Annotated in this window: 42 protein-coding genes (1 of these 42 only partly in view); 9 read left to right on the top strand and 33 right to left on the bottom strand. The window is 44.3% G+C overall.

Features of this window, described 5'->3' with window-relative positions; all coding sequences use genetic code 11:
* From PQ461_RS09375 to PQ461_RS09310, 14 genes are all read right to left on the bottom strand, one after another.
* Positions 1-6290: the 5' portion of a type I polyketide synthase gene (locus PQ461_RS09375; protein ID WP_274303608.1), read on the bottom strand. It extends 766 nt beyond the left edge of the window; the window shows 6290 of its 7056 coding nt (coding positions 1-6290); the start codon lies at positions 6288-6290; the stop codon falls past the left edge of the window.
* A gap of 5 nt (positions 6291-6295) precedes the next feature.
* Positions 6296-7717: a hypothetical protein gene (locus tag PQ461_RS09370; protein ID WP_274303605.1), complete on the bottom strand. Its 1422-nt coding sequence runs from the start codon at positions 7715-7717 to the stop codon at positions 6296-6298.
* A gap of 25 nt (positions 7718-7742) precedes the next feature.
* Positions 7743-11726, bottom strand: a complete 3984-nt coding sequence (locus PQ461_RS09365; protein ID WP_274303603.1) for a hypothetical protein — start codon at positions 11724-11726, stop codon at positions 7743-7745.
* Positions 11727-11733: 7 nt separating this feature from the next.
* Positions 11734-12702, bottom strand: a complete 969-nt coding sequence (locus PQ461_RS09360; RefSeq protein ID WP_274303600.1) for a hypothetical protein — start codon at positions 12700-12702, stop codon at positions 11734-11736.
* A 1-nt stretch (position 12703) separates the two neighbouring features.
* Positions 12704-14194 (bottom strand): hypothetical protein, encoded by a 1491-nt coding sequence (locus tag PQ461_RS09355; protein ID WP_274303598.1) that lies wholly within the window; start codon positions 14192-14194, stop codon positions 12704-12706.
* Positions 14195-14200: 6 nt separating this feature from the next.
* Positions 14201-23737 carry a DUF6603 domain-containing protein gene (locus tag PQ461_RS09350; protein WP_274303595.1) on the bottom strand — a complete coding sequence of 3179 codons (9537 nt, stop codon included), beginning with the start codon at positions 23735-23737 and terminating at the stop codon, positions 14201-14203.
* Positions 23738-23800: 63 nt separating this feature from the next.
* Positions 23801-25381: a lipase family protein gene (locus tag PQ461_RS09345; protein ID WP_274303593.1), complete on the bottom strand. Its 1581-nt coding sequence runs from the start codon at positions 25379-25381 to the stop codon at positions 23801-23803.
* A 10-nt stretch (positions 25382-25391) separates the two neighbouring features.
* Positions 25392-26141: a hypothetical protein gene (locus PQ461_RS09340; protein ID WP_274303591.1), complete on the bottom strand. Its 750-nt coding sequence runs from the start codon at positions 26139-26141 to the stop codon at positions 25392-25394.
* Between the two features lie 87 nt (positions 26142-26228).
* The gene (locus PQ461_RS09335) at positions 26229-26894 is read right to left on the bottom strand and encodes a hypothetical protein (RefSeq protein ID WP_274303589.1); all 666 of its coding nucleotides are present in this window, start codon (positions 26892-26894) and stop codon (positions 26229-26231) included.
* Between the two features lie 32 nt (positions 26895-26926).
* A complete protein-coding gene (locus PQ461_RS09330) occupies positions 26927-27487 on the bottom strand; it encodes a hypothetical protein (RefSeq protein WP_274303586.1) in 561 nt (186 codons plus the stop codon).
* Between the two features lie 135 nt (positions 27488-27622).
* Entirely contained in the window at positions 27623-28057 is a 435-nt protein-coding gene (locus PQ461_RS09325) for a hypothetical protein (RefSeq protein ID WP_274303583.1), read from the bottom strand.
* 258 nt (positions 28058-28315) lie between these two features.
* Entirely contained in the window at positions 28316-28819 is a 504-nt protein-coding gene (locus PQ461_RS09320) for a hypothetical protein (protein ID WP_274303581.1), read from the bottom strand.
* A 310-nt stretch (positions 28820-29129) separates the two neighbouring features.
* Complete coding sequence (locus PQ461_RS09315) at positions 29130-29951, bottom strand: phosphotransferase family protein (RefSeq protein ID WP_274303579.1); 822 nt, start codon at positions 29949-29951, stop codon at positions 29130-29132.
* An 11-nt stretch (positions 29952-29962) separates the two neighbouring features.
* Positions 29963-30769, bottom strand: a complete 807-nt coding sequence (locus PQ461_RS09310) for a phosphotransferase family protein (RefSeq protein WP_274303576.1) — start codon at positions 30767-30769, stop codon at positions 29963-29965.
* A 44-nt stretch (positions 30770-30813) separates the two neighbouring features.
* Here PQ461_RS09310 and PQ461_RS09305 point away from each other — a divergent pair, with 44 nt between their 5' ends.
* The 4 genes from PQ461_RS09305 (at position 30814) to PQ461_RS09290 (ending at position 32190) form a co-directional block, all read left to right on the top strand.
* On the top strand, positions 30814-31008 hold the full coding sequence (locus tag PQ461_RS09305) for a hypothetical protein (protein ID WP_274303574.1): 195 nt from the start codon (positions 30814-30816) through the stop codon (positions 31006-31008).
* A gap of 27 nt (positions 31009-31035) precedes the next feature.
* On the top strand, positions 31036-31272 hold the full coding sequence (locus tag PQ461_RS09300; RefSeq protein ID WP_274303573.1) for a relaxase/mobilization nuclease domain-containing protein: 237 nt from the start codon (positions 31036-31038) through the stop codon (positions 31270-31272).
* Between the two features lie 260 nt (positions 31273-31532).
* Positions 31533-31904, top strand: coding sequence for a hypothetical protein (locus PQ461_RS09295; protein ID WP_274303572.1), 372 nt, complete (start codon positions 31533-31535; stop codon positions 31902-31904).
* A 127-nt stretch (positions 31905-32031) separates the two neighbouring features.
* Positions 32032-32190 (top strand): ATP-binding protein, encoded by a 159-nt coding sequence (locus tag PQ461_RS09290; RefSeq protein WP_274303571.1) that lies wholly within the window; start codon positions 32032-32034, stop codon positions 32188-32190.
* A 277-nt stretch (positions 32191-32467) separates the two neighbouring features.
* Here the strand turns inward: PQ461_RS09290 and PQ461_RS09285 are convergent, their stop codons facing one another.
* The 13 genes from PQ461_RS09285 to PQ461_RS09230 form a co-directional block, all read right to left on the bottom strand.
* A complete protein-coding gene (locus PQ461_RS09285) occupies positions 32468-32794 on the bottom strand; it encodes a hypothetical protein (protein ID WP_274303569.1) in 327 nt (108 codons plus the stop codon).
* 2 nt (positions 32795-32796) lie between these two features.
* On the bottom strand, positions 32797-32928 hold the full coding sequence (locus PQ461_RS09280) for a hypothetical protein (protein ID WP_274303567.1): 132 nt from the start codon (positions 32926-32928) through the stop codon (positions 32797-32799).
* A 10-nt stretch (positions 32929-32938) separates the two neighbouring features.
* The gene (locus PQ461_RS09275; protein WP_274303564.1) at positions 32939-34492 is read right to left on the bottom strand and encodes a carbon-nitrogen hydrolase family protein; all 1554 of its coding nucleotides are present in this window, start codon (positions 34490-34492) and stop codon (positions 32939-32941) included.
* Positions 34493-34500: 8 nt separating this feature from the next.
* Positions 34501-34953 (bottom strand): cold-shock protein, encoded by a 453-nt coding sequence (locus PQ461_RS09270; RefSeq protein ID WP_274303561.1) that lies wholly within the window; start codon positions 34951-34953, stop codon positions 34501-34503.
* 70 nt (positions 34954-35023) lie between these two features.
* Entirely contained in the window at positions 35024-35215 is a 192-nt protein-coding gene (locus PQ461_RS09265) for a cold-shock protein (RefSeq protein ID WP_274303559.1), read from the bottom strand.
* 450 nt (positions 35216-35665) lie between these two features.
* Positions 35666-36634, bottom strand: a complete 969-nt coding sequence (locus PQ461_RS09260; RefSeq protein WP_274303558.1) for an HAD-IC family P-type ATPase — start codon at positions 36632-36634, stop codon at positions 35666-35668.
* Positions 36588-37019, bottom strand: coding sequence for a P-type ATPase actuator domain-containing protein (locus tag PQ461_RS09255; protein WP_274303556.1), 432 nt, complete (start codon positions 37017-37019; stop codon positions 36588-36590). Before PQ461_RS09255 ends, PQ461_RS09260 begins: the two co-directional genes overlap by 47 nt.
* On the bottom strand, positions 36961-37722 hold the full coding sequence (locus PQ461_RS09250; RefSeq protein ID WP_274303554.1) for a P-type ATPase actuator domain-containing protein: 762 nt from the start codon (positions 37720-37722) through the stop codon (positions 36961-36963). The genes PQ461_RS09255 and PQ461_RS09250 overlap by 59 nt, the downstream gene beginning before the upstream one ends.
* Before the next feature lie 61 nt (positions 37723-37783).
* Entirely contained in the window at positions 37784-38197 is a 414-nt protein-coding gene (locus tag PQ461_RS09245; protein WP_274303551.1) for a Fur family transcriptional regulator, read from the bottom strand.
* Positions 38198-38206: 9 nt separating this feature from the next.
* Positions 38207-39388, bottom strand: coding sequence for an efflux RND transporter periplasmic adaptor subunit (locus tag PQ461_RS09240; RefSeq protein WP_274303548.1), 1182 nt, complete (start codon positions 39386-39388; stop codon positions 38207-38209).
* Between the two features lies 1 nt (position 39389).
* Positions 39390-43766 (bottom strand): CusA/CzcA family heavy metal efflux RND transporter, encoded by a 4377-nt coding sequence (locus PQ461_RS09235; RefSeq protein ID WP_274303546.1) that lies wholly within the window; start codon positions 43764-43766, stop codon positions 39390-39392.
* A gap of 77 nt (positions 43767-43843) precedes the next feature.
* Complete coding sequence (locus tag PQ461_RS21225; RefSeq protein ID WP_443192791.1) at positions 43844-44125, bottom strand: DUF6660 family protein; 282 nt, start codon at positions 44123-44125, stop codon at positions 43844-43846.
* A gap of 790 nt (positions 44126-44915) precedes the next feature.
* Positions 44916-45440 (bottom strand): 2,4'-dihydroxyacetophenone dioxygenase family protein, encoded by a 525-nt coding sequence (locus PQ461_RS09230; RefSeq protein ID WP_274303544.1) that lies wholly within the window; start codon positions 45438-45440, stop codon positions 44916-44918.
* A gap of 383 nt (positions 45441-45823) precedes the next feature.
* On the opposite strand from PQ461_RS09230, the gene PQ461_RS09225 reads away from it, so the two are divergent.
* The 5 genes from PQ461_RS09225 (at position 45824) to PQ461_RS09205 (ending at position 50720) form a co-directional block, all read left to right on the top strand.
* On the top strand, positions 45824-46345 hold the full coding sequence (locus PQ461_RS09225) for a hypothetical protein (RefSeq protein WP_274303541.1): 522 nt from the start codon (positions 45824-45826) through the stop codon (positions 46343-46345).
* 130 nt (positions 46346-46475) lie between these two features.
* Complete coding sequence (locus PQ461_RS09220) at positions 46476-47822, top strand: sensor histidine kinase (protein ID WP_274303539.1); 1347 nt, start codon at positions 46476-46478, stop codon at positions 47820-47822.
* Positions 47819-48511, top strand: coding sequence for a response regulator transcription factor (locus PQ461_RS09215; protein ID WP_274303536.1), 693 nt, complete (start codon positions 47819-47821; stop codon positions 48509-48511). The genes PQ461_RS09220 and PQ461_RS09215 overlap by 4 nt, the downstream gene beginning before the upstream one ends.
* A gap of 297 nt (positions 48512-48808) precedes the next feature.
* Positions 48809-49495 (top strand): peroxiredoxin family protein, encoded by a 687-nt coding sequence (locus tag PQ461_RS09210; RefSeq protein ID WP_274303534.1) that lies wholly within the window; start codon positions 48809-48811, stop codon positions 49493-49495.
* A 232-nt stretch (positions 49496-49727) separates the two neighbouring features.
* The gene (locus PQ461_RS09205) at positions 49728-50720 is read left to right on the top strand and encodes a TlpA disulfide reductase family protein (RefSeq protein ID WP_274303532.1); all 993 of its coding nucleotides are present in this window, start codon (positions 49728-49730) and stop codon (positions 50718-50720) included.
* 837 nt (positions 50721-51557) lie between these two features.
* On the opposite strand, the gene PQ461_RS21270 is transcribed toward PQ461_RS09205, so the two are convergent.
* The 6 genes from PQ461_RS21270 to PQ461_RS09185 form a co-directional block, all read right to left on the bottom strand.
* Complete coding sequence (locus PQ461_RS21270) at positions 51558-51638, bottom strand: hypothetical protein (protein WP_490356149.1); 81 nt, start codon at positions 51636-51638, stop codon at positions 51558-51560.
* A 122-nt stretch (positions 51639-51760) separates the two neighbouring features.
* Positions 51761-52033, bottom strand: coding sequence for a hypothetical protein (locus PQ461_RS09200; RefSeq protein ID WP_274303528.1), 273 nt, complete (start codon positions 52031-52033; stop codon positions 51761-51763).
* Positions 52034-52161: 128 nt separating this feature from the next.
* Positions 52162-52278, bottom strand: a complete 117-nt coding sequence (locus PQ461_RS21220; RefSeq protein WP_443192786.1) for a hypothetical protein — start codon at positions 52276-52278, stop codon at positions 52162-52164.
* A 67-nt stretch (positions 52279-52345) separates the two neighbouring features.
* Positions 52346-54958, bottom strand: coding sequence for a TonB-dependent receptor (locus PQ461_RS09195; protein ID WP_274303526.1), 2613 nt, complete (start codon positions 54956-54958; stop codon positions 52346-52348).
* 9 nt (positions 54959-54967) lie between these two features.
* Complete coding sequence (locus PQ461_RS09190) at positions 54968-55768, bottom strand: GLPGLI family protein (protein ID WP_274303523.1); 801 nt, start codon at positions 55766-55768, stop codon at positions 54968-54970.
* A 63-nt stretch (positions 55769-55831) separates the two neighbouring features.
* Positions 55832-56080 carry a hypothetical protein gene (locus tag PQ461_RS09185; RefSeq protein ID WP_274303521.1) on the bottom strand — a complete coding sequence of 83 codons (249 nt, stop codon included), beginning with the start codon at positions 56078-56080 and terminating at the stop codon, positions 55832-55834.
* Positions 56081-57671 lie beyond the last annotated feature (1591 nt).

Below are 57671 nucleotides of genomic sequence, written 5' to 3'. Positions count from 1 at the left end.
GGGCTGGTAATGTTTGAAACAGGTTCCTGTAAGCCATCCGGCTCATCTTCGGATATCTCGGTATAAATCAGCGAAAAGATAAATTCACTTACGGCTTTAATATGCGGATAGTTATATGCCAGCGTATTTGGCAGCTTTATACCGAAGTAATGCTCCAGCTCGGCAGCGAAGGAAATAGACATTAATGAGTCCATGCCCAGAAAGTTAAAACGCTGCTCCCGGTCTATACTGTCTGATGCTTCTATCAGCATTACGTTGCGCAGCTTCATCCGTACAGCGTCCTCTATCATTTTCAGCGCTTTTTCGGGTGGGCTTTTCAGGATCCGATCAACGCCACTCTCTGCAGTTGCGACTTCTGCAACTGCTTGTGGTCTTACCTCAGCAAACAGCGAGGGCTGCAGCGAAAAATCAACAAAGGTGCCGAACTTCTTCCAGTTCACATTCGCCACCAGCGATAGAGCAACGCCGGCAACCAGCTCTTTCTGCATAGCGCTTAATGCAGCTGCAGGTGTCATCAGCTCAAAGCCCAGTTTTTGCAGCACGTTCGCTTCCCGGTCTTCTGCGCTCATACCCACCTCGGCCCACGGCCCCCAATCAATACAAAGCGAGGGTAAGCCCGCCTGATGCCGGTATAAACTCAGCATATCCATAAACTGATTAGCTGCGGAGTAGTGGCTTAATTCCACTGAACCCCATAATGCCGACACCGATGAAAAAAGGATAAAGCAATCCAGGTCATGTTTTAGCGTTAGCTGGTGAATAGCCCAGGTAGCAGAAACTTTTGTTTTCAGCGTATGCAGAAACTCATCCCGGTCCAGCTCCATCACTTTACCAAACCAGTTTACTCCAGCAGCATGGATAACTCCGCGTACCGGCACCCGGCTTTTCTTAAATGCTGTAAACAGCTTTTCCAGCCCACCGATATCGCGCACATCCAGTTGTACTATTTCGATCTTTGCCCCTTTTTGCTGCATGGCAAGCAATTGTTGCACAATACTATAGTCGGGATGGGTATTTGTTATCCCTGCCCATTTATCAGCAACATGAAATTTACGGCGGCTAATTAATACCAGGTGCCTGCCGCCTTTATCCACAACCCATGCGGCACATTTAAGACCGAGCCCGCCAAGCCCCCCTGTAATAATATGTACACCATCGGCTCTAAGCAAAACTTCGGGTGTGGCTTTTGCAGCCTTATTCGCCGTAATTTGTTCAATGTATTGAACACCATTGCGAAGAGCGACAACACGCTCATTACGTGGCTTGTTTATTTTGGCTAAAACAGCAGTAACATCGCTGTCGGTCTCGATATCTATCAAGCCGCCGCGAAGTTCCGGATGCTCCAGGAATAGCGTTTTGGCAAAGCCCCATACCGGCGCATGGCAAATATTAAGCATGGCAGCACCGCCATTCTCAGCGGGCTCTACCAGCTGAGACCGACGCGTTACTATCCAAACAGGTAGAACGAGCGCATTTTTTTTCAAAGCCTGCAGCATGGGTATCAGCAGGCCGGTACCTGCTGATACCTGTTCCTCCAGCTCGGCTACATCTAGTGTGCCGTAGCCAGCCAGATCAGGCGGTATAAATACCAGCCGCCACTGTTGTATATCTTCGCGACTTTTATTGTAAATAATCTTAGCGATAATTTCTACCCATTTTTCCTTATCATCGGCAGTCGAAACCACAAAATCCGGCTTAAGCTTTTTCGGATTATTCTTCGTACGGATGCCTATGCTGAATACCTGCCCTCCTGTATCTTTAATTTGCTGTGCCATTTGCCCAGCAAAGGTGGAGGTTTCGCCAACTATTATCCAGCTCACGTCTGCTTGCTGTTTTTCAGTGTTGAGGGGTATTTGTCCGGCATCTTTCCATTGAAAGCTATAAATGCCGGCGTCCGTCTTTATTTCAACAGGTTGATTTACGGTTTTAGAACGTGCCGACGGCGTTGCAAATTCTGCCAGCTTCGCTGCATTGACGCCTTCCATCCAGTACGATTGCTGTATAAACTTTTGCCCCGGTATCTCTGAGGGATAAATATCTCCCTCCAGCACAGCTCCCCATTTAATATCGGCGCCGGCCTGGTAAAGTTTCCCCAACGAGTCGAACAGAAAATGGTCTTCGGTACGCTCTATTTTCCTGAAATTCATTGAGCGCAGCATTAGTGCATCTTTCAGGTGTAGAGTCTCGTTAGCGGCTACCAGCGTACTAGCGCCCGGCCCTATTTCAATAAAGTGGATTAGCTCATCCTTCGGCAATTGCTCAACCGCCGCTTTAAAATTTATAGTGCCCAGCAAATGCCCTACCCAATAGTCAGCATCAGGAGCTTCGTTCATTTCAGCGCCTTTATATGCCGAGATCCATTTTTTATCCGGCGTTTTAAAGCTGAACTGCTTAACAAATTCATGCAGGTCATCAGCAATAGGCCGCATCAATTGGCTATGGAATGCATGCGATGTTTTTAAATGATAAAATTCGGCACCCTGTTCCTCAAAGTGCTTCATTACCTCAACCACCGCGTCATTCTCACCTGAGATCACGGTCTTTTTATCACTGTTGATAGCTGCTATCTGCATCCTGCCGGCATCCATCACCTTGCGGATCTCCTCGTGGCCGGTAAACAGCGTTACCATCATACCCTTATTATTAATGCTTTCCACTAACAGGGCGCGTTTCAGCAGGATAGACATCCCGGTCTCTGGCTCAAAACAGCCGGCCAGGCAGGCGGCCGCATACTCACCCATGCTATGCCCTACCAGATAGTCTGGCATAACACCGCATTCCTGCCACAAGGTGCCGAGTGCATATTGTACAGCGAAAAGGATTGGCTGCATATACCTGTCGTGGAAAAAGTAGGTGTCTTTTATTTCAAACGCAATTTCTTTCAGGCTGATAGTACCGCCTGCTTCACGTTCGGCTACAACTGCGCATCTGTCAAACGCCTGCCTGAAAACAGGGAAGCGTTGATACAGAACTTTGCCCATAAAAATATAGTGCTCACCCTGGCCTGTAAATAAGAAACACACCTTGCCGTGCTGCGGAATTTTTATACTTTCGGTATCACCACTTGCTATAAAGCCGTCCAGCTTTTCTTTAAGCATGGCCAACGAGTTTACCATAAAATATTTGCGATACTTTAGGTCCGACCGGCACACGGCCTGCGTGAGGCACAGGTCGTCTATTGCGATAGCGGGATTTTCTCCCAGCCAGTCGCTGTATACTTTGGCCTGTTCCAAAAGGCCTTTCGATGTGTTGGCGCTAAACACAAAGTTGCGCTGTGCAAACCGGGAAGGCAATGGTACTTTTGCTGCCGCTGCCTGCACCTGTGGTGCAGATAGGATGGCATGTGCAAGCGATCCCCCAAAGCCAAATGAGCTTACAGCAATACGCCGGGGTTGGTTTGGTTCCCATTCGCGCTCATCAATACTTATTTTTAACCTGGTACCATCAAGCTGTAGCTTCGGGTTAAGGGTTTTGATATGAATTTGAGGCGGCACCTTGCCTTTTTGCAGCATCAGCACACTCTTAATAATGCTGGCTATGCCCGCGCCCGCTTCCAGGTGCCCTATATTTGCTTTTACCGAGCCTAAGTAGCACACACTGCTGCCAGCCGCGCCGTATAGTTTTTTTAGCTGCTCCACTTCCACCGGGTCGCCGGATGAGGTGCCTGTGCCGTGTGCCTCCACATAGCCTATGTCCTTACCTGCAAGGCCTGCTTTATGCAGTGTTTGACTAATGAGCTGGTATTGGGCCTTTCCATTCGGAAAGGTGATGCCGGGGCTGTGTCCATCCTGCCCTATCGCCGAGGCATTCAGTACCGCCAGTATGGTATTACCATCCCGTTCTGCTTCCGATTTGCGTTTCAGCATCACTAAACCGCAGCCTTCGGCACGCACATAGCCATCGGCGCTGGCATCAAATGTTTTGCAACGCCCTTCCGGCGACATCATCCCGAACTGCGAAAGCGTAATGGTGGGGCCGGGGGAAAGTATGGCGTTAACCCCACCCGCTATAGCCTGGGTACAGTTGCCATTTAAAATGGATTGGGCAGCCAGGTGCAAAGCCGTAAGCGATGACGAGCACGCAGTATCAACGGTAAGGCTGGGACCTTTAAGATCGTAAAAATAGGAAAGGCGGTTGGCCGCCACACTGTTTGAATTGCCAAGCCCCGAATAAGCATTAAACCCTTCCATACCTGGACTCAGCTTAATTTTCATGTACAGGTAATCGTTTGTCGACATACCGATAAAAACACCTGTTCCGGATCCCATAAGTTCGTTTTTCTTAACACCAGTATTTTCTATCAGCCGCCACGAGGTTTCCAGCAGTAGCCTTTGCTGCGGGTCAAGCTCAGGTGCTTCATAGGCCGATATCTCGAAAAGCGCCGGGTCGAAGAAGTCTATATTATCAATAAACCCGGACCATTTGGTGCTTACTTTTCCCGGAACAGCCGGTCTTTCATCATAAAACAGGTCATTGTCCCAGCGACTCAAGGGCACCTCTGTTACTGCATCTACGCCGGATGCTAATAAGTCCCAAAATTTTTCGGGACTGTCTGCTCCGCCAGGAAACCTGCAGGCCATCCCCACAATTACTACAGGATCATTATTATCAGTAAGTTCATCTGCGGCTGCCACTTCAGAAACATCTGTGTATATAAACTGCATGTCGCCCGCCAGGTATTGGTTCAGGCATTCTTTGCGGGATACCTTATAATTCCTGGTGCGCGGCATCATTCCATTCGGAACAAATATTACCTCTGCCGGCACTATGCCATAATTTTCGGTAAGATTTGCCTTAATATAACCTGAAATTTTCCGTAGTGTCTCGCGATTGGTATGCCTATGTATCTCCTGGAAAATCAGCAACCGCTCCCCGGTTTCATCTATTGTAGACGTACATACTGTTTGGCTGCCAGTTTGCAGTTCGGTAATTTGGTGGCGTGCACACCATTCCAGATCCTCAGCGGCGTAATTTACACCTCTTATTATCACTACCTCTTTGCGACGCCCCGACAAGTATAGGTATCTGCCTAAAACAAAACCGATATCTCCAGTATGAATAATGTTGGCTTTAACCGGCTTTTTTACAGGCATATCTTCATAATAACCAAAGCTGTTAGACGGGCTTTCTATTAGTATTTCCCCGGTCTCTCCTTCTAAGCAAGCCTCGCCAGTTAAAGTGTGGGCAATGGTTATTTTATCAAGCTCATCAATGAGGTAGGGCATCAGCACCCGTTGCGTGTGTTTTCCGGCGGGTTTTATTAAAATTTTGTCTTCCAACTCATCCAATCCTTGTGTTCCACCTGCCGCCAGCAAAGTTATTTCGGCCAGGCCGTAAACCGGCTTAAAGGAATTACGGCTAAAGCCTGCCGCGCCGAATTTTTCATAAAATTGCTGCATTACAGGCATAGATACCGTTTCGGAACCGATATAGGCATATTTCCAGCAGCTGAGGTCGAGGTTGGCTGAAAATGGTACTTTACGCGTACAATGTTCAAATGCAAAATTTGGTGCGGCTGAGGTATTAGCCCTATAGCGGCTGATAGCCTCAAGCCACAGCTTTGGCGATGAAATAAATGCGCTGGCTGGCATAAAAACACCCAAACCCGATTCATACAGCACCGAAAACAAATGCCCCACCAAGCCCATGTCATGATGAAAAGGGATCCACCCTACAATACTCACCGGCTCTGTTCTTTGGAAAACACGCTTCATCTTAGCCACATTGCACAACACATTACGGTGCCGCAGCACTACCCCTTTCGGCTCTGATGTTGAACCCGATGTATATTGTAAATAGGCAATGTCGTCTGCCTGTACTTCCGGCAGTTCATGGGGTTTCGCGGCACTTTTGAGCGATTCAGCGCTAATCAGCCTTACATGACCCAGCGATTCGCGCTCCAATACTTCAGCAATCAAAGCGCATTGCACCTCATCGGCAACAATGCAGCTAAATGTCCCTTTTTTTAGTATGCGTAGCATACGGCCGTAGCCCTGGCGGTCTTTTATATTTTTGAACGGTGCTAAGGGCGCCGGTATGCAGCCTGCCAGCATAATACCAAAAAAACAGGCCACAAAGTTTGGCTGGTCTTCAGTAAGCATAAGCACCACTTCTTTTCTTTCGGTAAGTGGCAGCAGGTTGGCGGCAACGGTTAAGCACTCGCTTTTAAGGCCGTTAAACGTAACCTTGTGTTTTTCTTCTCCTTTTATGTCCAGGAAAATAATTGCCGTCTCATCTCCTCTTTCGTCCGGGTATTTCAATACCAGGTCAACAACTGTGGCTTTATCCATTTAAATTAAACAGTAACATTTATAGAACTTTTAATTGTGTCTCCGTTTACACCCTTAGCCGTAAGCGTGTAAATGGTTGAACTGGTAATGTTTACCACTTTGCTGCCGTTAACTATATCGGCAGCGGGTACGTTGTAGGTGTCGGGCGTTAACACTAAGCTATCTAAATTTGCCGTTACCCAACTCAGCAGGTAAGCCCCGTTCCCCTGGCTCACGAAATCGAAATACTGAACCTGTGGGTGTACCGTATCTCCCGATCCCAAATAGTAGGTTTCGGTTTTGCCACCAGGCTGGTAAAGGGTAAGTATATTTAGGTTGGTACCGCCAGTGTTAAGCTCGTAACCTTTCCAAGTAGAAGGGTCAAACAGCCATTTCATGCCGCTTAAGGTATCCCCGGTCTTTTGCGTGAATTTAAAATATATCAGATTTACAGGCAATAATTTTATCTGCACTTTCGCATCCGCCATCGCCGAAAAGCCGTTTACCGACAATTGGTAGAAAATGTCTGAAGGCATGTTACCATAGTTGCCCTTGAAATTTTGCAGCAACTCCGTTCCGGGGCTGACTGTAAGAGGAGAGGCGGGCCCGTTCCATTGTGCGCCGGTATTGGAATAAATTGCCGAGGTAGTCCCCCATAAGAAGAACCATTCCAGCACTAAGCTCGCGTCAACTTTTATTGCTCCACTCTTATCGCTGGTAAATGCCGTAATAAGCGGCGGATTTTGTGTGATGGTGGTATCGTCCTTGGCAAATTTTTGGTCAGATGTAAACACCTTTACGGTATAAGTATATTGCGGCGCGGTAGTAGATGGAATGTTAATTAAACATTTTCCGGGAGATGGCGGTGCGCCTGTTACAGGGAAGGTCTTGTCCCCGCCTGGAAAGGGGCTAACCACTACCTTTGTTCCACCAATTGATTGCCAGTACAGTGTTGTGATTTGCGATAATGCAATGGTCGAAGGATCGGCCCATGAAATTATTGCAAGCTCGGTATTTGTCTGCTTGGTGACTCCAACCGTCGCATTGCCGGTATTAACACCGATATATTCTAATATGGTGATGGTAGCCGTCGGCGTTGTGAGATCTAAGCTGGAATTGATGGGCACACTGGTGAAATTAAATTCAAGCGTTTGGCCCGGCTGTAGCTTGGTTGTCACGTTGGCCTTTATAGAAAAGTAGTTACCCGTGTTTGATTTTGCGCACGAAAACCCTGAGGGCGACGTAGCCTGAAAATTCAGGTTGGTCACTAAGTCGGTATTCCCGGTACCCATCGGGAAGGTGATCTGGATCTCATCACCCTTAGGGCCGCCCGCAAAATTTACAACAGATCCGCCTACTGGGTTCTGAATAACCAGCTTCATATTAATGGTGGTGGTAATAAACACCATGGTCGGCTGAAAAGCGTAGCTCAAGATTGGGTTTGCCATAGCTGAATTATATTTAATGGTTAAACTAATTGGTTGGTGCGTTTGCGTCAGCCAGTACTATCCACCCTTCAATAAGCGCAGGGGTATAAGGCTCAAGCCCCGCAACCGGGGTCGATGCCTCTATCGGCACCTCCTCATTCCAGGTGGTAACATCTTTTCTGGCCATCCAGAACCAGTTACCCTTTACCTCAGCAGGCGTCGGCATCCTTATTCTGTCAGGATTTAGTAGCAGAGGTCCTGCCCTAAAAGTAGATTTAAGATTTTGCAGCGCCGATGATACCGGCCCATTCGGCAGGGTTGTCGACCCGGTAGGCAGGCTGCCCGGTATTACCGGGATGTCACCACTCGGGTCGACTATCAGTGTCAACTTTACCGTGGTACCGTCCGGCGTAAGTGATACCAGGTGGCCCGTTTGAACGTAATTGGTTTTAAAACCAGCAGTAATACCAACATTGGCAGCAATACTTTTAAATGTTTTTGCCCCAGTTTTTACCTCGGCAAAAAAGTCCTGCAACTCAGCCGTCTGTCCGTTCGAGCCATAAACCGAGTAAAAAGTATCATAATTATCTGCCTCAAAATAGCCCATTACGCCGTTGGTATGGTATTGATTATCACCAACACGTATGGTAAACGGTGTTTGTGTATAAGGCGGATCGGTTAGCTGGTAAGTGCCATTATTATTGTAATAATCGCCTGTATTTACCCAGCTTTGGTTCAAAATCGGTAGCCCAGCAAAAGCAAGGTTTATCTCGGCACGTACCACAGCCAGCGGCCGGCCTAACAGCAGCGACAGGTTGCCGCTTTGCTGCCCAAAGTTGCTCATTGTCCACAGTGATGCATCGATAGAGCTCATAAGGTCGTCGTAAGCACCTGAGCCAGCGGTTGATGTAGAGAGCAACCGGTTCACAAAATCCTGCAAGTGTTCATTTTCCAGTGCTGGTGGCGCACCCAGCGTGGTATTGCTTCCGGGTACGGCATCCCACCTAATGGTGTATTGCTTAACATCATCTACATTTACCGACTCCCGGCCTACCTTTATTATGGCGCCCTGGTTATTGCCGGAAGCATCAAACACCATCAGCGAGTTATCCAGGTGGTTAGGCATAACCCACCCGCATATCGGGCTGGTTAAGTCGGATGAATTGCTTTTTATATTATCGTCATCGGCTTGCAGCAGGTCTAAGTTTACGCTGGCCTGTTGTGCCAGTCGCGGCGGCAATTGCCCGTAGCTGTCGGTATCACCATTATAAGCATCGCTGCTTGTGGTAAGGCTTTCAGACCATTTAATATTCAGAATAGGCGATTGGATACTTCCCCGCATTATTTGTCCGAAGGCATCAACTATCCAAAGGTCCTGCACTTGGAAATGCCCCGCTGGTATCGGGAACATTGCGCCCGATGTTGTATAATCAGCGCCCACAACCGGCCTGAAATTGGTGTTAGAGTTACCCATCAGGTCCTTTATCTCCGTATCTGCAGGAGCGTAGTTCATGTTTATCAGCATGGTGGTAAGCTGCCTCATCAGCCCGCTCATTGATTGTGTAAGGATATCAAGCTTAGAGATCTGTCCGGCAACCGCTTTAAGGTCATCCAGAAGGTATTGGGGTATTTTCGAGGTATTATAGTTGTCGTCAGCTACGAACGATTCAAATTTTTGCTGAATTACCTTTGCTGTTTGCGCATTTAAAAGTGTCCTCCCTTTAAATAACGGCAAGTTTTGCATGGGTGTAATGGAGCTACCCTCCCACTCATAGTCAATTTCGCCCAGCGACCATGTATCCAGTTCCTTGCCAGGCGTTACCGAGGTGGGGAACCATTGTACGCTCCAGTCCATATACAGCGGTGTCCACGGCTGCACGGTGCGAAAGAACACGGATAAATGCGCCGGCAGCACGCCGGTATATCCTGCTACGTCGGCCAGTGCTTGTTGGTTCACTTGCAGGGCAACAGCATCATTCCAAATCGATGTTTGTTGTGCGCGAACCTGCTGGGCAATAGGGTTAATTTGCGGGTTTGTAGGGTTTGACACGCCGCACATGTTTAAAAACAGTGTAGCTATCTGCCTTGCAAAACTAATATCAAGCAGCATGGTTTCCAGCCAAAGATCCATTACCTCTTTGGGTATGGCGTTCCATGCTGGCAAGGTAACGGCGCTCAATATCTGTTCGGCGCCAATGGTTTGTGCCTGTATAGTGCCGCCTACATTATAGCTTACGGTAATTGAAGATATCGTTTCGCCAGTCATGCGTACCTGCAGGAAATTACCTTCGCCAAACTGGGTGGGGTCATTTAACTTGGTATCCTGATTAATGCCGGCTACCATTACAACAGGGTCATTCGGCGCTGCAAATGCCACCAGGTCAACGGCCTTCACCACATATTCTGCACCTAAGCTGGCTTGCAGGGCTTCGGCATCGTCTATTGCCTGCTTGTTTTTATTATCGTAAGCAGTAAGATTGGCTTTTAAATTGTCAGATATAGCACTTATGCTCTGTTTTACGCGGGTCACTATATCGGCCGGTGTGCTGCGGCCTATATAACTATCCTTTATACTTAGCGAAAACAGCTCGGTACGCTGGCTGGCTATCAGCTTAAACAAAGTGTTTACCTCATCCTGCAGCGTATTAAGATCAATTAGCTTTTGGGTGTCTGTTGGGTCTAACGGTATGGTTTGCTGTCCGCCATTGCCTGCGGTATTGCCAGCTGCCTGCTCTGCAAGTACTACTATCCATTCCTGGCCAGCATAGCCGGTTTCGAAACGCGCATTATGCAACAGCGTTTCAACCATTACAGGGTTGTCCTGCAAATCGAATATAAGGTCTCTCTGGAAGGCTTCAAAGCCACGCTCTATATCAAAAACAAATGGCTCCTGGTGAAATTGTACTGCTATTTTATTGGCCATATAGGTCGATATTGCCTCAATGGCGTTCATGCCCATGGCCAGATCAGGGTAAGCTGTTCCGCCGCCAGGCGCGCCGGAACCGTAGGCATAATTAGTACCTTCCCAAGTAACTGTGCCAATCATAGAGTGGCAAATGGTTTGTGTAGGCAAGTCTGACGGTGTTATGTTATCACCGTTGGCTACCAGCCAGTTGTGCCAGGCTATAATAGCGGCTTTTTCCTGTTCGGGCAGATCTATCTTATCCGGATCGAACGCTCCCTGTAGCCCATGCGCCTGCTGCCAGGCCTGCCAGGCAGCTATAGCTGCGTCAAGGTCGGCAATACCGTTGCCTATTGTCCATCTGTATTTTTCGCGCAGCGTAGCCAACCAGTTTTCGGGGCTATCTACAGGCATATCTGCCAGCAGGTCATTGGCGGGGGTATCGTACCAGCCAAATATAGAATAGGTGTATATCGCTGCATCTTCCCCCAGGTTGTCATGAAGCGAAAAAACGTTTGTCACGTTATCATAGGCGACAGACCACGACACATCCCCCGGCCCAACTGCCTGTAAAAAAGGCGTCCCTGCTGAAGCCTCTCCTTTAAAGTCGACCAGTGCATAGGTTTGCCCGATGCCGCGTACAGGGAAATCTTGATCCTCGGGGTAAGGGTATTGGTTATAATTGTCAGGATTGCTGGTGATGTCATAAAACTCGTCGCTCACCAGTACATTTACCCCATCGTTTCCTATTACCGGAGTGCCGGGCAACACGGGGCCGGAAGTAATATCAGCATTAATATTACGCGGATACTGAAATCTGGTTATCAGCCAGCGGTTGGGAACCGTCGGGAACTGCACATCCGTAGTATTTTCCTGCTGAGCGCCCTGGCGCATACTGTAAGGCAGCGTCCACATTACATGCGCACCTACTTCGGGGCAGTGTTTAGTGTAAAAAGGCGCAGGCTGATCGGGCGTTTGCTGTAAATAAAGGTTAGAGTAATTATATTTTACGCTCGACCATGTGGAAGCCGAGTTATAATCGATCTGGCCGATAAGTAAAATATCAGTGGTCATGGGTATCAATACACATGGACCTGGCCAAACCGGCGAATAAGTAATGTCTGCCATTGTATGATTAATTAAAGCTGCTTTTAACTTCACATGCAGGATAGGCGTTACCGCTTCCATCCTTTATTTGATATGATTGTAGACCTGCCCCCTGCGTAAGTTGGATGGCAAAGCCACCCGGCGTTAGCATACCGTTATTAAGTGCGCCTGCCGGCATGCCGGTCTTTATGGCCTCTACAAGGTTATCTATATCCATTACCCCCGGCTGCTGACCAGTGCCGGTTCGCAACTGCCCGTTTACCTTGAGAAATGCGCCAGGCACATTCGGGTCAGGTATTTGTTCGCCTGCAGGATAAGGCTGATCGGTTGGAAAACCCAATCCGCGCAACGAAACAGTGTACACCGTTGCGCCGCTTTCCCGGCTGATGCCAAAATGCAGTCCCTCGGGCGGTTCGATAAAGTCTACCCTGTCGGGCACGTCATAAAAAATACACAGCAACACGTTGGGCGATAGCCTATCCATACGGAGAATATTAAGCAGTGTGCCCTCTTTATAGCCGTTCACTTCGATCCCGGGCCAACCCGAAACCACCTGCGACCGGAAAATAAAACCCGACATGGTACCCCCTACGGTATTTAACGCCGGCTGATCCTCATTGCGCAAGTTGGAGCGAAGCTTTATCTGGTATGCATCTATCTGCGCATATATATCTTTAAAAAATACTTCGTTAAACACATCGTCTCGGGTCGATAGTACGCCCGCGCTCATGGCTCCATCCACCAAACGATCTAGCCAGTTACGGTCGATGTAAAAAAAACGGATCGATTCCATTGGCAAGAGCCTGGTGTCGGGCGCCAGATATTCTGTTGGTACGCCATATAGCAGGGTAAGCTGCGCCAACCAGGTAGCCAGGTCGTCAGGCAATACCGGCGGCGGTATGCTGTTTCTGTCATTGTGATCACTGGCCGATGAAGCACTTACCATGCAATTGAGCATTGATTTGTGTAGCGATTGTCTGTTTGCCCAGGATTTCATATTATCTGCCGTTAATTTTCTTCTTTAGTTCCAATAGCGGGTCTTCATCACTTTCCAGTAAGGCCTGTATCTCATCTTCCTGTAGTTTACCGGTTAAATATTCGGCAGGTGCCAGCTCTGCGCGTGTTCTAAACTGCGGCCAGTCTACCTTGCTGAATTTATCCGAGAAAAGGCTCATCATGCCCGAAACAATATCAAATTCTTCATTTCGCGCCGACAGGCCAAATACTTGTGCCTTTTGTTTAACCTCCTCGTTTTTAGCGATTTTTGTAATGCTGGCGAGGTATTTGTTACGCCAAGCAAACAAGCCGGATGCAAAGCTGGCATCAGACAGGGCCAGCAGCCTGCCTATTTGCCAAGCCGCGCTGTAAGCATGGTTAAATAGCCCAAATTCCGGATCGTACTGCATGGCGTGGTCGCTGTATAAGTAAGGTCCGTAGCTAAAGTCGCGCCGAGTGGGTGCCGCAACCATAGGGCCACGGTACCATGATGTAGAGCGTTCGCCGTCGCGCATGGCGTTTTGTAATGGTATATAACTTATTTCAAGCGCCTCTTTTGCCAGCTCGTTCTGGGCAGTTGCATCAGCCATTGGCATCTGCAAAAGGTCAACACCACCCCGCCCGGGGTCGCAAAGGTCGGCCATCAGCGTCTTAAAGCTGCCTATAGAAGCGCTGCCGGTAAACTCCCAAGACCCCAACAGTACCAACCGTATGGTATCATACCCGCCGGGAATAACCGCGCCATTCAAATGACTCTGATGCCCTTCGTAGCTTACCATAAATACCAAGTTCTTCATACCGGCTCCCGGCAGGCGGTTACCTATCAACACCGAAAAGCAGCCATCGTCATTCATGCCCAGCATCACTTTTCCGCCGGTGTTTACCTGGCGTGCGTGTGCCAGCATGGGCAGCTCTGTAATGGTTGGTGCTATCGACTGAAAGTAAGCCAAGTTAATATCTACCGCATTCAATGCTTCGTCCGGATTAGTTATACTTCCCAGCACCGGCAGCAATACATTAGCAGGCGCCTGCTGAAATTGCGTAACTGTGGTAGAAAAAGGCCTGCCCACAAAGGGTGTAGTACCTTCCATATCCGCAGCATAAATAGTAAGCAACCCCATCCACGGTATCTGATTTATAGCCGCTGGCGCATCAACCTGTTGATTTGAACCGTCGGTTGGGTCTATTTCCCTCGACCATGGTAAAGAAAAATTATTAAACACTACGTTAGGCAGTGAATTGTCATACGTGCCTGTTTGATTTGCCGGCGGATATAACGAGTGGATACTTGCCGCATCAATAGAAAAACGCGGACCATTAACCAGCAACTTTTGTTCGGCCTGGTATTGAGGGTCGTCTTTATCAGTTACCCCCTTTACTACCTGTGTGGCCTGTAAAGTATAATTACCAGCGGGCAAAGGTGGTTGTATGGAATCGTAAAAACGGATTAACCCCACCCCAATCGTACCCGGCCCTGTTTCTATCTCACTCATATTTTTCTATTTTGATGTAATAGTTATCTTACTTGACCTGTTATCATTAGCCGCAAGGTCTACCGCCCCGTAATCCAGGCAGAGCTGGCTCCATCCCTCTATCGAGGCATGATCAAGGCTGGAAAGTGCATACATACCCCAAACATTAAGGTCCATGCTCGCCGGTTTGGCAATAACGCCATAGAAACTATCGGTAGCACAGGCCTCCGGTGTTTCATAAACAGATAGCGTCTTACTGTCTTTGGTAATTACTTGTACCGGTTTGTTCTGATTGGTCTTAGACGGAATTGCGCCAGCCAATATGCTCACGCCAATTGTATCCGCGTCGTCCGCTAATGCATCAGTAAGTATTGCTATGTATTTAGCCGATGATGGGAACAATGATTGTATCCAGCCAGGCTCAAGCCCTCTTACACCACTTACCTGATTTTTCACCAGCAACGCGTTAGCATCCAGTAATCCTATCTGAAGGCCGGTATCGGGCACCTTTATGCGCTGACTGTTTTGCACCCTTATCATTGAACCGTCGGCAAGCGCCCAAACAGGGTTCACCTTTGCCAGCAGCGTGTTTCTTTGCCAGCCTACGTTGGCATCGTCGCCCAGGCCGTATCCTTGTACCACTACCTGCGCGGTATCTGGCGGCAATACATATTGTACTCCTGGTTCGAGATATTTTAACCCGATTATCGCGCTGAACCTGTCGAACGAGAAGATTAACACTGGTAAGCCGCCTTGGTTGTTAATGGAAGTGGTAGCGTTAGGGTCAACCAGCCACATGGCTATTTTACCATCATTTAGGGTAATATAGTTTTTCGGCTCATCTGTTGCCAGTTTCGAGGCATACTGGCTGCGGGTATTTATTGCGGTCTTATTGGTAAAGCTTGCCCTTATATTTCGCCTGTACAATGGCATGGAGAGGATACCTTCAGAAGCATTAAGACTTAATTTTGCCCTATTGGAAAAAAGCGGCGCCATAGGCGTGGCGTTGGTAGCGTATTTATTAAATACACCCTGCAAACGCGGCAGCGCAATAACAATTTCGGATTTTTTTAGCGGCGCGTTAAGACTTATTGATGGTATTAGATTGCCTTGTTCAGGAACGCCTCCGTTTTGATAGATGCCTATACGCGCAATTACGGGCAAGTCCTGTAAGATCAGTTCGGGCGAGAATGCCATTACAGATAGATCCGGGTTTTGCGGCGCCAATATCGCGCTGGCCGACAAAGCCAGGAACGCAGCATTTCTTTTTTGAATAACTGCACTGTCCATTATGCTTTGCCTGATGATAGTGTAAGCTCTCTGGTCTGTGTATAGCGCAGCAGCCGGATAAGTTGGCGTTAGCGCAAAGGGCAATAATTTAATGTCGTTTCTGTCATACTTTAAGTTCTCGACATTGAAAGCAGGGATGTTTCCAGTGATAACGTACTGATCGGCACTGAGGGTTAAACCAAACAGCGCATCGGCTATCAGCATCGTATTAGGATTAGGCGCCTGTGCTTTATTCAGCTGCTCTTTGGACCACAATGCAGATGGTGCGCCATTAGTAATCACAGTAAGCGATACTTGCCGTGCTACCAGGTCTACAGGCTTACCGCCTTCGTCCAACACTACTATGGTGAACGGTGCGTCTAATGTATTTACATAACCCATCGGCCTTACGCCCACCGGCACGCCCGAGGCAGAGAACGAGGTACCCGTAACGGCCATATCGCTCACTGGAATAGCCGACTGAACCGAAACAGTGAACGGCACAGGATTTACTATCCACAGAGCGCTGTCGGCATTGGTACTTTGCATACCTTCCCCCGAGCTCCATTTTACTATTTCTGTTGTTGTATTTTCTTCAACCGCCAGCGATACATCTGCATTGGCTAATTGCTGATCATTTGATTTTTCAGGAGCAGGTAAGAAACTCTGCTCAAACAGTTCCCAGGTGATCGGGTTGTCATCAGTCGCTGTTTCACCCGATCCGATAGGTATAGTGAAGGAAATAACGTACCAGTCAACTTCCACAGAGCCATGTACTGGCGGGCCTTCCAGGTTAAGCTTAGTACCAAGCTCGGCGCTTAAGGTAACAGATACGCCTGCGATAGTAGTACCGAAGGATACGCCCACTGTTACGCCTATCCCTACCTTGAAGTAGAACGGATTCCACTCTATCAGGAAGTTAGCATAAGCGTTTAGCCATGCAGACAGAGGCCCCAGTTCGAAGTTTACGTTAAGATAGCCGCCTGCCATTACCGCAGTAGGGCAAAGCGCAAAATAAGCGCCGCCGCTAATGCTGATCTTGCCTACGGCGATCTCCATTTTCCATACCATCCCCAGGCGTGGTACCACAGGGTAATAAACCGGCACGGCAAACGCAGGGTGGTAACCGCCAAGGCTGATCACGAAATCGCCAGCATTAACGGTATATGCGTCGGTTACCTGTTTTTTATACCACAGGTAGAACGCGAAGCCGCCGGTAACCCGGCAATCCCTGGTCAGTACGAATGAGTTGGGCGTTAACTGAGCCTCAGCAGATATTATGCCTGCTGTGAATTTGAACGAGACCTTTATCGCAAGCTCAAAATAAGCCAATGCCAGGTTTTGTGGTATTTCTGGCGGAAGGGTGGCATAGCTCAACCCCAGGATATTAAGCTCCCACTCCTTGCCGAAGCTGAGGAACAGTAATGCCGAAGTATTAATGAGGCCAAACGATTTAAATTTGATACCCGCCGCCAGCCAATACTGGCCTATTTGAGGTGGAACAAAATCCGAGAGCTGTTTCAATGCTTCGGCAGGGTCATTACTGGTAAAGGAGCCTTCCGAAAGGCCTTTTACCAATGGGAAGTTCTGCACCTGGTCTATAGCCGGTATGATCAACCCGCGGTTGTAGCTAAAACCGGCGGCTATTCCGGTCACAAAAAATGCAGGCGGCCCGCCCAGCGGCACGTTCAGCACACCGAATATGAACAGCGACGGCTCTTTATTGCCTTTTGAGTTTTCTATCTCAGCATAAGACCCCAGGGCCAGCACCGAGAATTTTCCGCCTTTTATAACAGCTGTACCGTTGTAACAAAGCGGATTTGTTTGCTTAAACAAACCTGCTTCTACGCTTACTGAGCCGCCTTCAAAGCTAATGTCTAGCCCTTGCAGGTCGAGTTTGTAAGCGCTAAAGTCTGTGGGGGTTTCTACTGGCACGCCAATGGTGAGGCCGATGAGCGTGGTTTTAAGGCCGGCAAGCTCTACGCTGCCCGAGAAAAGGAAGTCGAGTATTTTCTCGGTGTTTTCCCAACCCAAGCCCAGGCTGTCAACAAACAGCGGTCCGAACGAACGTTGTATGGGCACTATAACCTGTGTACCGTTTCCGGTGTTGCTCTTCAGATTAACATACACCTGTTTGGTATAAGCGGCAGTAACTGAAAAGGCAGGGTTTGCCGGCGGGTTATTAGCGCTTTTATCGTCGCCAGAACCCAGCAGGTTGCTGGCGATTGGATTAGTGCTGCTATCGCCGCCCGGCGCCATTTTATTAGGTGCCAATGACAGGGCTATATCCTGCAGCGTAACGCCAGCGCCAAAGTCAACTGTCGGGTTTCCGTTGTTTAATTTCAAATCAAACAGCACACGCGGCTTAACAGCGCCTATTGCAAACCGGCTAAGGTCTACCAGTGGCTTGCCGTTGGTGCCTACCATGTCGAACCCAACGTTGTTCAATACCAGGTTCAGCATGCTAAAGTCGACCGAAGGAATGGTGCCGTTCATGTTGATAGGCACGTATATGCCAATGCCCGGGTCGCCGGTCACACCGCCGCTGTCGGTTATCCATTCGTTATCGCTGTCTCCCAGTTGTATAACTATATTCGGTATTGATGGTATCTTCAGGTTAGGTGCAAAAAGGTGCAGTCCGTAGCTGCCGGGGTTATTCAACTCAGGGCCAATCTTAATTGTCGATTTATTATCCTCGCCAAAGGTGAGCAGGGTAAGCGTATTCGACATCAGTGCCTTCAGGAAGTTACCAAAGAAAACTTCCGGCGTTATAGCAAGCAGGTTATCAATCGAATTGAGGTAATAGGTAACTTTGCTCCCCTTTGTTTCCTGAACTACAAGCGATGCGGCTTCGAGCAGGAATACCGGTGTAGGCGCATTTCCATCGCCGATGATTGGCGCTTCCAGCCAGGCCTTTACGCTGCCGAGGTTCAGCACCAGTGATGAAATGTACCGCGGTATTACGTTTTTGAATACACCGAAGATCCATTCGTTCATGCGTGCAAGCAGCTCGTCGGGGTCTCCTGCCATTTTCGGGAAAAACTCAGGGAGCAGCTCCCTTGCCAGGGCAGAGTTTGTTCCGGCGTCTGATATCGGGTCGAATCCTAATACAAAGCCTTTATTAGCGTCATATTGCAGGCTGATGGCCGGTCCAGTGGTACCTTCAACAGGTAACAATATGTCGACACCAAAATTGAAAGTGAACGCGCCGCTGTTAATATCGATGCCTGCGCCAGTTTCGGCTACCTTGATATCGATGATTTCCAGCGAAGGCAAGGTAAGGTCAGCCCATAGCCCCAACAGATTTTGTGAATTTAAGCCCGCTTTTATAACAACCGGGATTGAATTTCCCGGATTGAACAATATCAGTCCGCCATCGGTGGTCAATTGCGTAGGCAGCAGGCCCGATAGCAGCGTTTTTACTGCGTTGGCAGTGTTTGGCGCTTGTGCTGTGCTGAACAAGCCTTTCAGCCAGGTCAGCGCCGCATTCTCCACCATTGTAAGCAGTTCCGATTGTGTTTTTTGCTGGAAGTTTTCTACTGTAAGTATCTGCAGCAGCGATTGGATAAGAGCATTTACATCTACGGCTGTGCCAAAGGTCCGCATTTGAGTAATGAACGGACCTGCGGCGGTAGTGGCCAGGTAATCAAGCAGCTTCGGCGTAAGATCGTTCACCATATAGGCAGCCGCAAAACTGGCAGCCTGGCCGGCAATATTTCCCCATCCCAGGAATGGCAGCAGCTGCAGCGCCAGCCCTGACGGCGCAGCGGGCACACCCTGTGCTATTTTCAGCAGGAAGCCTTTATCATATCCCACAGTGGCAAAAATATTGCCCGCTACATCCGACGATAGATCCACAGATCCTGCGAATGCTGGTTGATAATTGGCATCCAGGGTTATTTGCATACCCAAGTTGTCCAATTTTCCTTTACCACCCGCAATAACAATCGGGTCGGCGCTGAAGCCAAATGTAGCCAAACCGTTTTGCCCGGTTATATTTACCGCAAGGCCGTAAGGCAAGCCGCTTATTTCAGCTCCATCTACGCCAGGGGTTACCGTGATACCATTGTCTGATGTTACCTGCGGCAAATTGCTCAGCAGCGCAGCCAGTGCGCCCACGTTGAACCGGCCATTATGGCCTAATACATCGTCAGACAGCATCCAGCCAAGCGGGTCTTTCAGTATACCCATTATGGACTGCATATCCCATTGGCCTACAGCCGAGGCGAGGATACCGCCTTCCGCAGCCGGCATGGCTTCAGCGGCAAGCCCAAGGCCTGTAAATATTTGCTGTACCAGCGGGTACTTTTTCAGCAGGCTTTCTTCCAGTACCGCGTTCGAAATTATGTTGAGCACATAGGCCGGCGCAAGGTTTGAAAGATTGATTAAAAACTCATCGCTTTTGAACGGATACAATGGCAGCGGGGCGGCCGATGGCTTACTGCCGTCGCCCCATACCATTGCCGAGTGGAAGATATCGTCGGTTGTTAGTGGATATCTTAAGGTAATTACATTATCCAGCGCCAAGCCCAGGATAGGGCAGTACACATTAATGTCTACCGAAATATCCTTATTGATAAGGTCTAATTGCAAGCCGCCGCTTAAGTTCAGGAACGAGCCAATCTTAAATGCATCAGTCGGCAAAACCTGCAGGCTAACCACACCGTTGGAGTTGGAGCCGAATGTAAAGTTGCCGTACTTAACTGCCGGGATGTTAGCAGTAAGCTCTTTGGTAAGCGCGGCGAGTACTTCGGCATTCTCAAACAAGGCAACAAACCTGTTCTTAATGCTGTTTACCGGGTCAGAAGCCAGCTCCAGCAGCGCCTGCGGTATCAACAGATAGCCTTCATCTGCCGGGCCGCATATTTGTAGTGCGGCCAGCAGATCGAGCATCGAAGTTGGGAATGCAGGTATGGTAATACCGAAAGTGCTTTCTAAAAATGCGAATAACTCTGCGCGTTGGGTGGGCTCAACCAGCATTGCGGTAAGCTGCCGCTGTATATAGGTATTGAAATCAGAAAGCAGGCCGTTCCAGCCGGAAGTATTAATGCCTCCATTTGGAGTAGCATTTTCATCCCAGGTAGTAACCAGGCCGAGTAACGACAGCAGATTGTAGGCGGTTTTAAAGCCTTCCACATCTTTAACCTGATCAATAGCTGCCTGTACGGCTGCGTTCAGTATGGTGTAAAAAGAAGCCTGTAAGCTGGCACTGAACGAAGGGTCTAAAATTTCTTCAAGGGTAAGCGATTCAAGCTCGGTCTGCCCTGCAAGCGTTACGCCCAGCATAGTAACCACCGGCGTAAAAGTAACCGACCCTGAAACAATGCTCAGCGTAAAACCTAAAATAACTTTATTTACGCTGCCCGCCCCAAGCGGCAGATCTATCAGCAGCCCATCTGGGTTTGAGAGTGTGCCCAGGAAGCTCAGGTTAGGACAGTTGTTGGGGTAAACAACACTCCCCTGGTCTAACGAATACTCTATGGCATTCAGCCGGGTTTGCAGGTTAAATCTGAATTTAGTTGAACCGATGCTGTAATCGTAAACATCGTCGCGGCCTATGCCCAGTCCTATTACCTTGCTGCTATCGTCATACCAAACCGGCAATTCGAAGCCGGCAGGCAAAGGCATAAGGTACGGATCGGTAAATGAACCATTGCCCGATATATTAGGCGGGGTGGCTAAGCCAGTATTTATAGTCCAGCTAAGCATGCCAAGCATGCTTTTCGCCTTATCTGTGGTATCAAAATCAGCGGCAATTTGTTGCCTGAGGGCGGGCCAAGGGTCTGTAAAGCTGGTGAGCTTTAATTGTGTAAAGCCATCCCAGCTAAACCCTGCTGGGAAGATCGGCGACTTTGAAAGGTCTGTTAAAAACCCAAAAGCTCCGGCTGTGAACAGCCCCGCGCGGGTGTTGGTGCGCAGCAGGAAAGCTCCCAGTGCACCTGTAAGGAATGGAGCGAAGGTTGCTACGCCATCAGTTACCAGCTTTTCCAGTGCTGCCGGATCGGCAAAGTTAAGGTTTTGGTTAAGAGAGATGCTATTCCCGTCAATTACCAATGTGGGGTTATTTACAAACAGCGACCATCCCCATCCACCGGCCCTGCTCCACGAGCCTGATAGCTGCGATTGATCGATCTTTATAGTAATGCCAGCAAAATCAGGGGTTTGGAAGCCATCGGGCAGAGTTAGTTGTGCGGCTACAAGTGGCAGCCACTGGGCGGTCGCCGTGCCATTGCCGCCCGCAGGTATATCAACATTTACTACATCTAACTTTATTGATGGTACTACCTTAGTGCCAAGCAGTGTAAGCTCCGGCTCCAGTGAAAGCCCGATAAACAGCCTGGTACCCCCGCCGTCGAGCGCTGTACTGTATGAGGTTAAATAGGCAGGTAAAGTAACGTCAGTAAGCGATATGCCCGCTTTCCAAGGCGAATCAGGCGTGCCGTCACCAGTAACAGTAACCGTATCGCTGCCTGTGGCAGAATTTAACAGTTGGCCAAATTCCTTTACAATATAGGTAAAAGCCGTTTTGCCGTCAACCAGTGGCACATATTCCAGTATATTCAGATAATATTTCGCCCAGGCTTCAAGCGGGTTAGTGATCGAATTGATCATCTGGCTGGCATCAAACGGCGCAAGTAGAGCTATTGGCCAATTGCTTCCTGCCGAATCGGGAGGGGTAAGGCCTATCAGTGATGCCACACTGCTTGAAAATGTATTGCTGCTGCTCAGGCTAAGCAAAGTCTTTATACCATCGCTTAATGCTACAGCGCCTGCATTTGCCAGTTGCGATGGCGAAAGCAGGTTGATAACGTTGAACGAGCTTGAGGGTGTAACTACGTTGTTAAGGTTAAAATAAGGCACCACGCTGCCCGACAGCCCGAATGACATACCGCCTTCCAGGCTACCAAAGCTATAGCCGTCAAATGCTGCAAGCGGCTGCCCTTCTGTTTTATTACCCATCCGGCCCTTAAACTGGAAGTTTACAGTAGGATCGGCAGATATAGGGCCTCCAGTAAGCTGAAACCGCGCCAGCTCCAAGTCGGCTTCTACATTAAAGACAATATCAGATGTGCTGATAGGTATATCTGTGCCCGTAAATGACAGACCGGGATAAAAGTATCGTATCCCGTCGCCCACTACGTCAGTACCTACTGTAAAATTCAGCTTCCCAATACCATTTACACTTATCATTGAGATAGTGAATGGGTTGATGCGGGTGCCGGCGCCTGTTACATCGGTTTGCGTGCCATTTAAAAAACTCCCGAAGCAGGATAACCATGTCTTTAACTGGTCGGGATTAGCGCTAAGGGTATTAAACCAGTTTAAAAATGGCGTTGCAACTCCTTGTGGGTATTGCGATGGATTAGCAGCTATTTTAAACAGATCAGACCAGGCTAATACCGGCAGTCTCGATTGGGAGTTAGGCACTATAGAAGTTAAACCTATCAGCGGTGGAAAATAGCTGATCCTGGTTTGCTGTGAAGTTTGGGTAAACACATTGCTTAACGCTCCAACAAAAAGGCTCGATGCTGTTTCCAATATTTGCTGTCCGGTAATTGCTTCAAGGTCGGCAAGGGTACGGTCAGTTGGTACCGGGTCGCCCGGCAATTTAAGCGCCAGTGCCTGTATAGTGATCTCAAATGGTGTAGCGGATGCCATATCTATAGAGGCATTCACCTTTACACCATTAAACTGAACATCATTTATATCTACCAGTGGCTTACCAGGGTCAGCGCCTTCCAGGGCAATGCCGAAGGTAATGGGGTAACCCTCTTTATTAAAGGTAATATTTACTTCGTTTTTCCCTACACGTACAAAAGGCAGCATCCCCCAAACGTCAACTTTTATTAACGGGGTTGCCGTCGGCACCTCCCAGCTATGCAAAATACCAACGCCTAAAACAGTTTCTTCCTCTTTTTGATAGGTTACAAAATAAAGGCCAGTCTCCTGCTCGTTGTACGTGATAGGATACCAGGTGCCAAGCAATGCGGGGTCTGTTACAGGTATGCCCAGTGCATTTCCTCCAACTTTTCCTAACACCTGTGCCAGTAAGTCGCTAAAATTGCTTGCATTATTAGTAAAACCTGTCCGTGTATTCTCTATAGGATCGGTAAACCATTGGTTGTTTAGCCCATAGGTATCAGGGCCTTGATCTAATTTGTCCAGCAATCCTATCATTTCGCCTACGCTGCCCAGTATTGGGTCAAGCCCCGAAAAGGTTACACCGTTAGCCCCCTCCAAAACTTCGGCGGGCAAAACTTTAGTGTCGTCGATACTATAGGATGTATTTTTCATAAGACAAACAAAAATTCAGGAACTGGTTAGTCGTACAAGTTTGTTTTAAATATTTCCCGGGTGTTAAGCCGAAGTATCCAGCAGGTTACAATAGCCCGCAATGGAATGATAAGTAGACTCTTCAACAACCAGCTGACCACTTATGGTAATAGCGTTGCCGACCGGGAGATAACCAAGCGGCAGCAGCGGGTTGGCCATTTTGTCGTTAAGCCTGTAAAGCTGATAGCTTTGAGCCCCCACGGCACTGGTGAAAGAATCTACAAAAAAAGAATTGGCAAAAAGCGTACTGCCGAATGTGTACAGGCTGGCGGGTTTAAACCCATAATTGCTGAGTGCATAGTCAGTAGCCGCGATACTCGCAATGGCGCCACCCAGGTCATGGCCGGCCACTACAAGGCTTTTGCCGGCAGCAAGCGTGGTTAGCGCGCTGATGAGCGCCTGCGAAAACGTGTTGCCTGTTGAGTCTTGTAGGGGTGAAGTGTAGATGGTATACGCCCCGGTATGTACCTGCGCGGTAGTGCTGGAGATAAAGCTTACCGGGGATGTTGTTGATAAACAGCTGAACGTGTAATATTCATCGAAATTTACCGGCCCCCGTATACCTACTATTACTGTGTTATTGCTTGTGTAGATAGCTGCCCATGCGGTCCCGTTTATGTCGATGGTTTGGCTAAGCGAAAAGTTGGTGTTAGTAATTGGTGTGGATCCGTTGGGACGCTGTGCAAGCTGGTAGGCTGCGGCAACAACTTGCGATGCAGTAAATGCCAACTGCTGCGAAAAACCGGCTGGAAGGTTGGAGAAGGATGCCGGTACAGGAATATTTTGAGTTGGCTGCCCCCCCAAGCTTTGTAAATAATAAACATTACTGCGTTCCCACCAGGGTACGTCATACTGAGGCAATTTAATATTGTCTATATAAATCAGTTCGCCGGCTTGTTCATAGTCGGTGTTGTCCGAAACGGGGAAAAAGTCGACCGTGAGGCTTGGGGTGGCTGCCCACACAACATATTGCGGCGTTAATGCCTTTGAAGCAACAAGTGCGTTATAGTAGGTGGCAAAACTGGTATTGGCAAAATTAGGTGCCGAAAAAACGTAGCCGGGGCCGGGTGTTGAAGGCCCGGCCTGCTTGTCAGGCCCTGTATTGCCGGTCCTCATATCGAGCGCACAGATCTGGGCCATAGGTGCGCCAAGCCACATACCCGTAAAATATACAGGCGCATCCTGGTAGTCTTGCGGGATGAAGGCCAGCGCATCCCATATCGCTTTACGGGAGCCGTTGTAAGCCAACTGAAAAACAGAAGATATCATTGCATCGTTAGGTTCTTCCTTGCCGGCTACCGCGCTCGAAAGCCGCGCCATATTAGTAGGCGGCTGTGGTACGCCTGTCCAATTGAGCTTGTAAAAATTTTCCCATGCAATGCCAAGCGATATGACTATGGCTATGTCCAGGTTTTCGTTTATTGGCCCTGCGGCGATAAAGCCCTGGACAGGCACTGACGGCGGTAGCGGTTTTCCTGCAAACGATTTAAGCAACACCCAGCCCGGCGGTAGCACCGGGTTGGTGGTAAGGAGCGTTTTAAGCGCCGCCTGAGATGCCATTTGTTCCATTAATATTTTAATGGTCGAATCTTCGCTTGCTTTCATGGGAGGATTATTACGCGTCTTTTTTTATTTTTTTGATTACTACTTTGCCATTTTGGCCATTAGCGTTTGAAGAACCGCCGCCCTTTGATCCGCCGGGATTGCCGGGTGAAGCGCTTGAGGGCTGCCCACCGGGTGGCGTTTCGTTAGTGCCGCCATTGCCACCCTTGCCACCTGTGCCACCCGCGCCACCTGTGCCGCCCTGGCCAGGATTGCTCATTGGGATAACGTGGGCTACATCTGGCGTATAGGTATAGTAAAAAACAGAGATATTACCGCCATCGCTGCCAATAAAGCCCGCTCCCCCCAAGCCTCCCGGGCCGCCATCGCCGCCAATACCGCCTACTGCAGGCTGACAGCTGCCATTGGAAATACATTTTTTATCATTTTTTCCGGAGTTGCCGCCAACGTCGCCGTTACCGCCTGTACCGCCCGGACCACCGGAGCCGCCTGTGCCGCCCTGGCTTACAATGGTTAGCTTACTTGCGTTAGGAACGCTGAACTGGTTAACGGTAAGTATAAAATTAGGTCCGACTACACCCGGATTGCCTGGATGGCCCGGGCCGCCGGGCTCGCCTTTAGCCCCTGGGGTGCCACTAGTTGCGCAAGTACATTTGCCGCTCCAGCTTCGCGAACCATCGTCGCCGGGTTGCCCGGTATTATCGCTCTTACTGTTTACACCGTTTTTTCCGGGTGTGCCCGGGTCTCCTATGGAGCCATCGAGCCCCCAGAGAAGAATGCTATTGGGTGAATTAGTTGCCATAAGGTTAGGATATTTTAAATAAGAATTAAGCGAAGACCTGTTTTAAGGCTTTGCAGTATTGGTTACGTGATAAAATGACCGGCATGTTTAACTTAATGGTATCAGGTTTATTTTTGATACACTACCCGGATTCCCTGTCGCTCCATTATCGCCGGGGCCCAGGTTTGTAGAGCCAGCTCCCGGAGGACCGCCCGTCCCGGGGTTGCCTGGTTTGCCCGATGAAACATTGGTAGTTGCATTGCCGGTAATGCTGTTATAATATATAATAACATTTGCGCCTGTACCGCCGTCGCCTCCCTTGCCGCCTGTGCCGCCTCTTCCGCCTACTCCCTGCGGACCTTGTGATGCCGCCGTACAAGCGTTGTTTATAGGGCTAAGGTTGGTCGGGTTTAGCCTGCCTGCCGGGCCACCAGGACCTCCATCCTGCCCGTTGCCGCCTGTGCCCCCATCCTGTCCATTGCCGCCGCCGGCATTAATAATAAGGTCGCCCACAACATCGGTAAGCGTCCATGTGCTGACAGGGCCTGGTAGGCCGGTAGCGCCGTCGTTGCCATTATTTCCGGTCAGGCCAGTATTGCCGATGTCGCCGTTTGTTGGCGGTGTTTTGCAATTATATTTGCAGTTTGATGAATCATAATTGTAAGATCCATCATTACCTGCACCGCCTGTTCCGGCGGGCTGTGTTTGAGCTGTCCCGGGGTTCGCAGGCTGGGTATATGGGTCTGCGGTAAAATCTAAAGTCTTGTTTGCCATCTTAATAAAAATTAATATTTATAAATTGGTTATTATTGTTGTGTAAATACCTGGCAGTTTACTGAAGTGTTACCCACTACCCTAATTGTGCCGGTCGGTGCAACGGTGATTGTACCGAAGTTGTACACTTCCGTTTCGCCGCTCGTACCTAATACAACGGTCTGTCCGTCTGCCACAGTCAGGTCATCTGCGTTAAAAGCTAAAACCTTCCCCGGAAACAATGAGTGGTTAATAAGGTCCTCGTAATCAGCTACTTTTTTTGGATCGCCTATTAAGTAAGCCACTGCCGCAGTTTTGATGCTATTTCGCAGGTCATCGCTGTTGGGCGCCAGTTCTTTAGCAAGCGTTTGCGGATAGTCTACATGTGAATCTTCCGGGTGGTCTGGCAAGCCTATGAGTGTTTTCAGATCAGCAATAGAGCTGACAGGTATAACTTTACCTCCAATGTCGGCGGTATCATCAGCGCCAAATGTAAATAGCTCCCTGCTAAGTGCGGGATGCGATTGATTGATGGTGGTTTCACCGGGCTGAAAACCAAGCCGGGCGGCAATTTTGTTAAAAGCTTCTCGGTGTGAATCGGTAAGTGTGGCCATAATTTTATTTTTTATTTCAGTAATTGGTTTGAGCAGTATTATTATTGCCGCCAACGTAAGGTACGAGCTTACATTACCGGCAGGTTTAATTAGCGTGAAAGACCTAATATGTCGGAGCGTATGCTTGACGTCGGCTTAATTTTGCGTAAACACCTGGCTGTTAATAGCAGTGTTACCATTTAATTTAAGCTGACCGCCTGCTTCAATGGTAATTTCAGGTATGATAATTATTGTGGGATAATCCGGGCTACCAAGCGCCACCACTTGGTCGCTTTGGATGGTTAACTCGCTGGCAGTAATAACCATTGCCTGGCATGGATAAGTATCAGACATTACCGGCAAGTCGCTCTTCTCACTTTGTGGCAGGCCCAGCATTTTAAACAGATCGTCGAAGCTGTTTATAGTCACCATCGGGCCGGAAATATCCGCTGATTCACCGGAAGAGATAGTCACCTGGTCTTTCTTAAACGCATTGCCAGTTAGTTGGAGCATCAGGTCTTCTGCGATGAGGCCATCAGCTAAGTTGGCCTTAATAAAGCTGAGCTTTTCGTCTTTGGATAGATTTGTCATTGTGTTAGGTTTAGGTGGTTATGGTTAAATAGAAACAATAGGTTTAGCGTAAAATATATTTACACCAATTATATTATGCAGTATCAGGAAATGCTGATCTCATTGCTTTTGTGATGGTTAAGTTTAGATAGAATAAATTTAAGTTTCTTTATTCGACTTTTGCAAATTTTTTTTTAAATAAATTAACTTCCTTTTTAAAAAAATTATCGCAATAGTTAACCTCATTGATTTAACAGCCGTATGGTTATCTTATGTATATCATATCCTTATGATAGTAACTGTCGATGGTCCGCCTTCATTACCCGGCATGCCATCATTTCCTGCACCATAATTGCTATTGCCGTTTCCAGGCGGGCCGCCAGGACCTTTCTTTCCGGGCATCGAATTCCCTGTATTAATTTCTAAAGGTGGCAGCTTTCCTTTTATATATATTACTACCTGATTAGAACTGCCGCCATCACCGCCATTACCACCGTTACCTCCCTTGCCGCCTTTGCCTTGCCCCCATCCATCACCTCCCTGACCACCCTGGCCGCCGTCCTGTCCGGGCGAACCCCATGCATTTATTGTGAGTTTGCCTGTCACATCTGTAAGTGTCCATTGTGCGTTAAACCCGGGAAGGCCGTCTGAGCCATTCTCGCCGTTTCCGCCGGGGCCGCCATCGCCGCCATCGTAGTCAGGGGTGCCAATCCGCCCCTTTGAGCCGGAATAGGCAGGGGAGCTGTACCCATTGCCGGTGAAGTCCAATGTTATATCCGCCATAATTAAGATTAAAAGGTTATGATAGTAATTGATTAGGGAACTAAACAAATAAGTAATAGGTGTTGAACCAACGGTAATTAATTCAACACAGGTTTTTATATTACTTGCAGTTATGCGGGTATTAGGATAAGAGCTTTCATTATTCTGTGACGGTTTAGTTTAAGTAAACCTAAGTTTTTCTTTTTAAGATTTGCAACTTTATTTGAAAATAATTAAAACTGTACCATTAATTACCAACGGGACTAACTGCTTTAAAATTAATACCATAGCTGAGATACCGACAATGCTTTATACCAATAAATTGACAGCTTCAGAGAAGGGACTGTCGGTTTAACTGCTGCCTTAAAATTTGAAGCAGCCATTGAGTATGTACCGGTTTAGAAGGGTGAAGCTGAGCTGCGGCGCAAGGAAGTAACCAGGCATCCAGCTCGGTTTCAGTTACATTTGTCAGGTTTTTGTAGGTCTGCCAGTACACGTCGTAAATATTTTTTTTTGCCGCAATAAATAAGGCAGTGTCACCCGAAAAACCTTTGCTGATATATGGCGTCAGCATACGAAGTCTCGTAAGGACAAGGTCTCCCAAAGGATTGCCGCGATATGCATTTGTCCAGTCAATTACCATGCTTTTTCCAGACCCGGCAATAATATTTTTCGGGTGAAAATCACCGTGGCATACCTGGCTTCCGGCCGGTAACGTATCGAGGTAATTCAAAATGGTATCTGTAACACTGCCCAGTAAATCCCTGTTATTGTTTATTGTGTTATAAAAGGCGGTATATTGGGTTTGCAGCTCCCCCGTGGTGGTGGCATGGATGCGTGCATGCAATGTGGCCATGAGCCGAGCGTTAGCACCCCTTCTGGCATCTTCGGCTATCAGCAGCTTATCGAGTGTTGTCCCGGGCACAAACTCCATCTTTATGCCGATCCGGTCATTGTATTTCACCAAATTACCAATTACCGGCGCCGGTGTACCTGCCCGGTTAAGCGCACTCAATATATCATGCTCAAAATACGCCAGATGCGGCCCTAACGACTCGGTATAAAGCTTAACTATATAATTGTCATCACAGCGATAAACTTCGGCAGTGTTGCCTTTCCCAATCATCGGCCCCAGGTTTGTAAGTTGTTCCATAACAGGTTTAATTAAAACAAGAGCTCTGTACGCCCTTCTATAATATTCATCAGCCAATCCCACTCTTCAGAGATCTCTTCCTTTAGCCTTGCTGCCGCTACAGGCAATACCCAGCGGTTAATATCGCTGCGGGAAACATTAGTCAGCCTTAAATATTCATCCAGGTAATAATGGAGCAGCAATCTTCTCAACTGTTTCAAAATCAACCGGAAAAACAGGCCTGTACCGGCCGGCACATGTGGCGAAGATAATATTAAAGCCGTTCGGGCCACATCGCCCGCGCAATTACCATAATATACCTCGGGCCAGTCTATCGTCATATAGCCATTTGCACCGCCGATAATATTTTTGGGGTGAAAGTCGCCATGACAAATGCTCACGCCATCGGGGAGTGCCGACAGGTAGTCGACTATAACATGCGCCCGTTCACCCAGCACTTGGGCAGAGACTCCGATCTTGCTTTTGATTACATCATACTGCGATGCCAGCTTTTCGCACCGGCAACTGTGGATCTTTGCATGAAGCCGGGCCATTGTTTTTCCGTAGCGGGCAATTGCCCATGGTCTGCGCTCTATGTCTGTAAACATCGAATTCCCGGCAGCGCGCTCCATTATAATGCCGTTACGGCCCATAATTTGCACCTCCTCATAAACTTCGGGTGATGGCACTCCTGCTTCATATACAGCCTGCCCTATATCCAACTCATATTTATTAAGGCTTTCACCAGTATATTGATAAAACAATTTGACCACTTTATCTGGCCCCAGCTCATACACCTCTGCTGTTTTCCCCCTACCAAGCATACTGCCTTTCATCATAGATAAATATATAATGTTATTAAATAATGTTCACAACTGGTATCATGCAGTTGATTAAGTTAATGGTAAAACGCAATGCCAATAATGAGCAGTTACTTGAGGTTTTTGGCTTGTTTGAAATTGAAAATATAAAAAAACTGTTTGCGCCGTTTCGGATGTTAAGACCTAACCCGCAAAAGTACTTTTACCATACCTCTCTTCACTTCTCACCAAACGAGAACCTGGGTGATGAACAATGAACGTTATTGCAATAATATTTGAACAATATGGGATTTGACCAGCACCAATATGCCATCTTCCGGCATTACGATGCCGATTATCCGCACCTGCATATCCTTGTTAACCGCATAGGTTACGAAGGACAATTGGTATCTGATAGCAAAGACTACCAACACAGCGAACAGGTACTCGGAAAGCTGGAGAAACAGTATGGCTTAACAGAGGTCATCCCCAGTAAACAAGCGCAGGAACGGGCCATGACCAAGAATGAACTGTTGTTATAACATAGCCGATGAAGTCCATTAGTTAAGACCTATTTCCTCAACAGTTTCAATCTCATAGAAAAAAGTTTTAGCCATTATTTCAAAAGATATAAATGTAACATTTAATTGTACTTTGCATCCAGAAATAGTTAAATATTGATTACCAGAAGGCTATAAGAGGAAAGCGCCATATTAGAACTAAATATTACGTAAATACGGCTTTATTAATTTGTTGCCGAAGGTGTGGAAAAACTTAGCACATTGGCATTATCTTTCAATGTTTGTCAAAAATTATATTTGAAATTTACATCTTAAGCGCTGTCAAAATTACTTTTAACGAGATCCTGGAAAAAGAGATCCAAACTACCGATTATCATTGGTATCAAATGAATATCCTTCCTTACTTCGTTGGTAATACCATAAAGACCAACGGGGTCATCATTACGTTCGTTGAAATTACGGCGCGTATCCAGGATTTGAGAAATTACGAGAACCTGGTCACTGAATACGAAACACTTTTAGCGACGATTTCCCACGATGTTAAAAATCCGACCACTAGTATTTTACTCACGATCAATCAGTTAAAAAAGGAATCAGGTAATCAGTCAAATGTTTTTGGGGATTATTCGGAATACTGGAAAATTCCGTCATGAAAACACACATAATCATCAATGAACTTACCGACAGATCATGCAATCCGGCGCGCAAATTACGAGTGAGATCAATGTTTCAGAAATCCTTTTTTCCAGGCGGAAATTACGGAGCGTGATATATAATCTTGTGTCCAATGCGATAAAGTATCAACCTGCCGGACAACAACCGATCATACTGGTCAAAACTGAAAGACAGGACAATAACCTGCTCATTACTGTAAAAGATAATGGTTTGGGCATTGACCCCACCAAACATGATACGATATTTGAAAATATCAAAGAATAAATAAGTCCATAGAAGGCTCAGGCGTGGATTATACTTGGTAAATAAATTTGTGATAAATGCCGGCGGGAAGATTATGCTCAAAAGTAAATTAGGTAAAGGGGCAGAATCCAGGTCTATTTGCCGGCACCAAAAAGCCGGCTTCAAAACCTGATTAGCCATTTAAAAGCAAAAAGGCATCCTAATAATTAGAGGATGCCCTTTGCTGAATTTATTGTAGGAACTATGCTGATAACCTTACGGCGGGATGTCAGATATTCCAGCACACTTCTAATTAGCGTTAGCGTCTGACACGTGCTGGATTAAATGCAATTAAATATTCATAAACCGGCTCGGGTGCAAAACGATCCTGTATTGTGTTTTGTATCTTAACCACCTGATTCAGTTGCGCTTTAACCAGGGCAAAAGTTTCGTTTAAAAGTTCAGGTGATACACTCGTAGCAACGAGAGGACAATACTGTTTATCAAGTGCTTTTTTCTCAGAAGCAGTTGCAATTTGTACGTCCCAAACTTCGTCAGGTTTAAATCCATTTTCTAAAGCAGTATTTCCCAAATCATAAATAAATTCGCTGGCTTTATAATTCGCTGACTTTTTATTGTTGATCATAGTTATTTCTTTTTGTTAATGGTTACGTCATCTTTAGACGTGCTTTTTTTACCCGCCTGGTAATCCGAAGTTGATTTTTTACCACCCTCTGCCGGAGCTTTCTTGATGTTTTTGCTGCCTTTATCTTTACTCATATGCTTCTTATTAAACTTGTTTTTTGCTTTTATTTACAATTTTGTAGATATCCAATCTGCGGTCTTTCAGGTTTCTGACCGATCCGAAATTGTGTAGCTCTTTCAGCAGATCAACATCAACATCGGCGATTAATGTAGTTTCCGTATTCGGAGTAGCCTCTGCCTTAATGCCATTAGTTGGGAAAGAAAAATCAGAGGGGGTAAAAACAGCAGATTGTGCATATTGAATATCCATATTATGAACTTTCGGCAAATTGCCAACACTCCCTGCTATAGCTACATAACATTCGTTCTCAATCGCCCTTGCCTGCGCGCAACTCCTCACACGTGTGTAACCGTTTTGTGTATCGGTCATGAAAGGCACAAATAAGATCTGCATCCCCTGCTCTGCCAATAAGCGCGGCAGTTCGGGAAATTCTACATCATAACAAATCAGGATGCCGATCTTACCGCAATCCGTATCGTAGGTTGCGATCTGGTCGCCGCCTACCATGCCCCAAGCGCTTTGTTCCGCTGGCGTCAGATGGATTTTGCGATAGATCTCATAGGAGCCATCGCGGCGACAAAGATACCCTACGTTTTGCAATACACCATTTTCCAGATAAGGCATACTACCGGTGATGATATTTATATTATAACTGATCGCATATTCCACGAATTTGTCACGCAACGGTATGGTAAAATTGGAGATTTCCCGCATAGCTTCGGCACCACTCATATGGTTATAAGCCGTCATTAGCGGCGCGTTAAACAGTTCCGGAAACAGCACAAAGTCGCTTTGGTAATCGCTGATCGCGTCTACAAAAAATTCGATCTGCTCACACAGAGATTCCATGTTCGGAAATGGGCGCATCTGCCATTGCACCAGCCCCAAACGGATAACTGACTTTTTAGAATTGATGTGAGCGGCAACTTCGTTATAATAAATATTATTCCATTCCAATAGTGAGGCATATTCCAACGATTGAGTATCACCTGGCAGATATCCTTTAAGAATCTTACGGACGTGAAAATCGTTTGCCAACTGAAAAGATAAGGTAGGATCGTGTATTTCTTTGCCCTTCACCTTTTCCAAGTAGGCTTTCGGTGTCAGTTGCTCGGCATAGTCTTTATATTTAGGAATACGGCCACCAGCAATGATCGCCCGCAGGTTATGCCGCTCACAAATTTCTTTTCGGGCATCATACAGCCTTCGGCCAATCCGCATACCCCGGTAATCCGGATGAACAAAAAAATCAATGCCGTATAACACGTCTCCTTTTTCGTCATGCGTCGAGAAAGTATAATTTCCGGTGATCTGTGCGTATGTATGATTGTCGCCGAACTGGTCATAATCGACAATCAGTGACAAGGCACAGCCTGCAATAGCACCGTTGACCAGTATGCAGATTTGTCCTTCGGGAAATAGTTCCAGTAATTTATTAATATGGCTTTCACCCCAAAAAGAGGCACCAGCCCATTCCGAATAGGCTTCTATCATCGAAGATTTCAAGCCAAGGTAATCGTCTTTAGTCAGTGTACGTAACTCTACTTTAAGATCTTCGTTCCTAATCGGTTTATCCATGTCCCTTGTTAATTAGTTTTCGTGACCTTGACAGCCGTTGGCCCCTTTTGTCCGGGCTCTATTTCAAAAGTGACTTTATCATTTTCTTTTATAGCAAAATCCACTGAATTGATGTGGACAAAAATGCTTTCCTGGCTTTGAAGATCTTTAATAAAGCCAAATCCTTTGGATTCATTAAAGAAAGTGACCGTGCCTTTCCTTATCACTTCAACTTCGATATCTTCCTGTTTGGAGGTGCTTATCTGAATATCGTCTACAGATACTTTTTTGCGGTTACCCGGATCTTGTGGCACTGAAGTAATGTTACCGTTAGCGTCAACATAAGCCATCATATCGGCTAAGCCTTGGCCTTTAACCGCATTTGCTTTGCGATCTTCGGATTTTTCCCTTTTTTCCTGTTGTTTTTTGAGCTTTTTCTTTTCTCGCTCTTTTTTACTAAATGTTTCGGTGGATCTACCCATGTTTTTGATTAAGTGTTAACAAAAAAAGCATCCCCCACTGGAGGATGCTTCTGTAGGGATTTATAGTGTATTAAGCTAATTTTACATTTACTGCGTTAGGGCCTTTACGGCCTTCTTCTACTTCGTAACTAACCACGCTGTTCTCGCGAACATTGTCGATCAGGCCTGTAGAATGAACAAAGATCTCGCTTCCACCGTTATCTGGTGTGATAAATCCGAAACCTTTTGTTTCATTAAAAAATTTTACTGTTCCTTGTTGCATTATATTTTATTATTATGTCTGCAATATAAGTAAACATATCGACATATGTTTACTTATTGTCAAATAATTTAACATTTATTTAAAGTAGATAAACAGGGCACTTTATCGAAAACCCATATACCCACACACTCACCTCTCCTGCCAATTTTAAAACCTATTATAAATCAGAAATTCTCGTAACACAAATTTAGCCACAGGTATAAATCCACAAATACTGCAGGACAACATCATTGCACAACTCGGTTGGCCGCATCCATCTTCTGCTTTGTTGTTTTTCGCCTCACCTTTATGACAAGACATTTTTGCCATCTTTTAACAGCAATCCATCATTTTAGGCTGTGCTGGCTTTACTATTCCTCCGAAAGATGAAAGAAAAACAATGCAAGCCACTAAGATGATGGACACGAATCGCATATTCAAATGTATAGGCTAAACGCCACAAATTCAATTTTATGATTTTCTATAAACCAAAAGTCGCAAACCATTAAACACTACCACCAGTGTTGAACCTTCATGTCCGATAACAGCCGGGCCGATGCCTGAAATACCCAGAATCGTTAGTGGTATTAAAACAGCTACCATGCCCAAACTAATAACCAGGTTTTGTTTTATCACACGGCGGGACTTACGACTTAACCCAATAGCAAACGGAAGGTTATCCAACCGATCAGCCATTAAAGCAATATCCGCTGTTTCCAAAGCCACATCTGAGCCCGCCGCACCCATCGCTATACCCACAGTACTTTTAGCCATCGCTGGGGCATCATTCACACCATCACCGATCATGGCAACTTGCTTTTCCTTTTTGATCAGATCTTTAATAGCTTTTACTTTATCTTCAGGCAGCAGGCCACCCATAGCATCAGTAATTCCTATTTGTTTAGCAACTGCCTGAGCTACCTGGTGATTGTCGCCGGTAAGCATGATCATCCGCTTAATACCAAGGTCTTTTAATTCCGTTAAAGCTTGCTTGGCTTCCTTTCGGGGAACATCCATCAAGGCGATCATGCCGATGACCTCGCCATCCTGTTCGATTAGCATAGTGGTATTACCTTCATTTTCCAGCTTTTCGACCTGTGCATTTATTTCGTCAGAGAGTTTTTTAAAAAGGCTACGATTGCCAATGACAATCTTTTTACTGCCAATAGTTGCTTTAACCCCATGACCGGTAACAGCTTGCAGGTTTTTAGCAGATGGAATGTCTTTTTGCTTTAATCGTTCCAATCCACCTTTAACAATGGCAGCAGCCAATGGGTGATCGCTTAGCTTTTCGACAGCTATGGCAATCTCTAAAACTTCATGTTCTGACAGTTTGCCTAAAGCTGTAACACCGGTCAATTGTGGTTTAGCCTCAGTAAGCGTACCTGTTTTATCAAAAGCAATGGCTGTTAAGGCACCTAATTGTTCTAATGGCCCCACCTTTAATAAGTACCCCGCTTCGAGCTGCGCGGGCTATGGCGCTTAGAACGGCGTTTGGAGTTGAGATTGCTAAAGCACAGGGACTGGCAGCTACTAATACGGCCATTGCCCTGTAAAAACTTTTGCTGAATGGCTCATCAATAACCAGATAGGCAAATAACAAGATCACCACCAGGATTAGTACAGCAGGAACGTAATACTTTTGGAGCTTATCGGTAAACAATTGCGTGGGCGATTTTTGTGCTTCGGTGTCGTTGACCAATTTTACCAATCTCGAAAGTGTAGAATCAGCAGCCAGTCTGGTTACTTTAACTTCGAGAACCTGGCTACCGTTGATCGTACCGGCGAACACCTTGTTTTTCAGCTTTAAGCGTTTTGTCGTCATAATCTTTATCAGAATCTGCTAAGGGGGATTTATCTACGGGTACGCTTTCGCCCGTGATCGGTGCCTGGTTCACGCTACTTTCGCCTTTAACAACAGCACAATCAGCAGATATTTTGCTATTAGGTTTTATGATGATGGTATCTCCTAAAACGAGTTCTTCAATCGGCACCTCGGTTTCTTTTCCATCCCGGCGCACAATGGCAGTCTTTGGAGCAAGATCAGCTAATGCAGCGATGGATTTCGTCGCTTTGCCCATAGCATAATGTTCCAGTGAATGGCCGAAACTGAACAGGAACAACAACAAGGCACCCTCCGCCCATTGGCCGAGAAAAGCCGCACCAACAGCAGCGACCAACATTAAAAAGTCTATTTCAAATTGACCTTTACTGATAGCTTCAAAAACCTCCTTGGTAGTAAAGAAGCCCCCAAAGAAATAACCGATACCATAAAGGATCGTGCTGGTTAAAGGAGGCAACGCATGGATGAATGACAGGCCAAATCCTAATGCCAGAAAAACGCCGGAAAGGATCGCAAATATCAATTCGGTATTCTTACCAAAGATGCCGCCATGTTCGTGATCATGCCCGGCCTCATTCTCGTTGTGCTGATGATGATGCTTTTCTTCTTTTTCTTTTGCCCGTGAAATGTCAACCCTCGGTTCCTTTGTTCCTGTGGCTTTTTCTTTATGTTGTTCCTTTTTCATAGGTTCTAATTCATTATGATATTATCAAAATTAAGCAGGCCCCGCATGCAATCGTAGTGCATTATTGCTTACATGTTGCACATAACCCCTTTACTAATAGGCTGATCTCTCGTCTTTTATAGCCGTTAGGCAACATAATCTCCGGTATATGGGTTCGTGGCAGGCAATGGGTTTCCTTGCAATTGGTACAATAAAAATGGATGTGCAGATCATGGTGGCCATTGGCTGTACAGTCCGGCTGACAAAGCGCGAATTTGGTAACACCTGTGCCATCTTCGACACGGTGTACTAACCCATGTTCTTCAAAAGTTTTAACAGTCCGGTATAAAGTCACCCTATCTGTTTTTTTCAAGCTAACTTCCATATCCGTCAGGCTTACCGCACTGGTTTGCTTTAGCAAATAATCCAGCACAACCAACCGCATTGCGGTTGGCTTGATCTGTTTATCCTGTAATAGCTTTTCTAATTCTTTCATAACTTATTCTTACTCGCCGCTACCCGCTGATTTTGACTCTAAATAAAATGCTCCTTTAGTAGCGATCTGCACACCGGCAGGCAAAGCACTTAATGGTGTGATCTGAATATATCCCAACTCAGCTACGCCGGTTGTAACTTCGGTTTTTGTGAAAATGGTCTTGCCGTCTTTGGCATGGGTGAAGGTGATAAAAATATATTGCTTGCCTTCAGAGCGGACTACCGCATCTACAGGTACCGCATCGGTCAGTTTGCTGCCTGTACTGATTAGCGCGGTGACATACATGCCGGGGATCAGGTTCTCATGCGCTTTATTGTTGATGACCGCATGAACAATTACCCCTTTGCTCTCATTTTCAAATGATTTATTGATGCCATTGATGGTTCCGTTAATAACCTGGTTATTTTGGTTCGTCAGCTGAAAACTCACTTTTTGACCAACCTTTACAGCCATCAGGTCTTTTTCAAAAACGGTCAGGTCGCAGTGTATTTTGGAATTATCTACTACTTCCATGATGGAGGTGCCCGGCTGAACGAAAGCGCCGGTATTTGCAGTTATCGTACCCACTGTACCACTGATTGGTGATAAGACCGGGAACTGTGAAACGATATTACCGCTGCTGATCCTGCCCGGAGACACCCCTAATTGCCTTAATTGGCTTTCGTAGGCGGTAAGCCGTGAACGCTCGGCATTGTAGGTAGCTTCGGAAGATTGAAACGATTTGCCGGTACCTGCACTAGCGGCTTTCAATTGAGTTTGGCGGTCATATTCCGCCTGCACATAGGTGAAGTTGTTTTTGGCGGCCAAATAATCCTGCTGTAGTTTGATCAAATCCTGATTTTTGATAGTCGCCAGTACCTGACCTTTTTTTACCTGCTGGCCTTCCAACACGTTGATATTGCTAATGATACCACCGGACAGAATACTGACATCGGCCTTGTTTTGCGGCGGCACGGCCAATTGACCGTTTGCTTTTACCACCGCATCCAGGTTCTTTTGTTCGATAAGGCCGATGGTAATGCCCACTGATTTCATTTGTTCTTCAGATAGTTCCAAACCACTTTCTTTATCTTTAATTTCAGTTTTAGTGGTGTCTTTTTCTTTGTTACCCGAATTTCCTGAACACGATGCCAGCAGTGCCCCTGTAATCAGCAAGGCGGCGATATATAGTTTATATGCTTGATATTTCATGTTATTCTCCTCTTAAATATTGTAATTGAATCGCCGATTGGTTCAAACGGCTAACCGCTTCGATATAGGCTAATTTGGTTTGCACTGCAGCTGATATATTTTGGATATATTCGATATAGCCGATCTCGCCCAGGTTAAAGGAAACCTGCGTGATGCGTAGTTGCTCATCGGCCTGCTTTAACCCGCTGCTCGTGTAATATTCCACTGCTTGCCTGTACTTTTGATATTGCTGCATTTCCTGTTCGTATTGCAGCCGAACCTGACTTTGTACATTTTGGTAATTAGCCTGCGCGATCTGGCCGGAAATTTTCTCAGCCTTGATCCGTGAGCGATTAGCGCCATTGAAAATCGGCAAAGCGACACCGAGTTGAATACCTGCGATGCGAGTGCCAGGCGAATAACTGCGGTCAATACCCGCTGGATTAAAACCTGAAATCAGTAATTGCTGGTTATAGCCGAACTTGAGATCAGGCATTCCTTTGGACTTTTCTACAGCAATACGGGCATTGGCTACTTCAATGTTTTGCAGTTCCGCATTCACCTGTGCGTTTCGACTTGTATTGAGCGTGTCATTTGATGTGGTTAACAGCAGTGGTAGTTTACTTTCTGCTATAACAAGCGGTTCATTTGTGTTCAGCAGTTGTTTTAAGGCCAGTTCGTTACTTTTAAGGTCTGCCTGTACGCTGATCTTTAAGGCTTGTACTTCCTGATACTTGTTTTTGGCGCTGAATAGCTCCAGGTTGGATGTTTCGCCGGTCTTTAACCTGACCTCGGCGCGTTTTACGAAACCATTGTAAATACTGTCCTGATAGTTTAATATGCGCAGCATTTCCCGGTTAAGCAGGTAAGCATAAAAAGCATTGCGCACATTTCGGGTGATCTCCATGCGGGTAACATCACCTGTCCGCTCTGCAAGTACGGTTTGCTGATTCAATAACTTGCGCTGATTTTTGTATAATCCAGGCCAGGCGATATTTTGGGTAATGCCGATGGCATTATCCATGTTGCCCCCGCTGGTTGGGTCTTGCGTTACGGTTAGGTCGGTTTTAGGAATATCGGTGCCTGATTCTTGCAAAGCGCGACTTTCTTCTACTGATAGCCTGGCTGAACGTATTTGCAGGTTATTACGCAGGGCTTTGGCAATAGCGCTATCCAGTGTCAATGGTAGATTGATTTGCGCTTGTGTGCGACTGGTTTGCAATAACAATAGGCCGCTAACCATAAAGAGCGCGATCAAGGTTTTCGGTACTTTAATGCGTATGGTTTCCTTACGGTTGAATAGTAAATAAAGACAAGGAAGTACAAAGAGCGTCAAAAACGTAGCTGTAATTAAGCCGCCAATTACCACGGTTGCCAATGGCTTCTGAACTTCCGCACCGGCACTGGATGATAAGGCCATCGGCAAAAAGCCTAAAGAGGCTACCGAAGCTGTCATCAATACAGGGCGTAATCTTGTTTTTGTACCCTCTAATACCCGTTCATATATATTGTCCCAGCCTTCTTCTTTGAGCTGATTGAAATAACCGATCAATACAATGCCGTTGAGAACCGCTACACCAAACAGAGCAATGAAACCTACACCGGCAGAAATACTAAAAGGCATACCGCGTAACAACAAAGCAGCAACGCCACCCATTGAAGCCAATGGTACTGCCGTGAATATGAGCAAGCTTTCTTTAACCGAGCGAAAGGTTACATAAAGCAGGATCATGATAAATAGCAAAGCTGCCGGTACAGCAATAGATAAGCGAGCTTTGGCGGCCTGCAAATTCTGGAATTGCCCACCATAGGTTAGGTAATAGCCTGATGGCAGTTTTAAACTATTATTCAGCTTGGTTTGAATTTCTTTGACCGTTGATTCTACATCGCGGTCTTTTACATTAAAACCTACATAAATGCGACGTTTACCATCTTCTCGGGAAACCTGTTCCGGTGCATCTTTAAAGGAAATATCAGCCACCTGGCTTAAAGGAACTTTGTTACCAGACGGTAAAGGGATAAGCAGGTTTTCTACACCAGAGATATTCTCCCGGAGATCGCGGTTTAAACGAACTACCATATCGAAGCGCTTTTCTCCCTCGAATACGACTCCTGCTACGCTTCCGGCGAAAGCGGTTTTCAGGATCATATTCACATCGCTGATATTTAAACCGTACTGTGCCATTTTATCACGGTTATAAGCAACCTGTATCTGTGGTAAACCGCTTACCTTTTCGACATAAGGTTCGCGCACGTCTTTAACCGGATCGATCAGTTTGGCTATCTTGTTGGCTTGCGTAGCCAATACGTCGAGGTCGTCACCATAGATTTTTATAGCCACGTCCTGCCGGATACCGGTCATCAATTCATTAAAGCGCATCTGCATAGGCTGTGAGATCTCGACGTTAATGCCGGGGATAACGGATAATGCTTCTTCCATCTTTTCCGTCATTTCTTCGCGGGTCTTGGCTGTTTTCCATTCCGCTTTTGGCTTCATGGCCAGCATCATATCACCCTTTTCCATCGGCATGGGATCGGTCGGTATTTCAGAACTGCCGATACGGGTAACCGCCTGCTTAATTTCTGGAAACTGGTCTTTGAGGATTTTCTCCGCCTTGCCAAAGGTTTTCACTACTTCGGTCAAGGAAGTGCCCTGCATCATAGATATTTCTACCGTCAGATCCCCTTCTTCCAGCGTAGGGATAAATTCACCGCCCATTTTGCTGAAAGCCCAGATAGATATACCAAACAGGATAAATACGATAGTTACAGTTATAACTTTGGCTTTGAGGATGACAACCAAAGCCCTTTGATAGAACCTTTGCAGGAACCCGATGATACGATCAGAAATGTTCGGCTTATGCGAAGTGTTTTTACTTAGAAACAACGCGCTTGCCATTGGAACATAAGTAAGAGACAGAATAAACGCGCCTAAAATGGCAAAGGCCACCGTTTGTGCCATAGGACGGAACATTTTTCCTTCGATACCCACTAAGGATAATAAAGGCAGGTAAACGATTAAGATAATGATCTGACCGAATGCCGCCGATTTCATTAGCTTACTGGCGCTGTCCCGAACTTCTCCATCCATTTGTTCGGCCGTAAGTTTTTCTAGGCCTTTTTGCTTATAGCTGCCGGTGGTAATATGATGCACCACGCTTTCCACAATGATCACCGCACCATCTACGATCAAACCGAAATCTATTGCACCTAAACTCATTAGGTTGCCGGAAACTCCGAACAGGCGCATCATAGAAAAGGCAAACAGCATCGCCAGGGGAATCACGGATGCAACCACTAAACCTGCACGGAGGTTACCTAAAAGCAAGACCAATACAAATATGACGATTAAAGCCCCCTCTAATAAGTTGCGTTCTACCGTGCCGATAGCGCGGCCGACCAATTCCGTGCGGTCAATGAATGGCTCGATCACGACACCTTCTGGCAAAGATTTTTGTATCTGTACCATACGTGCTTTCACATTGCCGATCACTTGGCTAAAATTTTCTCCTTTCAGCATCAGGGTAACGCCTGCTACTACTTCGCCCTCGCCATTACGGGTAACTGCACCATAGCGGGTTGCACTTCCAAATTGTACGGTAGCTATATCACGAATGAGTATGGGCGAACCTTTGCTATTCTTTACAACGATCTTCCGTATATCGTCCAGATTTTGAACCTGTCCCAAGCCACGAATAAAATAGGCGTTGCTTTGTTGCTCAATGTATGAGCCACCCGTGTTCTCATTATTCTTTTCCAGCGCCTGGTATATTTCAGGAATGGTCAGGCCTAATGAATTGAGTTTGTCATTATCAAGTGCGATCTCGTACTGTTTAACATAACCACCCCAACCGCTTACCTCGGCTACGCCGACTGTTCCCGCCAACTGTCTCCTGACTAACCAATCCTGTAAAGTCCGCAGATCGGTAGCGCTATATTTATTTTCATAGCCTTTTTTAGCATGGATGACATATTGGTAAATTTCCCCTAAGCCTGTGGTTATCGGTGCCAGAACCGGCTCTCCAAAACCCGTTGGGATGCTACTTTCAGCTTCTTTTAATTGGGCATTCACCTGTTGCCGTGCCCAATAAATATCTACGTTATCCTTAAATACTATGGTGATAACGGATATACCGGAACGGGATATAGAACGTTTTTCAATGATCCCGGCGATATTGGCCATGGAAAGTTCTATTGGAGCAGTTATAAATTGCTCTACTTCTTGTGCACCGAGGCTCGGCGCTTGTGTAATGATCTGTACCTGGTTATTGGTAATATCGGGTTGCGCATCAACCGGCAGGTTGACTGCGGAATAAATACCCACCAGTATCAAAACCAGTGTCATAATCCCGATGGTTACCTTGTTCCTGATAGAGAACGAGATAATCTTATCAAACATAAAATGTAAAAATTAACACGAATAAGGGATGGCCTTACAAAAGTTGATTGCAGGCGAAAACATTGAAGAAAATCGTATTAACTTATTTGAGGAGGTTGCCAGATATTGATTGGCTGATCCTGAATAGCAGGTATGCTATAATGGGGATATTCCCGTATTATTGATTTGTTAAAAATACTGATAGTAACCTTTGCAGTCAAAGTCCTGGCTGTGGAGCAACAGGAGCAAGTACAAAAAGGCGGGCAAATTTCCTGTCCTCTTTCATCATTAGCAGAATGACTTTTTTGAACGGTCACATGCATTACACCTGCAATCATATCCTCTCTATCCTGACAAGGCAGGATGGCAAGGATCGTCATGTAGACGCTGAATATGATAGCTAAGTATTTCATTCCCTGCAAAGTTAAAGAATTAATTAACTGCTGTATAGATATTTATTTCTTTGCAATGCCATTGCATTCTGAACAGAATAAATATCACATTAAAAGCCTACAGTAAAATGATAATTACTTTTGGTGTTATCTCAAAATCTCAATTCGTTTTTGTATCTTATATCTTATAAGATTTGCAATTAATCTGTTATCAAAAGTGGTGAGTAATTCGGTGAGTAAGAATTTAAATCCACATAAATATTGAATTAGAAGTCAATACAAGGGCATCACAAATCCCTCCGGCTCCACGAAAAATGGCGATTTTGTTTAAAATCGTCATTTTTTATATCCATTATTCCTCTTGTCGAGTGTTTCCTTAAAGTACCTCAATAAAAATGTTAAACAATTGTTAAACATTTCCCTTGTCCAATTTTAAAATGAAGGTTGATTAGCGATTCTTGCTTTGACAAAAATCGCAAGGTTATTAATGATACTTTTGATCTATTTTCTTCTTGACGTTTATCACGCATTAATTCGTAAGATCCAGTATGTAGATTAATAAACCAGACCTGGTACCGCCTTTAAAGCTATTAAGGAAGTAGAACATTACTTTGCCCGCAAACTGCTGGTTAAACTTACCATGCAGACAGAAGAAAAGCTGTTAGTTGGAAAAGATAAAACGACAGCTTTCCTGAAATGGCTTGAAGAACGTTAATTAATACCTAAAAATTATATCCGCGCAATACATGATGTTAAAGCGCGGATATTGGATTTGAAACTATCGGATCATGGCATCCAGCAATGCAGGGTCTAAGCCTACAGATTCATAATGCTTACGTGCAATTTCAAGTATGGTAAAGCCATCATCATAAGCTAACATATTGCCATTGGTAATCTTGTCAATGTAAATAAAGCCTCCTCTAACCACAAAAAGTATCATGGCAGGTTCGGGTTCAGTAGGTTCCACCACAAGGGTATGTGCTTCCCCGGCAGGTTCATAAATGAAAGTTCCGGGTTTGGCTGTCCAATCATGTTCAAGGTATCGCCAGTTACCTCTTAGGGTATGGCCGATTACGGAAGTAGAATGAAAATGCGGCGGCATTTGAGCACCCGGCTCACCACGAAGAATGACTATAAACCCTCCGCCGCTGAGATTAAATTGGCATGGCTGAAAAGCAACACCAGGCCCGAATGGCACCCACAAGCACTCATCATCTAAATTGGTGTCTACGGTATAATCTGTAGTCTGACGCTGTCCCGGCATCAAGCCGTCTGTAAAAAAGCTAAATTGTTGAACTGGCATATTTATTTATTATTATAGGGCAAGCCGTAAAATCTTTTTCATGATTGTCATATTGAAGTGCAAAGCTATCTGCATGCACTTCCTGAAGTGTTAACGTGAAAATCATTAGTGTTAAGAAGTGTTAATCCTATATATCCTACTCTTTATTATTCAAAAAGCCGGAACATAGCGAAGTAAAGTTGAAATGGGCCGGTTAACAATAGTTAACACTATTTAAGATTGCGTTAACATTAACACGCTAAAAAGGATTGAATCTTTGCCGCAAGTAAAACGGAGCTAAGCAAGCCGTGTAAGCACCGATAAATATTATCGTATTACATAACCTTACACCAATGCCAATGCTACCGTTTACAACAAATAGTATTAATAAAAACTAAAAATTTATGAAAAAAGCAGTTGTCATTCTTGCAATCATTATGACAGTAACGGGTTCACGTATTTATGCCCAGCAAACCCCATTTAAATGGACTTTTGGCATTAGTGGAGGTATCGCAAAAAGGCAAACATTTAATGAGGTCTTAGGCGCCGATTTTGGATTTGAGGCCAGGATTAGCAAAGTTTTTTCAGCTTCTGCAGGTGTTGGCTTCGAGCATTTGTTTGAGCATGATTTTGTAAATCGCGAAAAATATGGATATCCGTATGGTCAACCCTACAATACCTATCCTATACTGGTTGGTTTAAAAGCCGATATTGGTAGTGGGTTCTATGTTGCTGCAAAGGCAGGTATTGCGATAGGTGCCCCGAACAAGTCCTACGAAAACTCATTTATTTGGACACCATCAGTTGGATTTGCCTTAAAAAATGGTTTAGATTTCAGTGTACGTTACGAAGATTATACGAAAATAAGAGGCTCACAAAACTTTGGATTAAGGATTGGCTACAGCATTCCTTTTAAAAAGAAATAACCTATGTCATTTTAAATAAAACCACATCAATGACCGTTGAAAAGGCTTATTGATGTGGTTTATAAACGTTACATGCAACCTCAACTAACAAGTGCTATTTGAATATTGATATAAGCTATATTTGTAATACGTGAAGCAGAAACTACAAATAACTTTTATAATTGCCACGCTGGCAGTATGCAGCATTGTATTATTTCAACTTTACTGGCTATATTATAACTACAGCAATGCGGAACGTAGCTTCCATACCACGGCTGTACAAGCTCTAGAAAAAAGCATCAGCTTATATCAGTCACAGCAAATTGAATTACCAACATCACTTAATTATAAAAAGCCTTCGCTAACCGTATTTATGCGCACTACACCCAGTGTAGAAGCATTTGACCTGGATACGCCTAAACACAAACGGTTATTTAATGCTGAATTTAAAACTGTTGCTATTGATAAGCAGCATGAACCTTATGTACGCGAGCTAATTGCCCGTTTCATGACACAGCAAATGCATAAACCGCTTGACCTGAAAGCCTTAACAGTTATCTATTCAAATGAGCTAAAAAAAAATGGCATCAAAATGCCGGTTAAATTAACTTCAAGAAAAACACCTTTAGAAGTAAAACCAACCGAAGTGGCATCAAGAATTGATTTTTATAAGTCTCCGGTTTTGGTTGTCGCCAAACTGGACAGTAGTGGATGGATGTTCAGGCATAATGTGTTACCAGCCAGCGTTTCACTGGTATTAATCTTACTTTCTGCCGGTAGCTTGTGGTATATGAGTGTTATTATCCGCAGGCAATTAAAACTCGACCGGCTGAAAAATGATTTTATCAGCAATATTACCCACGAATTAAGAACTCCCCTAACCATACTTCGTTCATCTAATGAAGCCATAGCAAGGTTTGATGTGGCTACTAATCCTGAAAAACTAAACCGTTACACAGGCATAAATGCAGACATTATTGATAAGTTGGAGGGTGAAGTGGAACGCATTATGGACATCAGCTTGATAGACCATAGCCTGGGTGTGAAGAAAAGGCAACAAGTAGATCTGGTTGAACTTATAAAAAATTTGATCGGGCGATTCCAGGTGTTAGATAGTAATGCGATCAATTTTAACTATAATGGTTCCGAAATAGTTGTGAATACTGAACCTTATAAGATCGAAACCATTTTAAATAATCTGCTTGATAATGCATCGAAGTATGCCGGGGCCAAAGCCCATATATCAGTTGAGATAATTAATAAGTCCGATAATTGGCAACTTATTGTAAGTGATACTGGAAAAGGTATAAGCGCTGATGATCTACCCTATATTTTCGACAAATATTATCGGGTCAACAACGGAGATTTACACGATGTTAAAGGTTACGGATTGGGATTAAGCCACGTTAAGGGTTTGGTTGAATCTTTAAATGGGAAGATAAAAGTGAAAAGCAAAGAAGGCCAAGGTACTACGTTTATACTTACTTTTCCTGTATGATGAGCACGCAAATATTATTAATTGAAGATGAACCCGTATTGGCATCTATCATTAAAGAATCTTTGGAAAGCCGGGAGTTCGAAGTCGCTACAGCCGCTAATGGTGTTGAGGGCTGGAGCTTATTTAACGAATTAAAACCTGCGCTGTGCATTGTAGATGTAATGTTACCTAAAAAAGATGGATACACATTAGTAAGGGATATCCGCATGGTGGATAAACGCATACCATTAATATTTTTAACGGCAAGAACGCAAACAGAGGACGTGCTTAAAGGATTGGAATTGGGCGCAGACGATTACATGAAAAAGCCCTTCAGCATGGAAGAATTAATATTGCGTATTAAAGCCCTATTACGGCGGAACGAAAACCAAGACCTTAGTGTTTCTCAGCCTGCTATTTTTAAGTTAGGCCAGCTCCAATTCAATTTTCTGCGCCTGGAAATTATTGATAAAGAAGAGACAAATTATTTATCGCAGCGCGAAGCTGATCTTTTGTTGCTATTGATTCAAAATAAAAACAGGTTATTAGACCGCAGAACAGCCCTGTTAAAGCTTTGGGGCGAAGACAACCGTTTTAATGCGCGCAGCATGGATGTTTACATCACCAGGTTGCGTAAATTCCTTAAAGATGAACCCTCATTAGTTATACAAAGTGTACGTGGACAGGGATATAAGTTAGCAGAGATATAACATCTCCCTCACAACTCTATCTTGTACGCCTATAACTCTAACTTGGCATCATGCCACCACGTTTTCCGTTTAAACCCCTTAATTACATACTTCCACGTTAGGAAGCAGCACTGTGTACCATTTTACGGTGTCTCAATTTAATGATAGGCTGAATTTATTACCGATTATATTCCGATGCGGAGAAGAGGTAATAGTTTATAATTCTTGCATTTTACAACAAACCTGCTCATTAACACTAGTTAACATTAATAGTGTAAACGTTAACATTCCAGCTTTTTATTGTAGCTTAATTTGTGTATGAAAACAAAAACAAGCTTAATTATTGCCATGCTATTTTCCATCATGGCACACGCACAAGTAAAGGTAAATAGTTTCGTTTTGCCAGATGGCCGGGAAATACCTGTTTATAAACTTGACAGTGTAAAAAAGGCATGGAACGGAAAAGTAATGTTTCAGCATAATGATGAAGATGATAAAAAGCACATCATGCATTTGGTCCGTGAAACGCCAGAAATGGAAAAGCAGTTTGAGGAAAGTACCCGCAAACAACATCAGGCTATGCAGGAGATGATCGGAAAACAAGCAATCGACTTTTCACTGAAAGATTTGCATGGCAAAACCGTAAAGTTGAGCGCATTAAAAGGCAAAGTGGTTGTACTGAATTTCTGGTTCACCAGCTGCCCGCCTTGTAATACAGAAATGCCGGAACTAAATAAGCTTGTAACAGACTTTCAGAATCAAGACGTTGTGTTCTTGGCACTTACTTTTAATGACACATCTAACGTACAGGAGTTTTTGAAAACACATTCCTTTAAATACAATATCCTTCCTTCATCAACTCAGGTTGACAAATTGTACCAAATCTCATCATGGCCAACAAGTTTGATAATCGGGCGTAATGGCGATGTTGCCTTTACAATAAACTATGACCAGCAGATATATGCCGCACTATCAGCGCAGATTAAACAAGCGTTAAATAATTAATTGATGTGAATTTTATGCTAAGCTAAGTAGTTAATAATACCTGGCTTAGTATAAAAATGCATCATAAGGCTCACTATCAAAGCTTAAAATTATAGTGTCAACTTTCAGCACAATTTCAATGTTTACAAATAAAATACTTTTTTTAGTTGTTGCTTTGGCTTTTAACAGCTGCCAAAGCAACAAAGACAGTTTTGTGATTTATGGGCATGTAAGTGGAGCTCAACATCATAAAATGACCTATCTGTACGAAATTGATACCGTTGGTTTTAAGGTGGTAGATTCTGCATCAATTCAAGAAGATGGACAATTCAAGCTTAAGCACCCCGCTCCTTTTCCTGAAATTTACAAACTGGTAATTGACCATAGCAACTTTAATATCATTGGTCAAAACGGAGACAAAATAGATTTCTATACAAATTTATCAGACCCCAACCATAATTATAAAATCAGTGGCTCGGCAGAATCAGATAAGCTACAAATATTAAGCAAAATAGATGACCATTTTGAAAAGCAGAAACAAAGCATCATAAATGCTTTTCAAAGCGAATTAAAAAATGGCACCAATCGCGAAGATTTATTTAAAAAATATGAACCCGTAATGCAGGCAATTTCAGATTCCGCCGATCGCCAGGATCTGCAATTTATGCAAGACAATATGCAGAGCCTTGCGGCTGTGTTTGCAGCATCTTCCCTTGATGATACTAAATATGAAAAAGAGCTGGTTGATTTTGCAAAGGTGATTAAGCTAAATTATCCGAATAGCTTTGCAGATGCTTTCAAAAACAAATTTTTGAGGTTGGCATCAACAGCGGTAGGAAGCAAAGCAGCCAGTTTCGAAATAAAAGATGATCATGGAAAGATAATTAACCTTGAAGATTACAAAGGACGTTTTGTTTTATTAGACTTTTGGGCTTCATGGTGCCCGCCTTGCCGTGCTGAAAATCCTAATGTGGTAAAAGTATTTAATCGCTATCATTCGAAAGGGTTAAATATCCTGGGCATTTCATTGGATACAGATACCGAAGCCTGGAAAAAAGCGATAATATCGGATAAGTTGCAATGGACACAGACATCTGATCTTGCAAAATTTGATGGCCCAACCGAATCTAAATATCATATAGAAAGTATCCCGTCTAATTTCATGATAGGGCCAGACGGAACTATTATAGCTAAGAATGTTTTCGGAGAAGATCTGAATACGCTTTGTAAAAAGCTTTTTCATTAAAATCATAGAACCGCTATCAGCAATCCCGTAATAAAGTTGATAAAAAAGCAAGCGCGGCTTATGCCTGCGCTTACTTAACTAACTAAAATTCTAAGCTATCACTATTGCGATATGCCTGCAAAATTACTGGTTTAAGTAAGTTGAGTAAACAACCGAATTCGGGGCTATACTGGCTATGTAGCTAACCATACTTTTGAAAAACGCCTTAGATAAATGTATTTGTAACCTTGGTCATAGTTTTTAGGATGTTTTAAAAAGAACATCAGCCCTAAATTTTTTTCTAACATAATACGCTAATTATATGGTTAATAAATGTCGAAAAAAGCATTCTTAAGTCAAGATGTCCATATCGTTAGCATCTTATAAATCAGATAATTAGGTCACTTTTCCAGCGTCTTTCTGCAATTAGGTGAACTACTACACGAATGACGCCGATTTTTTTGTGTTTTTAAATGATTTTTAGCGATGTGGAGAAAAATAAAAAGCCCCTAAATCGCTAATTTAGAGGCTTTTGTTAGATTTTGTTAGTCTTCCCAGCGGTGAGGGAGGAACTTGTGACGTCCTCTATTTTACGCAGTTTTTATATCATAAAAGCAGTTTTTAAAATTCGACTCACCGAATGACTCACCACTTTAGATTTGACTGAATTTTAGTGCAAATGCTATGCTTCAAAGTTATGAATTAAGGTTCAGTTTCCAAATAATTACTTCACCTTACCAAACATCTTTTCAAAATCCACTTGGCTTTTTACAAAGTTAGATATATACCTACATCAATGGGATATGATTTACGAATGTGTCTAATATCTTCAGGGTCATCAGTTGTACTTCAAAAGTTTTAATAATTTATATTACCATCCCTCGAAAATTTAAATACGGGAATAGGTTTTTGCTTTGTACCATAGCTGGCATCTGACAGTTCTGTTTTATTTACCGTTGCGGTAATTTATTCGCCAGATTTTATATCATTTATAAAAGTGCTAAAGTCAAGATCATAATCCTTGGAGATATCTCCTTTGATCTTAGAATCAATAAACTGGATCAGAAAATATTTCTATGTGAATTATCATAAAACAAAACACTTGAAGCCGGGAACGAAGCTGAGCCTAACATTCTTGAATCTCCCTTGATATCGCTAAAAACGATATGTGGGGTTTCGGGGATAATTAGTTGAATACTTTCACTATCGTTAATATATTTCTGTATTTCATTGTCGCCAACATTGTTACTGTGGCTTTTATTAAAAAAATATAGAATGCTGCCAAAAGCTATTATCCCTAAAATCAAACCCAAAGTGATTAATAAGCTCTTCATGTTAAAGATTTTTAGCTATTACCTGTATATTACTTTTATTGTTCTTTTGTATAGCATCTATCAATGCCCGGTTTCTGGCTTTAATGTTACCCAGTTTTAGATTTTTGGCTCCTTGTGCAATGCCGAAATTAATAGTAGCACACTGCTGCCGCAACAGATGTATTGATAAAAGGCTGGATGATACCTCCTTTTGTACAATGTAATTGTGAAGTTTGAAGTAAAGTTTTATTTTGATTCAGCTTCACCTGTCTATGAAATTGTTGCCATGGTGATTTTAAGGTACAAGGAAAAATAACAAAAATCTAGAATATCTTAGAAGTTCAACCTTGCGCCTATTAATACATTAAACGGCCTTATAGTATAGATGTTTGAGGTATTGCTAGCCGTTTCTATAATATTGTAAGCAATAGTTTTTCTGTTAAAAAGGTTTTTAAAATTTAGTTCTAATGCAATGTTTTTAGTTGGGATGCATTGGACTTTGTAATCCGCGAAATAAGCTGAAAGATGTTGTGTTTGTGTCAGCTGATTATATACCTGATCGAGTCCTGCTTTCATATTTAGCTGCTTGTTTATAATCCAACCTAGTTCTAATTTTTGGTATAAACTAATTAAGGCGCCCGTTAATGATGTGTTTGATATTAGAAGATTACTGGAATTAAAGTTGCCATTATATTCGATATTGAAGAATTGATTAACACTCATTACATACTTGGGACTGACTTGTATCGACCTTGTTGTACTGTTTATTAATTGTGATGATTGTAATAAAGCATTGGTAGAATTTTTATAAGTGATAACGATAGATGCGGTCGCGTTGATATCGTCGATACCTTTACTGATTCTGCCGGACAGACTCCAAGTAGAATTGTCATTGTTGAAAGGAATTAGTCTTTCGATGGTAATGTAGTCAGAAAAAGAACGGCGAGTAAGATAATTGTTTGATATTGGAGAATAGGTTCCGGAAATACCCATAAAAAGAGCACTTACTGGGGAACGGTAATTTATGGATAGAGCATAGTTTTGGCGGTGTTCAATGTTAATGTTATTGTTACCCGAAACAATGTTTCTGTAAGTTTCGTAAATATAACCATCACTAAGATTCTCCAGGCCGATTATTCGGCTTGTCAGTTCCGCGCGCGCATTTAGTGAAAGCTTAGGCGTAAACTTATAGTTGATGTTTAAACCAGGATTTAAATAAAACCGATTGTCAATTGTAGTGGTCGGGCGTGATGAATTAATAAGCTCGTTTGCGTAAAAGTTTGCTGGTAAAGTTAGCTTCAAATTTAGATCATCATTCGCGTATTGACCTGATACGCTGCCAAAATAATCAAATGAATGCCATGAAATATCATTTGTCAGCGAATCCGTTAAAGGTAGTGATGTATTATTGTTTATAATTTCCGAAATAAGATGTTGGACAGTCGCCTTCACTCCTACACGATATTCCATCGCCCATTTATGTAAACTCGTGTTTACGGAGACATTAGTATTGCTGAAAAAATCGTGGTGATTTGCTTGTTGTATTACCGGGCTACTTACGTTAGGTACATTAAAAGCCAGTTCCTCTGGTTGAATGGTAAAATGATTATAGGAATTTATGGTTAATCTTGTCCTCTTGAAAGACTTTATAAAATTAAAGTCATTATTAACGTAATGATAAGGAACTTGACTCTTCTGTTGATTAGGATTTGTGCCGGTTGTAACAAGATTTGTATTATCCCAAAGTAGCTGACCACTAAGTTTATTATTAAAATAGAACTTATCGGTATTCTTATTAACATTGACATCAAGATTCCCTTGGTTCTGCCTGGAAATACCTACGCTGTTTTCAATGACTTGTTGTTCAAGGGAGTTGGGGCTATAATAGTTAACAACGGAGTTCTTAAAAGAACTTAATCTGTCGTTAACATAATTGAAGTTTGCTTTAATCTGGTAATTATTTTTTAAGAGCTTAAGATTATTTGATGAAACTGCGAAAGTTTGATTTAGCAGTGATCTCTCATCTGCAATCGGGGCATTTTCGGCAGCTACCTTTATGTACTTGGTTTGGGTACTCTGGTTATCCTCCCCATTCAAGTAATCCTCGAGCGTATGGGACTTGAACTGAGTTTTTATATTTTCACCAGTATTATTGGACTGGACGAGATTTAGGTTTTGACTTTGTCCTGTAAATTTCAGCGCTAACGCATCTGTTTTCCAAAGACCGGGCTTTACGCCCCCATCAAGTTCAATATGGCCTAACCAGCGTGCTTTAGAATTCTTTTTAAGTTTAAGATTTAAGGCAGCACGATCCGTTAGGACGCTATTCTTAAGTACTTTTATTGGTTGATGCCCTTCTAAAATTTCTACACTTTGAACATCTTGAGGTGCGACGTTATTGACAGCTAATCCATAGCGGTTTTCCAGCATGTCCAAGCCTTCAATATAGAATTTATTGATGGCTTTGCCGTTATAAAGTACAGTACCGTCTTCCTGAACATCAATCCCGGGAAGTTTCTTTAAAACATCTCCGATATTTTTATCCTGAACATTCGAATAGGAAGAAACATTATAACTTATTGTATCATGTCGTTGAATGATTTTTGGTGGCCGTACAAATACTTCTTTCAGCTGAGTGACTTGTGCAGTAAGCGATAGACTGATATTATTGGGATTCGAAATGCTTATTATTTGCGTCTTGTATCCGATCAGTGCAGCTTTTAAAAAGTATTTTTTTGAAAAGACAGATACTTCAATACTAAAATCCCCTTTGACATTAGAAGTAGCATATCCAAGGATTGTGCTATCGGCACTTAAAATAGTAATTACTGCTCCTTCTAACCGAATATCTTTATCCTTCTCTTTCACATACCCATTTACATTAATTTGGGAAAATGTAACACTGGCATAAAATAAAATGATTAGGATAAAGAAAACGATACGCATCTATAGCAACTATAACTCTATCGGATTGTAGGGACGCCCCTTGCCTTGATTTCCATTAGCAGGAGTGATTTTAACTGGGCCTGTCGCATTCAAATAAGCAACCGGATCTTTGTGATATTTTATCAAAAGTTTTTGAAAATCAGCTTTTGTCGTAGATATTGCCGGTTTTTGAGGCAGTGAGATCAAAGTTTCATCCTTAACCTTATGCAAGCCTATTAAATCAAATTTAAAATCCCCAGTACCATCCTCAACCTTTACGATCAAGCCCGGCAGTCCACTAAATTTCCACGGGCCAGTGGCGACCGGAACATCAGGGGTGAACCATGCGGTATATTTTCTTCCACTAAAAATGCAGATTGCTTTTTGCGCCTTATAACCGTTAATCGTTGCCTTTTCAGCTTGAATTTGCCATTTCTGTCCCATAGGCTCCTGATATTTGAAGCGATCAGTTCCAACCACATCAAAAACGGTCGTCATTCCTGATGGATAGTTTTTAAATATGTGGTAATCTACACCTTTTTTTCCATAGGAAGCCCGTTTTCCCAGAATTTCAACTGCTGACAAGCCTTTTTTTAGGTCCACCTGCAAGGCAGAGTCTACACGATAAGTATTGTAACTATAAAATTCAGACACCTTATCACCCACTTTCAATATCATGAAATCTTCTTTGGTTAAACTACGTCTTGTAGTGTCGTTCACCCAAACAAGCTTATACTCACATTGAAGTTTCGTGTGTTCGATTGTTTGCGCGCGAAGACTGCTAAATGACAAAGCTGCCGTAAGGAAAGTTAATAAATAGTATTTCATCATTGTTTATTATATTAAAAAATACTCATAATCAGGAGGGACGTTGCTCCCTCCTGATTAGATAATTTAGCCGCAATCTTGTTCGTCTAACTGAATAGCGGTAGCGATAATCTGTTCAGTAGTCGCTCCCGTAGGATCAATGTAATAAACAGTTCCACACGAGGTTGTGATCTGAATGTTCTGACGGAAACTTTTTGCTTGGGTGACAGTTGTTGCTCCTACTAAGAAAAATAGGCCCATTAAAATTTTTTTCATAAAATCGTGAATTAATTTAGTAAAAGTGTTTAGCAACACGTTAATGACTTTTCTTTCCATTGCTAAAGCGGAAAGTGGAATTAGAGGATTGCAAGCCCCTGGGGTTTCCATAACCCACTACAATGATCATTTGTAATATTTTTTGAAGAACTAAGTTCAACCGAAAGACTTCTTTTTATGGCTTTTCAAGCACCAATATCATGTCAGACTATAAGGACAAAGCGATATAGAGCACGAACTATAAACTATTTAAAAAGATCTGAAGGTAGTCTAGATGACTTAGCTGTATTCTGATATTATGAATTTTGGTTTCATTTAGGAAAGTATGATTTGTGTTTAGGTAAATCTGTTTAGTGTAGATAAGTCTGTTAGCTACAGCGAAACAATAATTCAATATTATATTTTATTTATGAGAAAAAAAAATTAATCGAAAAATAAATAATATTTTCTTTAAAAAATACTATTCAATTTTACACTATTAGTCCTGGAACTCAGTTAAAGCTAGACATAATTGTTGAGCTACTATTAACGTTAGAACTTTCAAGAGTTCTTTAACTATTTCTACCAATTGCCCCCCTGCCATTTTTTTTCAATGAAACCATTCAATGTGCCATCTTGGTTTAGCGTCTCTAATAAGTTATGGTTATGCAACCTTAACACCCGAATTTTAATCAAATAGATTGGAGAAAATAAGGTTTAATAGTCACTTACAGGAAGTTTATGAAACTTTTTCACGAACAACAAACAATGCCTCATAATGCCCCCTTTGGCTTCAAATAAGGTGATATGCGACATTGTCAAAGAGTACCGCCGCTGGGATTCTGTATCGGCTCCTATGCTTTTAAAACTGCTTTTTTAGCCTTAAAATACCAAGGCTAAAATTCAGATATTTCCAGAACTGATAAAAATTCAGGCCACTTGTTCATTATAATTTGACGGCTTGCGTCGTCTGCATACTGGAAAAGCTGAAATAAAGTTATTGTAATTTTATTGAAGTTCATTTGATTATTATTAAACCATCGGGCGTTTAGAAACTTTCGTTTGCGATAAGATAATAAGAGGATTAAGGATTAAATAATAACTCAACCGCCAGTTTGATTTCCTGTCCTTGCAAGTGTGCTGCGCATACTTAACAACTCAATCGTTGACAAATATCACCGTATAATCAAATGAGCCAAAAGCTGTTCAGAAAACACTTTGCTGCTTTTAACCAGATTCGGGCGATACTTTTTTATTCGCTCGTTCACCAACTCGGATAATTGTAACTACATATCAAAGGTCTTAAACCGAAATCCTATGTTCGGCGATACTCATCGCCATTGGTTTTCAGGTCATCGCATACCTCTTGTATACGGTCTAAAAGTGGTGCTAATTCTTCAGGAAAAAGCTTATGTAATAATTTGGCTTTATCTGTATTGGTAAGTTTCTTAGATTTTTCATTTTAGTGTTTTTTAGGTAACCTATTTAGTTCCTTATCAAAATCATCAGGAACTACGGGGGAGTATTCGGCTAAGCTGGCCTTTATAGAATTGCCTTCCTTATCAAAAGCAAAGGCAATGTTTTGACTCTCACATGATTGATTGCCAGTATTTCACACTTACGTTTTTTCAGATGCTATAAGCATGAAATAAGGCCGTACTAAATGTGATAC

Source organism: Mucilaginibacter sp. KACC 22063, from assembly GCF_028736115.1.
In the GTDB taxonomy this organism is placed as follows: domain Bacteria; phylum Bacteroidota; class Bacteroidia; order Sphingobacteriales; family Sphingobacteriaceae; genus Mucilaginibacter.
This window is presented reverse-complemented; position numbering and strand designations above follow the sequence as displayed.

What these genes read in the sequence shown, in the direction of transcription:
- PQ461_RS09370 (WP_274303605.1), bottom strand. Translation starts at nt 7,717, where the DNA reads ATGGCAAACCCAATCTTGAGCTACGCTTTTCAGCCGACCATGGTGTTT.
- PQ461_RS09365 (WP_274303603.1), bottom strand. Translation starts at nt 11,726, where the DNA reads ATGGCAGACATTACTTATTCGCCGGTTTGGCCAGGTCCATGTGTATTG.
- PQ461_RS09360 (WP_274303600.1), bottom strand. Translation starts at nt 12,702, where the DNA reads ATGAAATCCTGGGCAAACAGACAATCGCTACACAAATCAATGCTCAAT.
- PQ461_RS09355 (WP_274303598.1), bottom strand. Translation starts at nt 14,194, where the DNA reads ATGAGTGAGATAGAAACAGGGCCGGGTACGATTGGGGTGGGGTTAATC.
- PQ461_RS09350 (WP_274303595.1), bottom strand. Translation starts at nt 23,737, where the DNA reads ATGAAAAATACATCCTATAGTATCGACGACACTAAAGTTTTGCCCGCC.
- PQ461_RS09345 (WP_274303593.1), bottom strand. Translation starts at nt 25,381, where the DNA reads ATGAAAGCAAGCGAAGATTCGACCATTAAAATATTAATGGAACAAATG.
- PQ461_RS09340 (WP_274303591.1), bottom strand. Translation starts at nt 26,141, where the DNA reads ATGGCAACTAATTCACCCAATAGCATTCTTCTCTGGGGGCTCGATGGC.
- PQ461_RS09335 (WP_274303589.1), bottom strand. Translation starts at nt 26,894, where the DNA reads ATGGCAAACAAGACTTTAGATTTTACCGCAGACCCATATACCCAGCCT.
- PQ461_RS09330 (WP_274303586.1), bottom strand. Translation starts at nt 27,487, where the DNA reads ATGGCCACACTTACCGATTCACACCGAGAAGCTTTTAACAAAATTGCC.
- PQ461_RS09325 (WP_274303583.1), bottom strand. Translation starts at nt 28,057, where the DNA reads ATGACAAATCTATCCAAAGACGAAAAGCTCAGCTTTATTAAGGCCAAC.
- PQ461_RS09320 (WP_274303581.1), bottom strand. Translation starts at nt 28,819, where the DNA reads ATGGCGGATATAACATTGGACTTCACCGGCAATGGGTACAGCTCCCCT.
- PQ461_RS09315 (WP_274303579.1), bottom strand. Translation starts at nt 29,951, where the DNA reads ATGGAACAACTTACAAACCTGGGGCCGATGATTGGGAAAGGCAACACT.
- PQ461_RS09310 (WP_274303576.1), bottom strand. Translation starts at nt 30,769, where the DNA reads ATGATGAAAGGCAGTATGCTTGGTAGGGGGAAAACAGCAGAGGTGTAT.
- PQ461_RS09305 (WP_274303574.1), top strand. Translation starts at nt 30,814, where the DNA reads ATGCAGTTGATTAAGTTAATGGTAAAACGCAATGCCAATAATGAGCAG.
- PQ461_RS09300 (WP_274303573.1), top strand. Translation starts at nt 31,036, where the DNA reads ATGGGATTTGACCAGCACCAATATGCCATCTTCCGGCATTACGATGCC.
- PQ461_RS09285 (WP_274303569.1), bottom strand. Translation starts at nt 32,794, where the DNA reads ATGATCAACAATAAAAAGTCAGCGAATTATAAAGCCAGCGAATTTATT.
- PQ461_RS09280 (WP_274303567.1), bottom strand. Translation starts at nt 32,928, where the DNA reads ATGAGTAAAGATAAAGGCAGCAAAAACATCAAGAAAGCTCCGGCAGAG.
- PQ461_RS09275 (WP_274303564.1), bottom strand. Translation starts at nt 34,492, where the DNA reads ATGGATAAACCGATTAGGAACGAAGATCTTAAAGTAGAGTTACGTACA.
- PQ461_RS09270 (WP_274303561.1), bottom strand. Translation starts at nt 34,953, where the DNA reads ATGGGTAGATCCACCGAAACATTTAGTAAAAAAGAGCGAGAAAAGAAA.
- PQ461_RS09265 (WP_274303559.1), bottom strand. Translation starts at nt 35,215, where the DNA reads ATGCAACAAGGAACAGTAAAATTTTTTAATGAAACAAAAGGTTTCGGA.
- PQ461_RS09255 (WP_274303556.1), bottom strand. Translation starts at nt 37,019, where the DNA reads ATGACGACAAAACGCTTAAAGCTGAAAAACAAGGTGTTCGCCGGTACG.
- PQ461_RS09250 (WP_274303554.1), bottom strand. Translation starts at nt 37,722, where the DNA reads ATGAAAAAGGAACAACATAAAGAAAAAGCCACAGGAACAAAGGAACCG.
- PQ461_RS09245 (WP_274303551.1), bottom strand. Translation starts at nt 38,197, where the DNA reads ATGAAAGAATTAGAAAAGCTATTACAGGATAAACAGATCAAGCCAACC.
- PQ461_RS09240 (WP_274303548.1), bottom strand. Translation starts at nt 39,388, where the DNA reads ATGAAATATCAAGCATATAAACTATATATCGCCGCCTTGCTGATTACA.
- PQ461_RS09235 (WP_274303546.1), bottom strand. Translation starts at nt 43,766, where the DNA reads ATGTTTGATAAGATTATCTCGTTCTCTATCAGGAACAAGGTAACCATC.
- PQ461_RS21225 (WP_443192791.1), bottom strand. Translation starts at nt 44,125, where the DNA reads ATGACGATCCTTGCCATCCTGCCTTGTCAGGATAGAGAGGATATGATT.
- PQ461_RS09230 (WP_274303544.1), bottom strand. Translation starts at nt 45,440, where the DNA reads ATGCCAGTTCAACAATTTAGCTTTTTTACAGACGGCTTGATGCCGGGA.
- PQ461_RS09225 (WP_274303541.1), top strand. Translation starts at nt 45,824, where the DNA reads ATGAAAAAAGCAGTTGTCATTCTTGCAATCATTATGACAGTAACGGGT.
- PQ461_RS09215 (WP_274303536.1), top strand. Translation starts at nt 47,819, where the DNA reads ATGATGAGCACGCAAATATTATTAATTGAAGATGAACCCGTATTGGCA.
- PQ461_RS09210 (WP_274303534.1), top strand. Translation starts at nt 48,809, where the DNA reads ATGAAAACAAAAACAAGCTTAATTATTGCCATGCTATTTTCCATCATG.
- PQ461_RS09205 (WP_274303532.1), top strand. Translation starts at nt 49,728, where the DNA reads ATGACCTATCTGTACGAAATTGATACCGTTGGTTTTAAGGTGGTAGAT.
- PQ461_RS09200 (WP_274303528.1), bottom strand. Translation starts at nt 52,033, where the DNA reads ATGAAGAGCTTATTAATCACTTTGGGTTTGATTTTAGGGATAATAGCT.
- PQ461_RS09195 (WP_274303526.1), bottom strand. Translation starts at nt 54,958, where the DNA reads ATGCGTATCGTTTTCTTTATCCTAATCATTTTATTTTATGCCAGTGTT.
- PQ461_RS09190 (WP_274303523.1), bottom strand. Translation starts at nt 55,768, where the DNA reads ATGATGAAATACTATTTATTAACTTTCCTTACGGCAGCTTTGTCATTT.
- PQ461_RS09185 (WP_274303521.1), bottom strand. Translation starts at nt 56,080, where the DNA reads ATGGAAAGAAAAGTCATTAACGTGTTGCTAAACACTTTTACTAAATTA.